Here is a 49,456-nt window from a genome sequence, read left to right as displayed (position 1 = left end):
AGTTCACTTTTCACAATTAAAGTCAATAGTCAATTTTGCTGCGCAAGTGAAAGGTTAATGGTAACCTTCACTAATAATTCACTGCAAAGCAGATTCACTATTGACAATTCACTTTTACAATTGAAGTCACTGGTCAATTTTGCTGCGCAAGTCAAATGTCAATGATAATCCTACCAAAAAACTCACTGTGAAGCGGGATTTCCTACTGACAATTCACGCTTAAGCAGCTAATAGTCAATGATAATCTCCGTTGACAAGCAAATTCACAATTCGTAATTGACAAATCACTAAAAATGCCTAAATTTGTACGCTTTTAGAAAAATAAGAAATGCAATTATCAGAACAAGAAATCATTAGAAGAGAAAAGCTGAATAAGCTTACTGAAATGGGAATTAATGCATTCCCTGCGGAGGAGTATACCATTACAGATACTACAGAATCTATAAAACAGGATTTTTCTGAAAATAAACAGGTGAAGATCGCTGGTAGATTGATGTCCCGCAGAATTCAGGGGAAGGCTTCTTTTGCTGAATTGCAGGACTCTAAAGGTAAGATCCAGGTTTATTTTAACAGAGACGAGATCTGTCCGGGTGAAGATAAAGAGCTTTATAATGAAGTGTATAAGCACCTTTTGGATATCGGTGATATTATCGGTATTGAAGGAACCTTATTCACTACTCAGGTAGGAGAAATGACAATTTTGGTAAAAAACTTTACGCTTCTTACCAAAGCTTTACGTCCGCTTCCTCAGGCTAAAACTGATGAAAATGGAGTAGTGCACGACGGATTTACAGATCCTGAATTGAGATACAGACAGCGTTATGTAGATTTAACGGTTAATCCACAGGTAAAAGAAATCTTTGTAAAGAGAACAAAAATGTTCAATGCAATGAGAACTTTCTTTAACGATGCCGGATATTTTGAGGTAGAAACACCTATCCTGCAGTCGATTCCTGGAGGAGCGGCAGCAAAACCGTTTATCACGCATCACAATGCTTTAGATATTCCGTTATATTTAAGAATTGCCAACGAATTATATCTGAAAAGACTTATCGTAGGAGGTTTCGACGGGGTTTATGAGTTCTCTAAAAACTTCAGAAATGAAGGAATGGACAGAACGCACAATCCTGAATTTACAGCTATGGAGATCTATGTAGCTTACAAAGACTACAACTGGATGATGGATTTCACAGAAAAACTTCTGGAATTCTGTGCAGTTCAGGTGAATGGAAGTGCGGAATCTACTTTCGGAGAGCATACCATTAACTGGAAGGCGCCTTATCCAAGAGTTTCTATGACGGAAGCGATCCAAAAATATACAGGTTTCGATATCACTGGAAAAACTGAACAGGAATTGTTTGATTTTGCCAAATCTATCGGAATTGATGTGAATGAAACGATGGGTAAAGGAAAATTAATTGATGAAATCTTCGGTGAAAAATGTGAAGGAAACTTCATCCAGCCGACGTTTATCACGGATTACCCGATTGAAATGTCTCCTTTGACAAAGAAACACAGAAGCAAAGAAGGCTTAACAGAGCGTTTTGAATTAATGGTTTGTGGAAAAGAAATTGCAAACGCTTATTCAGAGCTTAATGATCCAATCGATCAAAGAGAGCGTTTTGAATCCCAGATGGCCTTATCAGAAAGAGGAGATGATGAAGCGATGTTCATTGACCAAGATTTCTTAAGAGCACTGGAATACGGTATGCCTCCAACTTCCGGATTAGGAATCGGTATGGACAGATTAATCATGTTCTTAACGAACAACGCATCTATCCAGGAAGTATTATTCTTCCCTCAGATGAGACCGGAAAAAACAGTTCCTCAGATTGAATTAGGTGAAGATGAAAAAGTGATCCTTGAAATCCTTAATTCTCAGGAAGAACCGTTTACACTAGCTGAAGTGAAAGAAAGAAGCCAGTTATCCGGTAAAAAGTGGGATAAAGCTTCTAAAACTTTGACTAAGAATAATCTTGTGAAAGTAGATAAGATTGATGATCAGCTTTTGATGAAACTGATATAATCTAGAATATGAAATAAATATAAACCGGTACAGAATCACTCTGTACCGGTTTCTTTTTTCCATTTACGCAGCTGAGTCCTGAAATTCTTAAACGGTGCTACGGTATTGATATGTATCCATTTCCAGACAGGCCATTTTGCGGGTGTTGTAGCCCACTTTCTCTGTTCAGGAACAAATAATGTTTCATAATCAAGGGTTTCAATCCATTCTACAATCTCATTGACCTGATTCTTCAGAATCTCTCTTTGCTGATGAAGGCTTAAATCTCTGTATTCTTTATAAAAAGTTTCATATAAACCACCTAGATTATTCCACTTATACCCCGGTGCGGGAGTCTGTACCGTTATTCCTTTCTTTTCATCCGATTCCCATTGCAATAAAAGACTGGTCCACCCCAGTTGATAGGATATATTCTGTGAAGGGCTTTTATCAACTCCCGGTTTCAGAAGATCTTTTTCGTTCTCGGGAATGTCATTAAACTCTTTATCATAAAGCAGATAATTCTCTTTTATAGCTTCTATAAGTTCGGTTTTGTCTTTATACTGAATCATATCTTACTTTCTCTGCTTACTGAATGAAGCCATCAGGTAAAATAAAAACGGAAGAATAAACAAAGAGCCGAGCATCAATGCCCAACCCAGAGCATTAATAGTTTTTGGAGGAGCCATGTGTTCAAGTAATGAAAGATGTTGTCCGTTTCCGAGCAATATGATATCGGGATTATGCTGGTAAGTGGCTGCAACCAAGATCATTACCATCTGGAACCCTGCCAGTGCACGTACAGGAAGCAGTTTCCGGTGATGCAGGGCACGGAGGATCAATGCTAAAGCTACTGTAGCAAAGGAAATTGCCATAACGCCCAATGGTTTTGAAAATACCCACATCACCAAAGGAATATCGGAAATATAGGCTGTTAAAAACACCAGCATACCTGTGATTACGACAAAGACCATAGTTTGTTTAGATTTTTTGATCATCAATGTAAGATCAGCCTTATCACGGGTTTCTCTTAATGAAAAGATAGAAGCCAGATATGCACATAATGATACGGTAAACAAACCTACGGAAACACCGAACCAGTTCAGCCAGCTGAAAATATATAAGTCCAGAAATCCAACCGCATCCGGATTAATGGAATGTGAAACGGTAGCCGCTGCAATCAGTCCTAAGAAAAATGGAGTTAACAGACTTGCGTAGTAAAAGATTTGGGTATATAAAATCTGCCAGTTATCTTTTACAGCATCATAGTGTCTGAAAGTAAAAGCTGTTCCCCTTGCAATAATTCCCAAAAGCATCAGAACCAGAGGAATATGAAGATAGGTCGACATGGTGGTGTAAATCTCAGGAAATCCTACAAAAAGAATAACGATCGCAATGATCAGCCACATATGATTGGCTTCCCAAACGGGTGCGATGGATTGGTACATGATCTCCTCTGTTTTATGACGTGCTTTTTTATGGGTAAAAAGCTCAACAATCCCGGCGCCGAAATCAGCACCGCCCAAAATGATATAAAGGCAGATAGAAAGCCACAGAAATCCTATAACAACGTAGATCATGATTTTTTGTTTTTATCGTTAAACTGAGCGTCTGTAGGGTCATAAAGTTTCGGTACCATCTGGATCTGTCTTCTTAAAAGAAAGATAATAATCAGGGATAATGACACAAAAATAGCCGTAAAAAAGTAAAATGAATACTGTATTCCCGGCATAGGCGTTACAGCATCTGCTGTTTTCATAATTCCATAAATGATCCATGGTTGTCTTCCGACCTCTGTTACTGTCCATCCTGCCTCCAAAGCGATATATCCGAAAGGTGTTGCGAACAGGAATGTTTTTAAAAGCCAGTTTTTAGTCAGCCATTCCTTTTTAAAGAAGAAGGCATACAGATAAATACTTCCGATGATAATCATGACCACACCGAAGAAGATCATAATTTGGAAAGCGTAATGCACAACAGCTACCGGAGGCCATTCATCACGCGGAAAATCATTTAACCCTTTTACTTCATGGTTGAAATCATTGCTTACCAGGAAGCTTAAAACTTTTGGAATTTTTACTGCATATTTCACTTCTCCTTTTTCTTCATCAGGAATTCCGCCAATAACGAAAGGTGCTCCTTTTTCAGTTTCAAAGTGAGCCTCCATTGCGGCAAGTTTAATAGGTTGTCTTTCCGCAACGGATTTAGCCGCTACATCACCGCTTAAAGGCGCTCCAAATGCCCCAATTAATGCAAATCCTGCAGCAATTCTGAATGCTTTCGTATGGAATTCCACATTCTTTTTCTTCATAATTAAAAAAGCATGAACCCCTGCAACGGCAAATCCTGTCGCACAGAATGCAGCAACTGTCATATGAAGAGCCTGAGGAAACCATGCATCATTGAACATAGCCTTTATAGGATCTATATTGGTATATTGCCCATTGATATAATCAAAACCTGTCGGCGAATTCATCCAGGCATTAGCTGCCACAACCAGAATTCCGGAAGCGAGTCCGCTTAATCCTACCAGAAATCCACAGAACCAATGGAACCATTTGTTGAATTTTTCCCATCCATAAAGAAAGAATCCTATAGCAATAGCCTCAATAAAAAATGCAGTCCCTTCAAGAGAAAACGGCATTCCGAAAATCGGTCCGGCATGTTTCATGAATCCCGGCCACAGAAGGCCAAGCTCAAAAGAAAGCATGGTCCCCGAAACGGCACCGGTTGCAAAAAGAATGGCAACTCCCTTGCTCCAGGCTTTTGTAAGGCCTTTATATACTTCATTATTGGTTTTAAGATATTTCCAGTGAGCGAAGGCCATCAGAAAAGGCATTACCATTCCCACACAGGCGAAAATGATATGAAAGCCCAGTGAGAGAGCCATCTGCGCGCGGGCAGCAATAAAATCATCCATATAATCAACTTTTGAGTAAATAAATTTAAGCATAAAATACGGATGTATAATATGATTTTATACAGATGATATTTGAGAAATAGGTAATAACTTTAAGCTTTTTTAGATAAAACAGTACTCTTGGTTTTAATAAAAACTCTCATCTTTTTTGACATATTTTAACTTTCATAAGTCGAAAAAAATCACGATATTTGTAGGTCTTTGCATTAGGCAAAATTTATTAATTTTATATGAGTCAAAAACAATATACAGCTAGCAGTATCCAGGCCTTAGAGGGTATGGAACACGTTCGACTAAGACCATCAATGTACATTGGAGATGTAGGAGTAAGAGGTCTTCATCATTTGGTTTATGAAGTAGTAGATAACTCTATTGACGAGGCTTTGGCAGGGTATTGCGATACCATTTTGGTAACCATCCACAAAGGGGAGAGTATCTCTGTAAAAGATAACGGTAGAGGAATTCCTGTAGATTTTCACGAAAAAGAACAAAAATCTGCTTTAGAGGTTGTCATGACTAAAATTGGAGCAGGTGGAAAATTTGATAAAGATTCTTACAAAGTATCCGGAGGTCTTCACGGAGTGGGAGTATCTTGTGTGAATGCACTTTCTACTTTATTGGTGGCTACAGTAAGCCTTAACGGGAAATTATATCAACAGAAATATTCAGAGGGTAAAGCCCTTGCAGATGTTGCTGAAATAGGAACTACCACTGAAAGAGGAACAGAAGTTTTCTTCCAGCCAGATGCTACGATCTTTCAGGAAACAGTTTACAACTATGATACCCTTGCAACAAGGTTACGTGAACTGGCTTTTCTTAACAAAGGAATTACAATAACGCTTGTTGATGAAAGAGCAGAGAACGAAGACGGATCTTTCGCGATGGAAGTTTTCCATTCAGAAGGAGGTTTAAAGGAATTCGTTGAATTTATCGACGGAAACAGGGAATCTATCATGGAGAATGTAATTTTCATGGAAGCGGAAAGAGATGATATTCCTGTAGAAGTTGCTATGCGTTATAACACGTCATTCAGCGAAAATCTCCACTCTTATGTAAATAATATCAATACCCATGAAGGGGGAACTCACCTTGCTGGCTTCAGACGTGCTTTGACAAGAACGTTGAAGAAGTATGCTGATGATTTAGGAATCCCACAAAAAGAAAAAGTAGAAATTACAGGAGATGATTTCCGTGAAGGGCTGACCGCTGTAATTTCTGTAAAAGTAATGGAACCTCAGTTTGAAGGACAGACCAAAACAAAACTGGGAAACTCCGAAGTTTCAGGTGCTGTAGATAAAATAGTAGGGGAAATGCTTACTAATTTCTTAGAAGAAAACCCTAATGAAGCGAAAATTATCGTTCAGAAAGTGGTTTTAGCTGCAAAAGCAAGACAAGCTGCTAAGAAGGCCCGTGAAATGGTTCAGAGAAAATCTCCGATGGGAGGCTCAGGACTTCCGGGGAAATTATCTGACTGTTCATCCAAAGATCCGGCAGAATCTGAACTATTCTTAGTAGAGGGAGATTCCGCAGGTGGAACTGCGAAACAAGGTAGAGACAGACATTTCCAGGCTATTTTACCATTAAGAGGTAAAATCCTGAACGTTGAAAAATCTATGCTTCACAAAGTATATGATAACGAGGAAATTAAGAATATCTATACCGCTCTTGGAGTTTCTGTAGGTACAGAAGAAGACAGCAAAGCCTTAAATATGGCTAAACTGAGATATCATAAAGTAGTGATTATGACCGATGCCGATATTGACGGTTCTCACATCTCCACTCTGATTCTTACCTTCTTCTTCAGATTTATGAAGGAACTTATTGAGAACGGATATATTTATATTGCTCAGCCACCTTTATATTTATTAAAGAAAGGAAACAAAAAAGTATATGCCTACAACGAGAAAGAGCGTGAAGAATTTACTTTAGAAATGGCTCCGGACGGAAAAGGTGTAGAAGTTCAGCGTTATAAAGGTCTTGGGGAAATGAACCCTGAACAGCTTTGGGAAACAACTCTTAACCCTGAGCACAGAATTTTAAAGCAGGTAACGATTGATAATGCAGTAGAGGCTGACAACATATTCTCAATGTTGATGGGAGATGAGGTTCCGCCAAGAAGAGAATTTATCGAGAAAAATGCAAAATATGCTAAGATCGACGCATAATTGTTATTAAAAATATATTAAGAAAAGCTTCTATTTATTAGAAGCTTTTTTTATATTTGGTGCAAACCAATAAAAAATAATACTATGTTAACTCTTTTACAAACAGACCCTTATGATGGGTCCGATGCAATGTCGGGTGCAGTAGCTGCAGGACTGGGAATGGGCACTATGATCTTCGGATTGCTTATTTATATATTTTATGGATACTGTATGTATAAAATATTTCAGAAAGCTGGCAGGGAAGATGCGTGGGCAGCTTTTGTACCGGTCTATAATATAATTGTACTGCTGGATATTGTAAAGAAACCAATTTGGTGGATCATTTTGTTCTTTATTCCTTTTGCTAATCTCTATGCATCATGGGTGGTCAATGACAGATTGGCGAAAGCTTTTGGTAAGGAAACCCCGGTTTATACCATTCTTTTGTTTTTCTTTGGATTTATTTTCGTGCCAGTTCTGGCTTTCAGCAGCGATAAATATGACAGCAACAGAATTCCCAATGATCAATGATTGATAATTAAAAAGATATTGGAAGACTTCAGAAATGGAGTCTTTTTTTATGTCTTTATTTAAAAGTGGAAAAATTTTAAATATAATGTTGAAAAAAAGAATTTCACGAAAAAATGATAAAAACATCCTCAATTAGAGATATAAACTGTTAAAATTATAATATGAAAGGGCTTTGATAATGAAGCCTTTTCTATTAGTATTGTTCTTTATATTAAAATAAAAATTTAACATCTATTAAGATTTTATTATTTTTGCCCCAACTTTAATAACCATGATGAAAATTATAATTATTGGGGCCTTATCTACAGCCTCTTTATATTTTGCACAGACCTATCCTGTTTCTGCCATTCCTGAAAACCTGAAGAAAAATGCCAATGTTGTGATCAGGAAGGATTTTACAACGGCGCAGATTAATAAAATTGATGAAATAAAGTATCAGCATCATACAGTAATCACAGTTTTAAACAAAGATGGCGATTCTAAAGCGCAGGTTTATATTCCCTATCAAAAAGGAGACAATATTTCTGATGTTAAAGTTACCGTATATGATGAATCCGGAAAGAAAGTAAAGAGCTTTTCAAAATCAGATTTTGGTGACTTTGCCAACAATACACAAGGTGTATTTTATTCGGATAGCAGGATCCTAGCATTACCGTATACTTCTGCTTATTATCCCTATACAATTGATTTTTCGTATCAGATTACCGATGAGAATACGGTTTTTATTCCTGATTTTATACCGTTTTCTTCTCCCAATATATCTTTAGAAGAAGCTGGATTTAAAGTTATTAATAAGTCCGGGATTGACCTTAAAACGAAAACCTATCCTTCAAAATATAGCTATGCTTCCGTGTCCGTAGCTGATAATGGCAATGAAAAGACCTATTCCTATAAAAGTATTCCGGCAATAGATGATGCCTTGATGCTGCCTCAGCCTGAAAAGATCTTGCCTAAGGTAAGTTTTGCTCTTGCCAAATTCAACCTGGAAGGCAAGCAGGGAATATTGAGCAGCTGGACAGATTTTGGTACCTGGTATTATACTAACCTGGTAGAGCCTGTTTCTGCATCTACTCCGGCCATTAAAGCTGAAGTGGCTGCTTTGAAACTGGAAGGCACAACGGAGGAGAAAGTGAAAAAGATTTATCAGCATATGCAGTCGAAAACCAGGTATATCTTTGTTGGGTTGGGAATCGGGGGATGGTTGCCAATGCTTCCGGACGAAGTTCAGAAGAAAGGGTATGGAGACTGTAAAGGGCTTACCAATTACATGAAAACCTTATTGAATGAAGCAGGAATTCCTTCTCATTACTGCGTGATCAATTCCGGCTCATCACAGGTCTCTTTCGATCCGGATTTTCCATCCATGGGTGGAAACCATGCGATTCTGATGGTGCCTACGGAAAAAGGAAACATCTGGCTGGAAAACACCTCCCAGCAGATTGCTTTTAACCATTTAAGCTACAGCACTACCGACAGAAATGTTCTTGCTGTAACCAAAAAAGGGATCGAACTTATCAATACACCTACCTATACAGCCGAACAGAACAGAGAAAAGCAGATATTTAAAATTAATCTTACAGAAGACAACAGCATCAACGGAGAAATCCAGTTTGCTTATACCGGAAGTCAGTATGATAATAATTTGCCTTATGCTTATTTATCGCCAAAAGAAAGAATTGAGGCTATGAAAGCAAGATTTGATGTTCTGAATTTTGAGAAAGTTGAAATGAAAGACTTTGTGAATGATAAGGACAATGCAGTGATAAAATTCAATGTGGATTTTAAAGCCAACAATTACTCTAAAAATACAGGAACGAACTTAATTTTCAGAGCAGTGCCTATTTTTACGAATAATTACTATAAATCAGATGAAAACAGAGAGCTTCCATTTGAGATAGGGCAGTCTTTCCAGGATGAATATGAGATTGATTTTATCATTCCAAAAAATTATAAAATTGATGAAGTCCCGGAAAATATGACCATCAATTCAGAATTCGGGACCTATAAACTGAACATAGTAAAAAATGGCGAATCGTTGAAAGTCACACGCTTCATTAAAATTAACAAAGGGATATTTCCGAAAGAAAAATACAACGATTACGTGAGTTTCCGAAAAAAGACCCTGAATATTGATAATTCCAAAATCTTACTGACAAAAATCTAACCATGAAAAAAATAATACTAACAGCGTTCTGCTTCGGAACTTTGATCCATATAAACGGCCAGAAGCATGAGTTTCTTGATCCTCCGAAATTTGACAATGCTGATCTTTCCAAAGCGAAATCAACGCTGGATGAAAATGCGCCGGTGGAAATTTTATATAAATCAGTACATTTTGATGTTGATACCTCTACAGGGAACCTTAGAAAAAAGGTGTTTTACAGAGTCAAAATCTATGATAAAGATAAAGCAGAAGACTGGCTGAACCTTGAAATCCCGTTATACAAAAGTACTGGTGGCAATGAAGAGCTGCTAAATAAAATGAAAGCTTTTGTATATAACCTCGAAAACGGAGCCGCCACCGCTACAAAAGTAGATAAGAGTTCAAAATACAAGAGCAAGGAAAGTAAATATATAACCATTACCAAATTTGCTTTTCCCAATGTAAAGAACGGATCGGTTATAGAATACCAGTATGAAGTTTTGTCTCCGTTTTTATATTCAGTTCCGCAGATCGTAATCGAGTCTGATGCGCCTTCTCTGTACACGGAATATATTCTGGACAGCCCTTCGCATGTAGCTTATAATGTGAATTATACAGGCTCACTAACTCCAAAGTACAGGATGGTGGAAGAAAAGACAATGTACGGAATGCCATTTAAAACCTATAGATTCGGGTATGAAAATCTGAAAGGATTCAAAACTGAAAAGTTTGTTAAAAATGACAGAAATTACCGCACAAAAGTAAGTGCAGAGCTTCATTCCACTAATTTTAGAGAGCTTAAAATGCATTCCTCTTCCTGGGAAGAAATCAAAGAGAAGCTGTATAAAGACGAAGATTTTGGTGAAGAGCTGAAAAAAACGAAACTCGTTAAAGAAAATGTATCCTCAATTATTTCAGGCCTCAATTCCGATGCAGAAAAAGCTGATGCCATTTTCAATTATGTAAAAAATACATTCACCTGGAACAAAGACAGAGGAATTTATACAGAAGACGGAATAAAGAAACTGATAGAAACCAAAACCGGAAATGCTGCAGAAATAAACCTTTTGCTTGTCATGATGCTTAGAGAAGCAGGACTGAAAGCAGATCCTCTTGTTATTTCCACTGTAGACAACGGCTTGATCAACCTGACATCTCCCAGCATAGTCGGGATGAATTTTGTTATTGCAACGGTTAAGATAAAAGACAGCCTTAATCTCTATGATGCCACTTCAAAACAGTCATCAATGAATAATCTTCCCCCAAGAGACTGGAATGAGTATGGTGTACTCATGGCTAAAGATAAAGCACTGCTGATGCAGATGGGAAATACCACTACAAGTTTCAATTATCTTACTACAGAAGCAAAAATCAATGAAGATGGCAGTATTTCCGGAACATATTCCGACAAGGATACCGGTTCATATGCGATGTTTGCCAAGGAAAGCTATGACGAGAATGCTGAAAAATATAAAAAACAATATAAAGAAAACTTCTCAATAGATTTTACGGGAATTGAAACCAAGGCTCTGGAAAACGGTGATTTCGAAAGTACAATGAAATTTTCCTCAGACAACCTGATCGATAAGATAGGAAAGAAAATGATCATCAACCCAATGCTTTTTTTGAGCAAAAATTCCAATGAATTTGACCAGACTGATGAAAGAAAATATCCGATTGATTTTATCTCTTCAATTACTAAAGTAAAAAAAGTAATCCTTGAAATACCGGAAGGCTATGTTATAGAAGCAATGCCTAAAAGTAAAAAGATTGTTACCGAAGATAAAGAAATTGAATACAGCTATATTGCTGAACAGAAAGGTAATAAGCTTGAAATAATCTCTACCACAAAAATTGCCAGTCCGGATTATCCAAAAGAATACTATCCTGCATTCAAACAGATTTGGGGAACCGCCTCAAAAAGTGAGAACCAGGTGATAAGCCTGATCAAAAAATCATAGAAGAGAATTTCCTCAGACCGATTATTAGATCAAATAAAAATAATTTTGCAAAACCATTCATTTTTGAATGGTTTTTGCATTACTTCCAGAAATATATAATTATGAAAAACACTATTGCTGTCCTGGCAGTTTCTTCCCTTCTCGCTTTTTCAGCCTGTAAAAAAGGAGAAAATACAACATTATCTGATAAAACAGAAACCTCTCAAACTGAAAAATTCATAGTGGATTCCGTGAAAGTGAGTGACTCTTCAAAGATTGCAGATTCATTAACCATAGGTTTCACTTCCAAACTGCTTGTTTTTCCAACGCTGAAAGACAAACAATTGCTGGACAGTATTTATTTTCAAAATAAGGGAATCAAAGATTTCTCTAAAAAAGGACTGCAGGCTTTTCTGGATAATGAGAAAAACAAATATTTTAATTCTGTAAAAAGTGACAGTAAAGACTGGCTTTCAGATATTTCCTATGCACAGAAATGGTATACAAATACCCATATGAACCTGGTTTCAACTGATAACGATTATATGCATATTGGATATGTATGGAGTTCCTATGAAGGCGGTGCTCATGATAATTATGGGTTTTCAGAAAGAGTTTTCGACCTTAAAAACAATAAAAAACTGGAACTTAAAGCTATTACTTCAATGCCGAAAGGTCAACTTGAAGCTATATTAATGAAGAATATTAATAAAGTACATAGCGGTACAACAGATAATAAAGGAGAAGTAAAGAATTCAGACATGCTGCTGGTAGAAGTCATTCCTGCAACGGATAATTTCTACTTTGATCAGAAAAACCTCTATTTCCATTACAGCCCTTATGAAATTACCGCCTTTGCAGCCGGAGATATTGTTATTCCTGTATCCTGGGAAGAACTGAAAGGAACACTGAATGCAGAATTCAAAGAAAGAATGAAAATAAAGTAAATTAATGCTTCCGGATCTGGAAGCATTTTCTATTTTTGCGGTAATGGAAAAAGTAGCTTTTATCATTAATCCCTTTTCGGCCAAAAAAAATTATCAGCCGTTTCTTGATGAACTTCAAAAAAAGGTTGACAATCCCTTATATTATATCTCCGAATCTATTCCGGCGACAGATGATTTTATCAGGACAAATTTTGATCATATTGATATTTTTGTAGCTATAGGAGGGGACGGAACTATTTCCACCGTGGCAAGAAATCTTATTAATACGGACAAAATTCTGGCGATTTTTCCGGCCGGATCAGGCAATGGATTTTCCAATGAGACTAAATTCAGCAAAAACTTGGATGAACTTTTAGAAAAAATTAAAACCAGAGCATCCAGAAAGATCGATACCTTTACTGTTAATGAAAGACTTTCCATTAATGTTTCAGGAACCGGATTTGACGGAAAAGTGGTGAAAGAATTCGAAAAAACCAACCGTGGGTTCAAAAACTATATCAAAGTATCCCTGAAAACATTCTTTAACTATAAGCCTATCAAAGTTAAATTTTTTGATGAAGCCTATCAGCAGTACAATGGAAAATACCTGATGCTGAATATAGCCAATACACGCCAGTTCGGAAACAATGCTTATATCGCTCCCAACGCAAGTAAAAGTGACGGGTTGGTAGATATGGTGCTGGTAAAAAAATTCCCGCTGACCTACTCAGCTCTTTTTGCCTTCAGAATGTTTACCAAAAGACTGAAAGATGATGAATACGTAACGTATCTGCCCGTTTCGGAAATTTCATTTAAAGTAACGACCAAAAACTGGCATCTTGACGGTGAATTCAATAAAATAAAATCACCGGTTCATGTGAAAGTTTTACCAGCCAGCCTGAATATTTTGGTATAACTGTTTCTGAATTATTTCCAGTAATTTTTCATCAGATCGGCAATCCAGTCGGGCTGTTTGATCGCAGCTTTGGGCTGAAATTCCTTAAATACAGGTTTGATATCCAGTACCGGTGTTCCGTCAATAGCATCAAGAAACTTAACTTTAAGCGTTCTGCCGTTATGTTCCAGTAATTCAACGGTTGAAAGTCCTATTGTGTTAGGCCTGTCTTTTTTACGCTGGCCAAAAATACCTGTCATAGGATAATCTGGATTCCCTCTCGGATGTCCTGAAAAAACAATATCTTCCTTTTTTACCTTATCAAAATAATAAATGATTTCAAGATGTGAGAATTTTGAAATATTGCTGAAAGCTTCTGTTGGAATATGGTCAGCCAGTTCAATCTCGGCAATGATGGTTTCCCAGTGATCATCTATTGGTTCCGTCCGGGAATTCTTGACTGTTGCTATAGGTTGGAGTGTTATTTCCATTGAATTAATATTTTAATGATCAGGTATTTTGTCCGTTTCAAAAGTTCTAAATTTCTAATTTTTTCTCAATTTCATTCGGATGATCCAGGCAATATTGCAGTTGGGTTTTATCCAGTTGCTTCTCCCAGTTGGCTACAACTACTGTAGCCACCGAGTTTCCAATCACGTTCGTTAAAGCCCTGCATTCGCTCATGAATTTATCGATTCCCAGAATAAGAGTCATTCCTGCTATTGGAATTTCAGGAACAACAGCCAGTGTTGCGGCTAATGTTACAAAGCCTGCTCCCGTAACACCCGCAGCGCCTTTTGAGCTTAGCATGGCTACCAAAAGCAGCATCAGCTGTTTTTCCAGCGGAAGATGAATATTCAGGGCCTGGGCAATAAACAGTGAAGCCAGGGTCATATAAATGTTTGTTCCGTCCAGGTTAAAAGAATATCCTGTAGGAACCACAAGCCCCACGATCGCTCTTGAACAGCCTGCCTTTTCCAGCTTTTCCATAATTCCCGGAAGCGCTGATTCAGAAGAGCTGGTTCCTAAAACCAATAGAAGTTCCTCTTTCAGGTAAAACATCAGTTTTAAAATACTGAATCCATTATACCATGCAACCGCTCCCAAAACAATGATAACGAAAAGAATGGAAGTGATATAGAATGTTCCTACTAAAAATATTAGGTTCAATACAGAATGAAGACCATATTTCCCAATCGTAAATGCCATTGCGCCAAAAGCTCCGATTGGAGCCAGCTTCATCAGCATATGGACAATTTTAAAAATAGGGGTAGAAAGATCCTGTAAGAAATCCGTTACTTTCTGGCTTTTTTCTTTAGTCAGAACCAGGGCAACCCCCATGAGAATAGCCACCAAAAGAACCTGGAGTATATTTTCACCTACCAGCGGACTGAAAAGTGTTTCAGGAATAATATTCATGATAAAGCCCGTCAGGGTCGTGTCGTGAGCCTTTTGCTGATATTGCGAAACATCGCCTGACAGGGTAGCAGGATCAATATTTAAACCATGTCCCGGCTGTAAAATATTTCCTACAATTAATCCGATAATCAGGGCTAAGGTGGAAAATGTAAAGAAATAAATCATTGCTTTTACCGCAATACGTCCGACTTTTTTAAGGTCAGTCATATGGGCGATTCCTAAAGTAAGGGTAATGAAGATCACCGGAGCGATGATCATTTTTACCAGTTTGATAAATCCATCACCGAGTGGCTTCATTTTTTCGCCCAGCTCGGGATAGAACCTTCCGAGAAGTATACCTGCTGCTATGGCAATAATAACTTGAAAATAAAGCTGCTGATAGAATTTTTTAGCCTTCAAAGGATTCTTTTTTAGATTTTGAAAGCGGAAAATTAAGAATTTTTATTTTAAAACATGACGAAAGTCAGTTAAAACTGATGATGAAGAAAGGAGATGGGAGATGGAGGTGCTGGAAATTCTGGAAGTTTAGGATAATAAGAGTAGTGGATAAAATAATGCTTCGACTCCGCTCAGCATGACCACGTTGATGTAAACTGTGTCATGCTGAGCGGAGTCGAAGCATGTATAAATAGAACCCCGGATTTTGCTTATTCCACTGCTACAGAATCATCTCCGCGGCCGTCTGCCACAGCATGAATGTTTCCGTTGTCGTCCATCAGGATCAGTTCTGTTTTTCCGATATATTTTATTTTTTCAATCACATAGTTTTTACTTTTGAGAGCCGTGATCGTACTTTCAGGGAAATTATTTTCTACCGTAATTTTCTCAGGAAGCCATTGATGATGAAATTTCGGGGCGTTCACAGAGATGTTGGCATTCAGTTTAAAATCTACCACATTAACGATAGACTGATAAACCGAAGTAGGAATCGTTGTTCCGCCTGGTGTTCCGACCACCATATATGGCTTTCCATTTTTAAGCAGGATAGTAGGAGTCATAGAAGAAAGCATTCTCTTATTAGGCTGTATAGAATTGGCCTCTCCGCCTACGGCTCCGAACATATTCGGAACTCCGGGCTTAATTGAGAAGTCATCCATTTCATTATTTAAAAAGAACCCTGCTCCGGAAACCACAACTTTACTTCCGTAATATCCATTAAGTGTAGTTGTTACAGACGCTGCATTTCCTTCTTTATCTATAACAGAAATATGGGTGGTCTGGGTAGATTCTTTTGGCTGGCTGATGATTTTTCCAACTTCTGAACTTGGTGTTGCTTTACTGAAGCTGAAGCTTTTCCATCTATTCTTTAAATACGAATCCGAAGTAAGAAAGGTAGTTTTGTCCTCAATAAAATCCGGATCGCCCATATATTCTGCCCTGTCTGCAAAAGCTCTTCTTTCTGCCTCCGTCATGATCTGCACAGCCTCTGTTGAATTTTGCTGATATTTTTCCAGGTTTTCGTATCCGGCCATCGTCAGCATTTGGGCAAGCAGTACACCACCACTGGACGGAAGAGGCATAGTGACCACACGATTTCCCTTATAATCGAATTCCAAAGGTTTTCTTTCTGCCGTTTTATAGCTTTTAAGATCCTCCAAAGTAATGATGCCATTGCCTTTCTTCATTTCCGAAACCATAAGCTCAGCAGTTTTTCCTTCATAGAATCCTTTTGCTCCCAGTTTCTGGATCAATCTCAATGTTGCAGCCAGTTCTTTCTGAACTAAAAGATCACCGGCCTTCCAGGGAGTATCTTTTACAAAAGCAATAGAGGATTTGTTATGTTTTAAGAAATTTTCTTTGTGTGTATTCAGCATATTGGCTTCCATTTCGGTAATGGTAAACCCTTTTTCCGCAAGATCAATAGCAGGCTGAATGATTTTATCCATCGGAAGCTTACAGTACTTTAAGGTCGAAAAAAATCCGGAGATACTTCCCGGTACACCTACCGCCAGTCTTCCGTATTGGGAAAGATCTGTATCCGCCTTTCCGTTTTTATCAACGTACATATCCTTAGACGCTTTTTTCGGAGCTGTTTCTCTATAATCGAGAGTAAATTTTTCACCATTATTTTTAACGCCTACCAAAAAGCCGCCACCACCGATGTTTCCTGCCTGCGGATAAACTACGGCAAGAGCATATTGTGTTGCTACAACAGCATCGTAGGCATTTCCACCCATCTTCATCACTTCGGCTCCTGCTTCGCTGGCAAGGGGATGAGCAGAAACCACCACACCTTTATTCTTTACTTTTACCTCCTTTATAATATTGAAATCAGTAAACTGAGCAGATGAAAAATTAAATGCCATAAATAAGGCAGCAAGAAATATTCGCTTCATAAGATTATGTTTTTAAGACAAAAGTAGATAATTTTAAAGAAACTGACCTTTCTTTAATGGGTGTTTATCACGAGATCAGCCGAAAAGTAAGTAAACTATTTATTGAATTGTGTATTTGATATGTAAAAAATCAATAGTATTGATAATATTTATTTAAATATTGTTATTTTTGTAATTATTTTTTAAAGTAATCTTTATTTTGTTGTTTTTAATGTATTTTTATAAGATCAATTGCCACTTAAAAAAATACATATGAATAAAAATTACCAAAAAATTGCTTTGCTTGGAGTATTGTTTTTTATTTCAGCAAATGCCAATGCGCAAACTAAGGATTCAATAAAGACCAACCAGGTGGATGAAGTAAAGATCACCATTGGTTCACGTAATAAGGCAAGGGTTGCTACTGATACTCCGGTGCCGGTAGATGTTATTAATATTGGTTCTCAGTCAGTTTTAAGTCCTCAGATGGACCTTAATCAGATTCTGAATTACGCAGCACCTTCTTTTACATCTAACTCAACAACTGTAGCAGATGGAACGGACCATGTTGATCCTGCCCAGTTAAGAGGACTCGGGCCTGACCAGGTATTGGTCCTGCTTAACGGAAAAAGAAGACATACTTCTTCTTTGGTTAATATCAACGGTTCGCCGGGGAGAGGATCGGTAGGTACTGATCTCAATGCGATTCCTGCATTTGCTATTGAGAGGCTGGAAGTGCTGAGAGACGGAGCCTCTGCACAATATGGATCTGATGCTATTGCAGGAGTGATTAATGTCATCATGAAGAAAAACACCAATGCTTTTGCAGCCGCCATTACAGCGGGAGCTTTCAATTCAAAAGGATCTAATGACCATCATGGAGGATGGGATGGTGGAAAATACCAGGTAGATCTTAATTACGGGACTAAAATCGGGACCAATGGATTTATCAATTTCACAGCAAGTTTATTAAGCAGAGACGGTACCAGAAGAGCTATGGCGGCAAGTGGAGATATTTTTAATGCCTATAATGCAATTGAACAGAGAGCGTTGGAAAACGGGGTGAATATTTCTTCACTTTTTGGTAATATTAGCAATACTCCAAATACACAGCAAATCATAAACTATATCCATCAGTATGCCCCGCAGGTCGGTTATTTTACGGCACAGCAGCAGGCTGATATTCAATCTGCGAGCACTATTACGCAATTGCAGAACCTGTTGAAAGTTAATGTAACTGAAAATGAACTGGCTTACAGGAAATTAACAAGGGATGATTTTAATATGCGGGTAGGGCAGTCGAAACTGACATCCGGCCAGTTTTTTATGAATTCTGAATTTGATCTTTCATCATCTGTGAAAGGATATGCTTTTGGAGGCATTTCTTACAGAGATGGTAATGCAGCAGGCTTTTTCAGAAGACCCAACCAAAACAGAACTTCCACTTCAATATATCCTAATGGCTTTTTGCCTGAAATAGCCTCAGATGTTATTGATCTTTCTTTTGCGGGCGGATTTAAAGGAAAACTAGGAAATGTCAACTATGATATCAGTAATACCTTTGGACAGAATACTTTTGACTATACCATTAAAAATACGGCCAACGCATCTATGGCCTACCCTGGTAAAACAGAATTTGATGCAGGTGGATTGAGCTTTATGCAAAATACGATCAATGCTGATTTCGACACAAAGATTGACTGGCTGAAAGGCTTTAATGTAGCTTTCGGAGGAGAAGCGAGGTTTGAACGGTATAAGATAGAAAACGGAGAAGAGGCATCGTGGGCGCTTTATGATATCAATGGGAAAATCCAGACTCCATCAACTGTTGCTTCTTTGAAGCCAACTGATTTTTTAGGGGCTACCAGGCCGGGTGGATCACAGGTATTCCCGGGTTTTAGACCTGAAAACGCTCTGAATAAAGGAAGGCAGTCTGTAGCGGCTTATGTGGATACAGAACTGGATATTACAGACAAATGGCTGTTAAGTGCTGCTTTGCGGTATGAAAATTATTCTGATTTTGGATCTACGTTCAATTATAAAATAGCAACCCGGTATAAGCTGACAAATCAGATCAATTTAAGAGCAGCTCATTCTACAGGATTCAGAGCTCCATCTTTACAGCAGATTTATTTCAATGCTACCGCAACTCAGTTTGTAGGAGGGGTAGCATTTGAGGTAGGTACATTTTCAAATGATTCAGAAGCAGCTAGGCTCCTCGGTATTCCCCAGTTAAAACAGGAGGAGTCAGCGAGTTATTCTGTAGGTTTTACGGCAAAAATTCCACAAGCTAACCTTACTTTTACTGTTGACGGTTATTATATTAAGATCAAAAACAGGGTGGTTCTTACCGATCAGTTCTCAAGACCGGCCGGAACCTATGCTGACGGAAGCCCGGAAAAAAATCTGCAGGCCCTTTTTGATAAGGCCAATGCCAATGCGGCTACATTTTTTGCTAATGCTATTGATACCCAGACTAAAGGAGTAGAAGGAGTGATTTCTCACAGAGGGAGGTTTTCCGAGAAATTTTCGTTAAATTCTGATTTGGCAGTGACAGTATCCAAAACCAACAGGGTAGGAGATATTCATGGTTCTGATGCCTTGATTAAAGCAGGACAGGTCAATCGTTATTACTCGGAATCCAGCAGGATTTATCTTGAAGAAGCTGTGCCAAGATTTAAAGCTTCTTTGAATAATGCCTTGGAAATTAGTAAATTTAATGTGCTTTTGAGAAATGTGTATTTCGGAAAAGTTACCGACCCGAATACAATGGATGCTAATGGAGATGGTATTGTAAATGGCGAAATCATTAATGGACAGGCTGTTGCTACAGAGCATCCTGTTTGGGGTGGCAAGGTAATTACAGATTTATCCGTAGGATATAAATTCAGTGACAGTTTCAGGCTGACCATTGGGGCTAATAACTTATTTGATATTTATCCGGATAAAAATTACGGACCAACTGCGGTAAAAGTGCCTGCCCTGGATGCTTCCGGTAATTTGACTTACGTTAATGCTGCTCCTATAGACCTTACCAATCAGAATCAGTTCGTTTATTCCAGAAATACATCCCAGTTTGGAATGAATGGAAGATTTCTTTTTGCAAGAGTTAATCTGAGCTTTTAACAGCTTCTTTTTAGATATTATGAAAAAGGTATGTTTATGCATACCTTTTTTATTTTGGTTGGTATGATTTTTTTACTTTTGTAGAATTCTAAAAAAATATGTAAAATGGAATCCTATACGGAAAGAATACTAATTACGGGTGCTCTGGGACAGATCGGCACCGAACTGACAAACAGGCTTGTTGAAATTCACGGAGCTGATAATGTAGTAGCATCGGGACTGGACAGATGGCAAAAAGGAATTACTGCTGCCGGACATTATGAAAGAATGGATGTTACCAATACACAGCTGGTAAGGCAAGTCGTTAAAGACTACGAAATCACAACAGTGTATCATTTAGCATCGCTTTTGTCAGGAACTTCAGAAAAACAGCCAATTTTCGCATGGAAACTGAATCTTGAGCCTCTGCTTCATTTTTGTGAAATGGCAAAGGAAGGCCTTCTTAAAAAGATCTTCTGGCCAAGCTCAATTGCGGTATTCGGGAAAGGAATCCCAAAACATGATGTAGGGCAGGATGTGGTTCTGAATCCTACAACAGTTTATGGAATCTCCAAAATGGCAGGAGAGAAGTGGTGTGAATATTATTTCGACAAGCATGGAGTAGATATAAGAAGTATAAGATATCCGGGACTTATTTCGTGGAAGACTCCGGCTGGAGGTGGTACAACAGACTATGCCGTTGAGATTTTTTACGAAGCTATAGAAGAAGGAAAATATACCAGTTTCATTTCCGAAGATACAGGAATGCCGATGTTATATATGGATGATGCGATCAACGCAACATTGAAATTAATGGAAGCTCCGAAGGAAAGTCTTACCGTTCGTTCTTCCTATAATTTAGGTGGAATGTCATTTACACCAAAAGAATTAGCAGAAGAAATCAAGAAAGAAATCCCTGATTTTTCTATCGATTATCAGCCGGATTTCAGACAGGCAATTGCAGATTCGTGGCCGGCTTCCATTAATGATTCCGTAGCGAAAAAAGACTGGGGGCTGACTTATGATTTCGGAATTTCTGAAATGACGAAAGATATGATTAAGAATCTTAAAGTAAAATTGAATAAAAACTAATTACTTAAATCTATTGTTTAAATAAAAGTTATTTTAACATCTGATTTTTAATTAATTATAAATATTATCTAAAACTTAATTTAAATGATTTTATTGACTTTTAACATCCTGAATATTGAAGCTGAAGCGAAAAACGTTGCAGAAATTTCTGATGGGGAAAGACTAAAAATCACAGAAGATAATACAAAAGCTATTCTTCGGATTTTAGATATTCATGATATAAAAGCAAGTTTTTTTGTAGAGATTTCTATCGCAGAAAAACTGCAGAATTTAATAAAAGCAATTTCATCCAAAGGGCATGAAATTGCTTTTTATAATTTGAATTCCAATCTTCAGGAAATTGAAAATGGTAAGAAGAATATTCAAGACCTTTTGGAAAAACAGGTTAGAGGAATCAGGCAGAAAGATTTCAAGCTTCCTCTACAGGATCTAAAATCCCTGGAGTTTAATTATGTTTCCAATATTGATAATGCAGATATCCTTTTTCCGTTCAAAAGGCTGAAAAGAGATACAGAAATCAATGAAGAAGACGGACTGAGTATTGTCCCTGAAAGTATCTCACCATACAGCCAGCTACCCTATAATGATTTTGTTTTTCAGGTCCTGCCGATGAATTATTATCAGAATATGGTTTTTGAAACCCTCAAAAATGATGATTTTGTACTGATTTATCTCAATTCCTGGCAGTTCACCGATTTTAAAAAATACAGATTTGATATTCCGTTTTACAGAAGCCTGTTTTCGGGCAAAAAAATGGAGGACAAACTGGATGCCCTCCTTACCTGGATTAACGAGAAGGAACTTGCCACTTCCCGTATGAAGGATTATATTTTTTAAATTTCTTTCTCGAGGATTTTTATGCTCCCGCAGATTTAGCAGATGTTTGCGTTGTAATTGGATCGTACATTGTTAAGATATAAGGGCATTATTAAACCTGCTTATCTTTGGCTATAGATCATAATATCCATAAACATTTGCTAAATCTGCGGGAGACTATTTAAGACAGCTCAAAAAGCGTTATTTCCGGCAAGACCCCAACTCTCCCTGGGTAGCCCAGAACTCCAAACCCTCTGTTAACATACAGCATTTTCCCTTCACTTTCATACAGATCGGCCCATTTTGGGTAACGGTACTGTACCGGAGACCATTTTATATTTTTAAGATCCAAACCAAACTGCATCCCGTGGGTGTGTCCTGAAAGTGTCAGATGAATATTTCCGGGGTGTTTTTTTACGACATAATCGAAATGGGTAGGGTCATGGCTCATTAATATTTTCGGAGCGGATTCCGGGACGTTTTTCAAAGCGTCATCAATCTTTCCAAATTGAGGGAATGGCTTCAGTCCCCAGTTTTCGACACCGAGGATGTATAGCTTTTCTCCATTTCTGTCAATGACCCTGTTTTCATTTCTCAGCATATCAAAGCCGGCCTGTTTTTCATATTCAATAAGCGTGTCAAGATTCTTTTTCTTGGCATCATTAGACGTCCATGATACATAATCGCCGTAATCATGGTTTCCCAGCACTGCAAATTTTCCGTCTTTTGCTTTGATCTTGGAAAATAGCGGAATAAAAGGTTTGAATTCATCCGCAACATTATTGACCATGTCTCCTGTAAATAGAACAAGATCAGGATTTTGCTCATTAATTAAGTCAATGGCATGTTGTAGTTTGTCCGGATCAGAAAAGCTGCCACTGTGAACATCAGAGATCTGGATCACTTTATAGCCTTCGAAACTTTTGGAAAGCCCGGGTATTTTTACTTTTATTTTTCTTACCATATGTCTGTATTTTCCGAATGTAATTCCGTCAATAAAAAGAGCAGAAAGAACACCTCCGAGACCTAACCCTACCATACTCAAGAACTTTCTTCTTTCAGGGAAAAAGTTCTCTTTAGGCTGTGTTAATCCTATTAAATATCCTCCAGTTCTGAAGATGTCATCGATTAATAGAAATAATACCACGAAAATTTTCGGCAGAATAAAGATCAGGAATAATGAGATCATAATCTGCGCCCTGACCGTACTTCTGTCAGATCTTTGGAAATGGGTGACTTCATAAGCGAATATCCCGTATACAGCTAAAGAAACTACCCAATAACCCAGTCTTATCCAGAAATTATCGGTTAATGTTTTGATAGCCTGGTATATATATACCTCAAGGAGCAGGAAGATGGCAGCAATGATCAAAAAATTTCTTTGCATAATAAATCTAAAAAAGCACAAAGAATACGTTTCCCTGTGCTTTATATTTTTTTGTTAATTAAATATTTTAAGGAAATCTGTAAACGATAGCATTGATGTTCATTCCGGCACCTACCGAAGTCATCACAATGTTACCTTTATCTTTAAACGTTTGACCCTCCATTTTTCCTTTAATTATTAAATCATACATCGTAGGAATGGTTGCTACAGACGTATTTCCAAGGTTCTGGATTGTCATAGGAGAGATCGAATGGTCGTAATCCTTCACGTCATACAGTTTGTGGAGTCTTTCGATCATAGCATAATCCATTTTTGCATTCGCCTGATGGATCAGGATTTTATCGATATCCTCAATGGAAAGTTCTGCATCTTCAATAGTTTCTTTGATGGCTGAAGGCACATTTTTAAGGGCATATTCATAGATCTTTCTTCCCTGCATTCTTACATAAAGACGTCTTTGGTCTACATTGGCGTTAATGGAAGGTGCATTCTCAAGATAGCACAGTTCCGGACCGTTGTCGCAGATTGTGTTGTGAGAAATGATTCCTACGTTTTCCTGATCGGTAGCCTGTACTACCACTGCTCCGGCTCCGTCAGCAAAGATCATTCTGTTTCTGTCATGCGGATCAGTAACACGGCTTAGCGTTTCTGCACCAATTACAAGAATGGTTTTAGCTGCTTTTGCTTTGATAAGATTGTCTGCAAGGATCATGGCTTCCACCCATCCCGGACATCCGAAGATCATATCATAAGTAATGCATTTTCTGTTTTTAATGCCTAGCTTATTTTTTACTCTTGCTGCCATATTGGGCATAAAATTCACATATCCGTCTACAGTAACTTCTCCGAAGTTGCTCGCGTAAATAATGTAGTCCAGTTGTTCGCCATCTACTTTAGCATCCTCAAGGGCAGCTTTGGCAGCCTCAGAGCCGATCTGCGAGTTGGAAAGATCGTCTTCAATAAATCTTCTGTTTTCTATTTCTGTGATTTCTACAAACTTTGCGATGGTTTCTTCTGCAGGTTTTTCAATCTTAACTCCGTCTTCAGTGTAGAACTCAGAATCCATGAAATAATCTCTACCAATAACTCTGTTAGGAATATAGGATCCGGAACCAATAATGATCGTATTCGGCATTCGTTTATATGATTTTTTAAAGATGCAAAGTTAATAATTAATATTAATAACGGAGAATTAAAAATATTATTAAATTTGCAAAAATTGTACTTTACAATCGTATGAAAAACAACTCGTCCTTAAAAGGCTTACTTATTGCAGCTGTGGTGTTTATCGTTGCCTTTGGGGTCTACTTCTTTTTTTTAGCCAAGAAAAATTATTTTGTAGTAGACAACCCTACACCCAATACCTACTATTTTAAGATCAATAACGGTTCCGAAGGGGTTATTTCTGCGGGTCAGTATGTACATGTGGACATAAAAAAAGGAAAAAATTCTATCAAAGTTTTCGACCAGAACAGGAAAATGCTGTATGATTCTGCATTTGAAGTAAATAAAATCCGTGGACTGATCAATATTGCTCATCAGGATTATTATATTAATGATCAATATTATGGGTACAATCTTAAAAAAGATTCATTACTTTTGGCCCTGGACAAAATCACAATTGACGGAAAAGCTTATTTCGGAGGAGCAAGGCACTTCAATAAGCTTTATACTGAAGATTTTTATTACAATGTAGACGAAGATTACGATAAGGTAATCAAAAACATCCAAAAGGTGGAATCGAGATCAAAGATCTTCAGAAAGCAGGATTTCCTAAATTATTACAAAGAATATTACAAGTTTTAAAGTTTTGACAAAAGATATTACCAAAGTTACTCCCTACAATTCTGAGGCTACCAAGAAAAGCCAGGTAGAGGATATGTTCGACAATATTGCACCGAAGTATGACCTTCTGAATCGTGTTTTATCAATGAAAATTGATATCATATGGAGAAATACATTGGTGAAAATGATGAAAAAAGACAATCCGAAAGAAGTGCTGGATGTGGCTACAGGAACGGGAGATTTAGCAATTACGATTGAAAAAGGAACCGATGCAAAAGTAATTGGTTTGGATTTATCACAACAAATGCTGAATGTTGGCGTTATTAAAATAAAAAAACTTAAATTAGACGGCAAAATTTCCATGCAAAAAGGAGATGCAGAAAATTTACCTTTCGAGGACAATAGATTCGATGCTGTTTCCGTTGCATTTGGAGTGAGGAATTTTGAAAACCTTACCAAAGGTTTGGCAGAATTAAGAAGAGTAGTTAAAGATAACAAAAGTGTTTATATACTGGAGTTTTCAAAGGTTGAGGGGTTCTTAGGGCCATTTTATATGTTTTATTTCAAAAATATATTACCTGCCATTGGCAGACTGGTTTCCAAAGATAATAGGGCATATACATACCTTCCGGATTCTGTAAATGCTTTTCCTTTCGGGGAAAAGATGAAACAAATTCTTTTAGATACAGGATTTAAGAAAGTAGAATATAAAAAATTAAGTTTAGGTATAGCCACAATTTATAAAGCAACAAAGTAACCTATGAATAAATTTCTATTAAGAGCACTGGTTTTAGCCTCAGTTAATATTGCAGTTTTTGCAGATGCGCAATTCAGAACCCGAAACAGAATGGATAAGTTGGAAGACTTTGACGAGCAGAAATTCAGTTGGGGTTTTTATTTGAACGGCAACAGGCTAGACTACCGTATCGTCCTACATCCAAGATATGGTGCGGAAGGTAATCAGAATCTTGTTAAATCTAAAGAAAGCTACAGTTTCGGGGCCGGTTTGATCGCCAAATGGAGACTGAATGATTATCTGGATTTAAGATTGGAACCAGGCTTGCAATTTGCTCAAAGGCAGTTGACTTTCAATACCCAGTCCAATGACCAGTATGCTGCTGGAACATTAACGAATCCACCTTTTACTCCAATTCCTTTAACAGAAAAAGACAAAGTAAGAGAGATTAAATCTACATTGGTAGACGTTCCTGTACTATTGGAACTTCACGGCAACAGATGGTACAATTCCAGACCCTATATTGCAGCAGGGGTGAACTATGTGGTGAATCTTCAGTCCAATTCGGATTCTGAAGATGACAACATGCAGCAGGTTTTCAGATCTACAACGCATAACTTTGCGTGGTCTGCAGAAATGGGAATCCAGTTTTATTTCAACAAATTTAAACTGACTCCGGCTATCAGAGGAACATTCTTCATGAATAACGAGAAAGTGGCAGATAATGCAACAACGCCTCCATACTGGGCAACTGCAATGTCTACACTTCAGACAAGAGCTGTAATGTTTGTTCTGAAATTCGAATAAGAAAATATACATTATAAATACAAAGGAGGTGCTGGTGCATCTCCTTTTTTTCGTGTCCAATCAAAATATAGAGACTTTTATTTTTGTTACTGTTATTATTTTTTTACTTTTGCTATTAGTTAGAATATAGAAAACCTGAAATGCTTCAAGATTTAGAAAATAATTTTTCAGAATTAGAGAAAAAGATTTTGCTTTTACAAAAGAACTATAAAAATCTTACTGAAAGACTATCTGAATTAACTGTTGAGCATGAAGAGCTGAAAACGAAATATGATGAGGAAAGAAGAAGAAATCAGGTATTAGCAGAAGAACAAAAAAATATAAAACTTTATTCAGCAATATCAGGAAATCCTGAACACAACAGATTAATGAAAAACCATATCAACAGATTGGTAAAAGAAATTGATTTCTGTATTGCGCAGCTTCAAAACAGTGGATTATAATGGATGTAAGAAGAATAACCATCAACATTGCAGGAAGGGTGTATCCGCTGAACGTACCGGCCGCAGAGGAAGAAACTCTGCGTAAAGTAGGAAAGCAGATTGAAAGTATGATTAAAGATTTTGAACAGAACTTCGATGTAAGAGATAAACAGGATGCTTTGGCTATGTGTGCCCTGAAACTGGGAACCAACGCTGAAGTAGTTTCTCTTAACTACGAAAAAAATATAAATTCTACCAACGAAAGATTAGTGCAGATTAATCAGTCGTTGAATGAAATTGGGAAATAGATTTTTTTCCCATCAGACTGCCTACAATAATTCTAACACATTTAAGGTAAACTCAACGCTAAACAATTACCGAGCAAATGTCCGCTGAATGGCGTGCCGGGTCTCCCGGATTACAGACAGAGGAAATCAGTTCAAATCGTGTTGATTAGGAGTTTACTCTCAATCCCTGAATTGTTGTAGGTTTTTTTTATTTAATAAGTGTAAGACAATTAAAACTCAATATATATTATGACAACAGCCACCATTATAGTAGGCGTTATTTGCTTAGTTGTAGGAGCAGTGATAGGGATTCTTTTCTCTAAGAGCTCGCTGAATACCAAAGCAAAATTTATTGTAGATGATGCAAAGAAAAATGCCGAAAACCTTATAGAAAAAGCAAATGTTCAAGCTGAATCCATAAAGAAAGAAAAGAATCTACAGGCCAAAGAAAAATTTTTGGAACTGAAATCCCAGCATGATGCGGATATCCAATCCCGCGAGAAAAAAATGCAGGAGATTGAAAAGAGAATTAAAGACAAGGAGCACAAGCTTAATGATGAGCTTAGCAAGACCGGAAAACTTGAAAAGGACCTGGACAAGCAAATTGCAGATTACGCTAAGAAAAATGAGATCTTAGACAGAAAACAGCAGGAACTGGATGTGGCTACTACTAAGAAAGTAGAGATTCTTGAAAAAATCGCCAATTATACGGCAGAAGAAGCTAAAGCAGAATTGGTGGAAACCATGAAGGCAGAAGCTAAAACAAGAGCTCAGGCACACGTTCAGGGCATCATGGAAGAAGCACAATTAAATGCTAAGAACGAAGCCAGAAAAATTGTTATCCAGACGATCCAGAGAATCGGAACCGAGCAGGCAATCGAAAATTCAGTATCAGTTTTCAATATTGAATCAGATGAAGTAAAAGGAAGAATCATTGGTAGAGAAGGTAGAAACATCCGTGCCTTAGAAGCTGTGACGGGGGTTGAAATTATCGTTGATGATACTCCGGAAGCTATTCTTCTTTCATGCTTTGACCCGGTAAGAAGAGAAATTGCAAGACTGTCCCTTCACAGATTGGTAACGGATGGAAGAATTCACCCGGCAAGAATCGAAGAAGTAGTAGAAAAGACAAGAAAGCAGATCGAAGAAGAAATTATTGAAGTAGGAAAAAGAACAATCATTGATCTTGGAATCCATGGATTGCACCCGGAACTGATCAAGATTGTAGGTAGAATGAAATACCGTTCTTCTTACGGACAAAACCTTTTACAGCACTCAAGAGAAGTAGCAAATATTGCTGCAACAATGGCTGCAGAATTAGGATTAAACGTAAAATTAGCCAAAAGAGCAGGTCTTTTACACGATATTGGTAAAGTGCCTGAGCAGGAGTCTGAACTTCCTCACGCTTTATTAGGAATGCAGTGGGCTGAAAAATATGGTGAAAATGCAGAAGTGGTTAACGCAATCGGAGCTCACCACGACGAAATTGAAATGAAGTCACTGTTATCACCGATCATCCAGGTGGCCGATGCCATCTCAGGAGCAAGACCGGGAGCAAGAAGACAGGTACTTGAATCTTATATTCAGAGACTGAAAGATCTTGAATCTGCAGCACTTAGCTTCGATGGCGTATCAAGCGCTTACGCGATCCAGGCTGGTAGAGAACTGAGAGTAATGGTAGAAAGCGGAAAAGTAAGTGATGAAGTAGCCAATCAGCTATCTTATGACATCTCTGAAAAGATCCAGAATGAACTGACGTATCCGGGACAGGTAAAAGTAACGGTAATCAGAGAAACAAGAGCTGTGAATATTGCAAGATAATAGCAGGATCAAGATATTTAATAAAAACCTTTCAAGAGATTGAAAGGTTTTTTATTTTTATCAAAACTTAAAAATGCAAGAACTGTCTCTGTCTTCAAAATTGAAGTACATCTTTTCAATCCCCGTTATTATTTCAGCCTTAGGCTATTTTGTAGATATCTATGATTTGCTGTTATTCGGTATCGTAAGAATTCCGAGTTTAAAAGCTTTAGGCCTGAATCCCGATGCCGACGGAACCTTTATACTGAACTGCCAGATGGTAGGACTTCTTATCGGTGGGGTTTTCTGGGGAATTTTTGGAGATAAAAAAGGAAGACTGTCTGTACTTTTCGGGTCTATCTTAGTATACTCTCTTGCCAATATCGCATGTGGATTTTTGCCTTATTTTCCCAAAGAGCATCTGGTATACCAATATGCGGGTTTAAGATTTATTGCGGGAATAGGGCTGGCAGGAGAGCTTGGAGCCGGAATTACCCTGGTTTCTGAAAGCCTGCCAAAGAGTCTGCGGGCGATAGGGACTTCAGTAGTAGCCGGTTTCGGATTAATGGGAGCTGTAGTGGCTCAGCTTACTGTAGAACTGGCCGGAGGATGGAATATTTCATACATTATTGGCGGAATTATGGGCATCATGTTGTTGATTTTAAGAGTAAGTGTTTCAGAGTCAGGAATTTATAAAAATATAGAGCATAAAAGCGTCTCCAAAGGAAATTTTCTTTCCTTCTTTACCAATAAAGAGCGTTTGACCAGATATCTCAAATGCATAGCAGTAGGTCTGCCTACATGGTATTGTATAGGCATTCTGGCAGTTTTAGCCAATCAGTTTGCCCCTGAATTAGGAATAAAGGATCTGAACCCGGGAAAAGCCATTATGTGGGCCTATGTAGGTATTTCTGTTGGTGATCTGATGAGCGGTTTTATTTCCCATGCATTGAAATCCCGGAAAATGGCTATTTTTTATATGCTGTTGTTTACCATAATAGGAGTGGCGATCATGTTGTTTGGAAATACCAATACAGAAACAAAATACTATATGTTCTGTGTCTGGCTGGGGCTGGGTACGGGATATTGGGCTATGTTTGTGACCCTTGCCGCAGAACAGTTCGGGACCAATATCAGGAATACGGCAACCACTACTGTTCCCAATATGGTAAGAGGTCTGGTGCCCGTAATGATCTTGGCATTTGATCTGCTGAAAAATAATTTTACTGTCATTATAAGTGCTGCAATTGTAGGAATTTTTGTATTCGGACTGGCTTTTTATTCCTCGCTGACCATATCAGAAACGCATGATAAAGACCTGGAATTTATTGAATAATATAACAGTTTTAACAAAAATTGTCTTTTTTTAAGTGCAATGAAATAAATAAATTAACATTTTATTGTGTTTTAAATAATCATTAATTGTTTACTTTTGAAAGTAAAGGAATTTAATTCTATTGTTTAATTAAAATCAAACATCATGTCACACGAAATTTTTAAAAAAGCAAAAAAGTTAAGAAAAGATGACCTTAAAAACATTATGGGCGGAGTTGGTGGAGTAATCACTCCGGATCTTTCACAATGTGGCTGTAGCTGTACAGGTGCAGTGACAGGTCCGTCTTATTGTGTAAAGTATAAAAAATGTCTGCAGGTAATCACCTGTTAATAAAACATTTCAGTAAAACCTTTCGAGCAATTGAAAGGTTTTATTTATAACGTTTAAGAATTCCCAAAACAAAAGTTCTGTTGTCATTCTCTTGAACAGTTTTATGGCAGGTTGAAAGAACCGGATAATAAATTGTTTAATAAATGGTAACCGGTATTATTCCGCTTATAACGTAATAAAACTAATGAAATCAACGCATTATTAAAATTTTAATTAAATTATGTTGCGAATAATTAATATTTGTTTAACTTTGGAAAGTAACTAAACTATATCGTTTAATCCCAAATCAAATCATTCGACACTATGAAAAATGCTAAGAAATTAAAAAAAGCAGATCTAAAGAACATTATTGGAGGAATCAGTGGAAACCCTGATTTATCACTTTGCGGATGCAGCTGCTCAGGTTCTGTAACCGGGCCTTGGTACTGTGTACAGTATATAGGATGCCCGCAGGTTTATAACTGTCTTGATTAAGCCAGTTTAAGACTTATTTCAGTAAGAAATAAACATTTCCACATTTAATACGCAAAAGCCTTTTGGACCTTCCAAAAGGTTTTTGTTATTTAAAAATTAGGTGAATATGACTCAGAAACAATTAATTTTAGTGAAAGTTCCACTCTGAACTTTTATGCATTTGTTTCAAAACGGAAAAACTACAACAATTTCTATCAGTTAAGATATTAAAGTTTTTCACGCTTAATAATACTCATAAACATCTGTGAAATCCGTGGTTAAAAATAATAAACCCAAAAAAGAACTAAAAAAATCAGCTGATAATGTAAAGCAAGCTTCCCACACTTATAACAATCCATAAGATAACAGCTGTAGCCAACGGCTTAATCCCTATTGTTTTTAAAGTCCGGATCGACAGAGTAGAACCGATAAAGAATAAAGTAAGATTCAGTCCAGATTTTGCCACAGCAGTTACAGAACCACTGAAAAGATCAAAAACCGGAAAATAAGTATTCAATAGTATAGCAAGAATGAACCAGCCTATAAACCACGGTATTTTTACCTTTGATTCTTTGTTTTTAAAAATAAACATCGTAATTACTGAAACCGGGATGATCCATAAAGCACGTGCCAGCTTTACCGTTGTCGCGATTTTTAAAGCTTCATTTCCATACTTTCCGGCGGCTCCTACCACAGAGCTGGTATCATGGATCCCTATGGCGCACCAGAGTCCGAACTGTTCCTGCGAAAGTTGCAGCAGATGCCCAATTGCAGGATAAATAAATAAAGCCACTGAATTCAATGTAAAAATAATGGCAAGTCCCAAAGAAATTTCTTTTGTGCTGGGCTTTATGATAGGAGAAACAGCTGCAATGGCACTTCCGCCACAAATGGCTGTTCCTGCAGAGATCAGGTAGGAAAGTTTTTTCTCAAGCTTGAATGCTTTTCCCAGAACATATCCAAGAATCATCACCGTGAGAATGCTCACAACCGTCAAAAAGAATCCTGTTTTTCCTGCCTGAAGCGCTTCATCCAGCTTAAGTCCGAAACCCAGTCCAACAATGGAAATCTGAAGAAGCAGATGAATGTATTTGTGCAGATGCTGCTCAAACGGATTCCCTATAAAAATAGCAATACCAAAGCCTAAGGCCAGAGCTATGGGAGAAGAAATTAGTGGAGTAAGGCATATAACGGCAAGCAGAATAAAAACAGCTTTTCGTATTCTTTCATTTTGGAAAAAGTCTTTCATAAAATAAGTTTTGAAATCAGACTCCAAAATTCCGGAATATAGTATTACAAAATAAATCGTATTTTATTATAGTGGATAACTTTTAGTTATGTTTTAAATGAGAGAGTTTGAGAGTAATAGGGTTGTGAGTCCTAGAGTTTTTAGAGTAAATGAGTTGAGAAGTGTTGTCAGTTGCTGGTTGCTGGTTCTTGGTAGTTAAGTTAACAAGTTATCATCTGATACATCTGATACATCTGATATCTAGCATCTTGATTCTTGGTTCTTGGCTCTTAATTCTTTTCTACAAACATAAATTTCACCACTCACTTGCGAAGCAAAATTAATCTTTGATATCTATCCCGTCTAAATCCAAATAAAAGACCATAGTTTAAACTGCAATCTCTAATCCCTAAAACCTGCCATCTGCTCCCTAACTCCTTACAAATCTCAGAAAAAGCTTAATCATTTCAGACTGATCCCCTTTCGGAAGAATGAAATGAAAATTCCTCTCAATGCTGAAGTTTTTAATATCAACAATAGTCAGGCTATTGTTCTTTAATTCATTCAAAATAGTGCTGATGGAGAGGAATGCCATACAATCTGAGTGTAAAAGGTAATTCTTGATGCTCTCACTGCTTCCCAGCTGCATGACGATATTCAGCTTTTCGATGTTGATTCCTTTTTCCTTTAAGCGGTTTTGGATGAATTCCTGGGTGCCGGAGCCCTGTTCCCGGAAGATCAGATTCAGATCATAAAGCTCTTTCAAACTTAAGGTTTTATGGGCCCATGGATGTTCTGTTTTTACTGTGAGAACAATTTCATCAGCCTTAAAAATTTTATAATCAAAAAAGGATGACTGGGATTCCCCTTCGATAATTCCCAGGTCGATCTTTCCTTCCTTCAGAAGTTCAGAAATAATCTCCGTATTATGAGCAATCAGTTCAATCTTAATATCCTTATAATAAGAGTTGAATTTGGCCAGTATTTCAGGTAAAACATACTGTGCAACGCTGGTGCTGGCTCCAATAATCAGTTTTCCCTTATGTTGTTCATTGATTTGACTGATTTCAAATTCCAGATCACGATACATATTCCGGATCTTTTCTGCATATTCATATAAAATTTTTCCACTTTGGGTAAGCTGTACCGAAGTTCCTTTCCTGTCAAACAGTTTGGTGCCCATCTGACTTTCAATTTCCTTGATATGCTTGGTAACGGCCGGCTGTGAAATATGAAGTTCCTCAGAAGCTTTAGTAAAACTTAGTCTGGATGCGGCTGTATGAAAAACTTTTAATCTGTAGTCAAACATTTTTATTATGAACTTGTAATAACAAACTTAGTAAAATTATGCGGGGTTTTAAGGTTGAGAGTTTGAGTGTTTTGCTGAGAACTTTTAATAGAAGCAAACCCTCTAACACGTTTACGCTAAAACTCCCAAACTTTTCATAAATCTGAAATATACCTGTCCCGGTCGCTTTCATACCGTCTGTTCTTTGCTTCTCCGATTTTCTGCTTTGTATAAATACTGTGGTGCCCGGAAAACAGATAAGAAACAACACAGGCAATAGCTATATAAACACCGCTTTCTGCTCCGAATAGCTCGATTCCCATCAGCATAGAGGCCAGTGGAGTATTGGTTGCTCCAGCGAACACAGCGACAAAACCCATTCCGGCCAGAAGACCAAAAGGTAATGGAATAAACAGAGAGAGAGCACTTCCGAGAGTTGCACCGATAAAAAATAAAGGAGTTACTTCACCACCTTTAAACCCTGCTGAAAGGGTAACAATAGTAAAGATCATTTTTAAAGCAAAATCATAGAACGGAAGCGGTTTTTCGAAAGATTCAACAATGACAGGGATTCCTAATCCGATATATTTTGTGGTTCCCATGGTAAAGACAGCCAGAGCAACAATAATTCCCCCAACTACAGGACGGAATGGCGGATATTTGATCTTAGATTTAAAAAAGGAACCCGCCCAATGGAGGATTCTGCTAAAGCCTGCAGAACAGATCCCGAAGGCAATTCCGGCTAAAATACTGTACAAAACAGGTAAGAATTCCAGTTTCGGAATGAGATCTATATGATAATGAGTATGCTTTACATTCCAAAGATTGGTAACCAGGTCTGCAAGAATTGCTGATGCAAAAGCCGGGAAAATAGCGTTATACCGTATTCTTCCGATCAGGAAAACTTCAAGCCCGAAAACTGCACCAGCCAAAGGGGTTCCGAAAATAGACCCGAAACCTGCTGCAATTGCGGCAATGAGAAGAATTTTTCGTTCACTTTTGTCAAGCTTAAAAGGTTTACTGAGCTGGTCTGCCATAGCTCCCGCCATCTGAAGGGCAGTTCCTTCCCGGCCGGCAGAACCCCCGAAGAAATGCGTAACCATGGTTCCCAGATATACAAAAGGAGCCATTTTAAACGGAATAATCTCTTTCGGATCATGAATATTGCCAATCAGCAAATTGTTTCCTGCTTCTACATCCTTGCCGTAGTAATAATAAAGGAGGCCAATAAGAAGACCGGCAACTGGAAGCAGGGCAATGAGCCAGATGTGATTTTCCCTGAAGTTGGTTGCCCATTCCAGAGACTGCAAAAATCCAGCAGAAGCCGTTCCCACTAAAGCACCAATAATAATACTGATGCAAAGCCATTTTGAAATATAGGGCAAGGCAGGATACCGTCTGAAAAAGTATTGAATATTAAAAATTACTTTTCTATGTAGTTTTGTTTGTGATTTTGACATAATTATCCTGATCAGTTATTGGTTAATAATCTCTTAATCAGGCGTCATCAGCTTCTGTAAAGCGGTTGGGTAAGGAAGAGCACCATTTCCTTTTGTTATGCAAATATAAGTATTATTTCAAAAAAAGTTATTTTCAAGAATATACTTTTTGCTTATCCGGATGCTTTCGAAAATATCTTTGTCGCTGGAATCCTGTTCAAGGAACCAATGTTTCAAGCCTGCTTTTTCTTTCGCACTGAAAATCTTTTTGAAATCAATAAGCCCGTTTCCTATTTCTGTAAAATCTTTTGTACCGGCTTTCATGTCTTTCACATGCCATAGGGGAAAACGACCGGGATATTTTTCAAAATAAACCAGCGGATCAAGTCCGGCCTTTGAAATCCAGTATAAATCCATTTCCATTTTAACCAGGTCTGAAGAAGTGTTTTCCAGAATAAAATCATACACACTTTTATCACCTTCCAGTTTTTCAAATTCAAAATCATGGTTATGATAAGCAAACTGAATTCCTGCTTTTTGGGTTGCTTCGCCACATTTTTCAAATAACTCAGGAAGCTTTTTATAGTTTTCAACAGTTCTTTCTTCGGGGAAAAGATAAGAGCATACCATATATTCGGCATCAATAAAATGCAGATCCTCCACAGCTTTCTCCCAGCTGTACAATAAGGTTCCCCCGTCTTTATGGATAATTCCAGTAGTATGGTGCGAACTGATGACTTTTAAGCCGGTTTGTTTAAGAATAGTCTGAAACTCAGTTCTGCTTTTTCCAAAGAATGTCCCATTGTATCCATAAATTTCCAGTTCTGTAAAACCTAAAGCAACAAGTTTTTCCAATGCTTTTTCAAGATTATCCGAAACAGCGTCCCGGATGGTATAAAGCTGAATAGCTAACGGTTTTTTACTGTTAATTTTGGAAATTCCACAGGAATATAAGCCCAGAAACCCTAATGACGAAAGTGTAATGAAATCTTTTCTTTGCATAGTTATAAAAAAGGTTTCATTTCATCCTCAATCTGAGTTCTAAGGTTCATCAGGCGTTTTGCATACTCTTCCTGCTGTTTTTCCTCTTCCGTTTCAGGAACCCATGCCGGGACAGGAAGCTTTTTACCGTTTTCATCTACTGCCACAAAAACAATAATACAGTGCGTCTTCTTATCAAACGTAGGCTGTTTTAAGTTCCTTGAGAAAACATTGATGGAAATATGCATGCTCGATTTTCCGGTATAAATAACCTGTGCGTCAACTTTGACCACTTCCCCGATCTTGATAGGCTCATAGAAACGGATCCCGCCCACATAAACCGTTACGGAGTAATTTCCGCTCCATGTTGTGGCGCAGGCATAACCTGCCTGATCAATCCATTTCATAACGCTTCCTCCATGTACATTTCCTCCATAATTCACATCCGAAGGTTCTGAAATAAACTGAAAAGTAATAGGCTTGTTCTGCATCTTTATAAAATTTGAATAAAGTTATTTAATAATTTCCAGAATTTTAGATTAAATCCTACTTTTGGAAGGTAAAACTTCAATGAAGAAGGAAATTTAACCCCATAACAGATTTAAAAGTAACAATGAAGAAAGTATTTTATCTCAATACATGTGATACATGCAGAAAAATTTTAGCACAGTTCGATCTTAAAGACTGGGAACTCCGTGAAATCAAAAAAGAACCGGCTACCAAAGAAGAACTGGCTGCTATGTATAAAAAAACAAAATCTTACGAAGCCTTGTTCAGTAAGAAATCCACACAGATCAAACTAAGAGGCCTGGATGCAAAATCTCTTGAAGAAAAAGACTTCAAAGACTTATTGCTTGACCATTATACATTTTTGAAGCGTCCCGTTTTTCTTACCGACAATGAAATTTTTGTAGGAAATGACAAGAAAAATGTTGAGGCTTTAAGAGAATTCTTTGGTGTTGTGGAATAATTTTCTTGATTAAAATACGGTTTTTAAGATCAAAAATGCTTCGACTCCGCTCAGCGTGACATTTCGAATACTATCTGTCTTTTTCACATTGTCATGCTGAGCGGAGTCGAAGCATTTTATTTTAAATTCTTTTATCTATATTTTGTGATTTATTTACAATGGTTTAATTATTAAATACTTATATTTATATTAACCAAAAAATAGTATCATGAAAAACTTTTTACAAACAAAGAATCTTAACAGATCAGCATTAAAAAAAATTAACGGAGGAATCAGGCCTGTTGTCAACTGTTATACGTTGTGTGGACCGGCTGGTGGTGTTATCTCCAATACACCGGGAGTAGGTGATGCCTGTACTCCGGACAGAATACTCTGCTGTATCTGTTACTAAGTACAAAAAAATAGGCTGTAATTCACTTACAGCCTATTTTTTTATGTTTTTTTGAACAATTATACAAAAGGAGCTTTCACTACTTTTGCAGGAATGTTCTTATTTCTTACCTGGATAAAGATCTCAGAACCCAGTTTGAAGTGAGGCTTGTCTACATAAGCCAGACCCAGACCGATTTTTTTCATTGGTGACTGTGTTCCTGATGTTACCTTTCCAATCACGTTTCCTTCAGCATCTACTACAGGGTAATCATGTCTTGGAACCCCTTTATCCTGAAGCTCAAAACCTACTAATTTCCTTGTAACACCTTCTTCCTTTTGTTTTGCAAATGTATCTTTAGAAACAAAATCCTTATCGAATTTTGTGATCCATCCTAATCCTGCTTCAATAGGAGAAGTAGTATCATCAATATCATTCCCGTAAAGGCAGAACCCTTTTTCCAGTCTTAAAGTATCTCTTGCAGCAAGTCCGGCAGGAATAATACCTTCCGCTTCACCTGCATTGATGATCGCATCCCAAAGCTGTTCAGCATTTTCATTGTTGAAGTAGATCTCAAAACCTCCGCTTCCTGTATATCCCGTGTTTGAAATGATCACATTGCTTACTCCGTCAACGCTTCCTACTGTAAAGCTGTAGTAAGGGATCTCAGAAAGATTGGTTTCTGTAAGCTTCTGTAAGATTTCCGTAGCTCTAGGACCCTGAACAGCTAATAATGACATCTCATCAGATGCATTAGTCATTTTAGCCCCAAAAGTGTTGTATTTTGATATATGATTCCAGTCCTTCTCAATATTCGACGCGTTTACCACCACAAAATATTTGTCGTCTTCCATTTTGTAAACAATAAGATCGTCCACGATTCCTCCATTTTCATTAGGAAGGCAAGAATATTGAGCTTTTCCGTTTTCCAGGGCATCTACATTGTTTGTCGTAACAAACTGTAAAAGGTCTTTAGATCGAGGTCCCTCAATAAAAAACTGTCCCATGTGTGAAACGTCAAACAATCCTGCTTTTTCTCTTACGGCAAAATGTTCTTCCGTTACACCAGAATATTGTACAGGCATTTCAAAACCTGCAAAAGGTACGATTTTAGCGCCCAAAGAAACGTGTTTATCGTATAAGGCTGTTTTCTTCATGTTTAATTTTTATTTCTTTATTTTAAAGCTGTTGAAAGTTTCGTTAAAAAGGTTCATATAATTTCCGTTCCAGAATTTCTGGCCACAGTTGATGGAAACCAGGTACAGATTCTTTTCCTTCTGGAAAGCCCTGGTGATCCAGAAAAGTTTGTCTTTTTCGTCAAAATACTCGTAAGAATATTCTGTGTATCCTTTTCTGCCTTTGCTTTCCTTTATTTTGCTTTCCGGATCTTCAGATTTATAAAGAGCCAGGATGAATTTTTTCATTTCTGCTTTCGGAAGATTCAGGTCGTGGTATTCTGAGATGGTAATGGCTCCGATCTCATTGTCAGGGAAAATATTGACAATATCGTTGTCATTGATAGATTTCCAGCCTTCAGGAACATTAATCGTATAGCCGGGACTGTCATACACTTTTGCTTTTTGGGCAAAAAACAGACTTGCCGATAAAAAAGCGGATACGAGTGCTATTTTTTTCATCAGTTAAAAATGGTGTTTATATTCTTCAAGGATGATTTTGAACCATTCTGTGAAATTTTCAGGAGCTTTCATTATTTCTTTATCAAGATTTTCCATGGAAATAAATCTTACTTCTTCCACTTCGTCCTGGTTTAAATTGAAATCAGCTTCATAATTTCCTACAAATACATGGTCTAGTTCATGTTCCCAAAGTCCGCCTCCTACATCTGCTTTATAGATAAAATTGAATTTTTCCGAAAGCTCCGTTTCGATTCCGAGTTCTTCTTTTAATCTGCGTTTGGCAGCTTCAAGATAGGTTTCATTTTCTCTTGGATGAGAGCATACTGCATTAGTCCACTGTTTGGGAGAATGGTATTTTCCCGGTGCCCTTTTTTGAAGGAGCATTTCGCCTTTGCTGTTGAACAAAAACACAGAAAATGCACGGTGCAGAAGACCGTTGATGTGAGCCTGCTGCTTTTCCATAAGGCCCAGAACTTCATCTTCGGGATTTACTAAAACTACAAATTCTTCCATTTCTACAAATGTAAGCCTAATAAATGTATTTTGAAAATTTTTGGATAAACATCATATGATATACGGCGAGGAGCAAAGGTGAGAATATCCACAACCTGATTTCAGGCTAAAAATAATGAAGAATTGCTCTGAAAGAGAGAGCGGGAGGAAGTTGTTTTCTCAGATTTCAATAATTGTCGCTGGCTTTCTTATCTTATCAAAATTTTTTCTTTTCTTAAAACAGATGAAGTAACCCCAAAATGTTTTTTCAGAGATTTGTTTAAATGACTGCTGTCCGTAAACCCAAGGCTCCATGCAATTTCCTGGAAAGGTGCCTCCGTATATTGTATTCTGTTGACCGCTATCTGAAGCTTTGTTTTCTGAATATATTCCTTTAATGGTTTATGGGCATTTCTTTTAAAATATTCGCTGAAATACTTTTTAGAAATGTTAAACTTCTCTGAAAGATAGACAACCGATAATTTTTTTTCATCAATAATATTCTGATTGATATGCTGAATGATGTCTGCAAATTTATCATCACTTTTTTTGTATACATGATGGGATGCCGTTAATTTTGAACTTATTATGGTTAATATGGATACTAATGTATTGGCAATTAAGGTTTCCGAATACTCCGATCTCTGTTCTTTTTCGAGCTGTATGATTTCAAATAACCTCTTTACCTGGCGTTTGTCTTTTTCGTCATTGAAATAGAGACCCGTATTGAAATCATAAAATCCAATAATATAATTAAGCTTACTGTACCATTGTAAATAATCTATAGAGGTGTTTTTAAGGTTTTTGAAATAATGTTCCGTAAACCGGATAAAGAAAAAAGTAGTAGGCTCCGAAATTTTGTAAGCATGGCATTTAGAGTGGGGCAAAAGGAAAAAATCATTTTTTTCATAGGCTTTAGTTTGGTATTCTATACTTTGAGTTCCTTTCCCCTCCAGGATAAATACCAGTTCGAAAAAACTGTTTTTGCGGAATCTGTCTTTCCACTCAGTAAGTTCGGCTGTTTCGATTTCAATAAGTTCTTGAATATGGTCCATGCTTTCTGCCAGGCTTGATACGGCAAAATTAGATCTTTTATTTTTACTTATTTATCCAATTTTTATACTCTTTCAGAAGCAGCTGTACTTCTAACTTTGTCAAAAAAAAAAATGGATTATAAAGAGATTTCAAAAAAAACGGTAGGCTATCTGTATCAGGCTCACTCAAGCATTAGAACTTCAGAAATGGACAATACACTCATTGCCTTGGCTGAATTAAGAATATCCCAGTTGAACGGATGTTCCTATTGCTGCAGTTTTCATGCTAATGAATTAAGAGAAATGGGAATGGAATTATCTTTAATAGATAAAATACCGGGGTACAAACATTCTGTTTCATTTAGTCCGAAGCAGGTTTTGGTACTAAGATGGGCGGATGCTGTGACAGGCCTGACCGAAGACATGGAGGTCTTACTTGAAGAATTAAAAAAAGAGTTCTCTGAAAAAGAGATTGTGGAACTCACTTCCAGCATTTCCTTAATGAACGCTTTGAACCGTTTGCGGATTAGTCTGGGAGATAAGTTTTAAGCATGTCATTTTTCATTTCAGGTTATCTTAACATTAAAAACAGAATAAAATTAACTACAGCTAGATTAATGACAAAGTATTGTTAATTTTATTCATTAAATAGCATTTTTTACAGTGTATTTTCAATATATACCAAATTTGATATTGAGCTTCGAGGTAAAAGCCGTAACTTTGCATTTCAAATTTTAATGATGGAGTTAGAATATAAAGAGCATATAAGTCCTATTTTGAAGGACGGGGTAAAAAATTACTTAATAGATATCGACGGTACCATTACAGATGATGTCCCGAATGAAGAACCTGAAAGAATGGTTACCTGCGAACCTTATCCTGATGCACTTGAAACCATCAACAAATGGTATGACGAGGGACATCAGATTTGTTTTTTCACTTCAAGAACGGAAAACCTGAAACAGATCACCATCGACTGGCTGGATAAGAATGGCTTCAAGTACCACAGTGTACTCTGCGGAAAACCAAGAGGAGGAAATTACCACTGGATAGATAACCACCTGGTAAGAGCTACAAGATATAAAGGCAGATTCACAGACCTTGTAGAAAAGCAGGTTACCATTGAAGTTTTCAAAGAAGATTAAGAAAACATATACAGAGATTTAAAAATTGAATGATAAAAAGTGTACACACTGAAATTCTTTAATTTTTAAATCTCTTCACTTTTAATATCAATTGTATTTATGAAAGTTTTAGCAAACGACGGTCTGGATCAATCTGGAATTGATGCTCTGGCTGAGAAAGGTTTTGAAGTGATCACTGCAAAAGTCCCGCAGGAGTTTTTGGTGGATTACATTAATGAGCATAAGATCCGTGCCCTGTTGGTAAGGAGTGCCACACAGGTAAGAAAAGATATTATTGACGGATGCCCATCTATTGAGATTATCGGTAGAGGAGGTGTAGGAATGGATAATATCGATGTGGATTATGCAAGAGAAAAAGGAATTCATGTAATCAATACCCCTTCTGCTTCTTCAGAATCGGTTGCTGAGCTTGTTTTTGCCCATTTATTTTCCGGAGCGAGGTTCCTTCAGGATTCCAACAGAAAAATGCCTTTAGTAGGAGATACAGAATTTGCAAGTCTTAAAAAAGCATATACTGCAGGTATCGAATTAAGAGGAAAGACCATCGGGATCATTGGAATGGGAAGAATAGGACAGGAGGTTGCCAGAATTGCCCTGGGACTTGGCATGAGAGTGATTGCAGCAGATAACAATGTAGGAAAAGCAAGCATAAAAGTGAAATTCTACAACAACCAGTTCATTAATGTAGATATAGAAACTGAACCGCTTCAGGATGTTCTGAAACATTCAGACTTCATTACCTTGCACGTACCGGCTCAGAAAGAGGGATATATGATCGGAAAAAATGAGTTTGATATTATGAAAAACGGTGTTGCCATTGTAAATTGCTCAAGAGGCGGTGTTATTGACGAATCGGCTTTAATTGCTGCATTGGATTCGGGGAAAGTAAAATTTGCAGGGTTGGATGTTTTCATCAATGAACCTACACCATCTAAAGAAATACTGAACCATTCGAAAATCTCTCTGACTCCACACACCGGCGCTTCTACTTTGGAAGCTCAGGACAGGATCGGGCTTTCTCTGGCGGAACAGATTTCAAGCATTTTACAGATTCAGTAATATGTGAACCCAATAAAATGAAAAGCACCTCGGTTTGAGGTGCTTTTGTTCTTTATATATTGTTTTTGCTTTTTAAAAGGTCTCTGATTTCAGTCAGTAATTGTTGATCTGCAGTAGGTGCGGCAGGAGCTTCAGCTTCAGTCTTTTTCATTTTGTTAATCATTCTTACCATAATGAAAACAACCAGGGCAAGAAGTAAGAAATTAATACCTACTGTCAGGAAATTTCCATAGGCAAAAATACTCGCTCCGTCTACTTTTTTTGCATTTTCTAATACCATACCTGGCTTTACACCATTATTAGGATCAGAAAGCACAAGGTATAAACTGCTGAAATCCGGCTTACCTATTACTGCTCCTACCAAAGGCATAATAAGGTCATCCACAACACTCGTTACAATTTTTCCGAATGCTCCTCCAATGATTACCCCAACGGCCAGATCAAAAGCATTGCCCTTGATGGCAAACTCTTTAAATTCTTTAACAAATCCCATAATTTATATTTTTTTAATTAGTATACACACAAAAATAGAATTAAAAAACGTAAAAAACAGTACTTTTTAGAGTTTTTTGCGCCATAATTATTGAATTACGGACTAGGATTAATTGACTTTTTTAGTGAATTCGTTATTTTGATTAATATTTTTATTTTGTAATAATTACTGTAAACTGTAAAAGAAATCTTTTGTAATTTGGTTAAAATTTTGCACCATCTTATGAAAGTTTTTACTGCAGAACAAATACGTCAATGGGACCGGTTTACGATCTTGAATGAACCTGTTTCGTCCATACAGCTTATGGAAAGAGCTGCTGAAGCATTAGCCGGCTGGATCTCTGAAAACTGTAAAAATCACAAAAAAATGGCCATATTCTGTGGCAATGGCAATAACGGTGGCGATGGACTGGCACTGGCAAGAATACTCTATATGAAAGGCTTTGATGCAGATGTTTTCGTACAAAACCCTAAAGGAAAATTTTCTGATGATGCTTCGGTGAATCTAAAAAGGCTGAGGGACTTTTCCGGAATCTCTGTCAGAGAATTCAAAGAAATTGTTCAATATAACTTCGATGACAGAACTGTTATTATTGATGCCTTGTTTGGTACAGGATTATCGCGGCCTTTGGAGGGTATGAGCAAAGAGACAGTTGAGATGCTAAACCAGAAAGACTGTATCAAGATTTCCGTTGATATTCCTTCAGGACTGCCCACTGATCGTATTTGTGAAAAAGATGTAGTTATATTTAAAGCTGACTATACGTTAAGTTTCCAATGCTGGAAAAAAAGCTTTCTTCATCCTGAAACAGGTAAGTATGCAGGAAAAGTAATCATTTTGGATATAGGATTGCATCCGGAATATTCAGAATCAGAAGTTGCTGAAGATCTTGTTATTGATGAAAAGCTTATCAATAGAATGTTTAAACCCAGAGAAGATTTTTCCCATAAAGGAACTTATGGAAAAGTAACAATTGTAGGGGGGAGTTACGGAAAAATAGGCGCTGCAGTGCTGGCCACAAGATCTGCCCTAAAGACCGGGGCCGGACTTACCTTTACCCTTGCGCCAAAATGCGGATACGAAATTCTGCAGGTCTCATGTCCTGAAGCCATGTTTATAGAAGGCGGGAATGAGCAGATAGAAGATTTCAAACATGAAAATGATACCGTTTATGCAATCGGGCCTGGCCTGGGAACACATGAAAAGACGGAAAAAGGCCTGCTGAAATTTTTAAAAGGATATAATGAATCTTTGGTTTTAGATGCAGACGCACTGAACGTTATTTCAAAAGATTATAAAAGCCTGAAGCTGATCCCTCAAAAATCTCTCATAACGCCACATCCAAAAGAATTTGAAAGGTTATTCGGGAGCACACAAAACTCTTTTGAAAGACTGAAACTTGCCCGTGAAAAAGCTAAAGAACTCAATATTTATATTGTATTGAAAGATCATCATACCCAAGTTGTTACTCCCCAAGGAAATGTTTTCTATAATATCAACGGTAATGCAGGACTTGCCAAAGGTGGTAGCGGGGATATTCTTACCGGTATTCTGGCTTCACTGCTTGCTCAGGGATATTCCGGGGAAGATGCATGCATTTTAGGAGTCTGGCTTCATGGAAGAGCCGCCGACTTGGCTGCTGAAAAATATTCCAAAGAATCTATGTTACCTACAGACGTGATCAATACATTCGGAGATGTTTTCGAGGAATTGAACAGGATAAACAGGATCAGACTATAATAAATAGGGACGGTTTTACTTTAGAGTCTTCTAAATTGCGTAAAGCAGTTACTTAAAAGTTTAAAAAAAAGGGCAAATTCGCTTATCTGCAAATTTGCCCTTCATATTTTATCATTACTCCGGTTTCTCGTTTTCTGCCTGAGTGATTTTGAATTTTTTAGAAATAATCATGATAACAACCCCGGCAATCATAAACGGAATGGAAAGTACCTGTCCCGTATTCAGCCCTCCAATCTGGATGAATTCGTCTCCCTGAGGTTCCTTCAGGAATTCCACAAAGAATCTTACAGCCCAAAGGATAATAAAGAACAGTCCGAATAGCCATCCCTGCTGATATTTTTTGTTTGTCTTTCTGTATAATATCCATAACAATATAAACAGCAGAAAATATCCTACAGCTTCAAGAAGCTGGCCCGGATAGCGGGGAACTGTTGGGCCATATTCACTGCTTTGCTGTGGGAAAAGAATAGCAAGAGGAGAATTGGGATCAACAGCTTTTCCTACGATCTCCGAATTGAAAAAATTTCCTATTCTTACAAATGCACCTCCCAAAGCAACCACAATTCCAATTCTGTCATATACCCAGAATGGATTTTTCTTGATAATCTTAAATGAATAATATAATGTAGTGAAGATCAAAGCTATTGTTGCCCCATGACTTGCGAGCCCGGAGAATCCTGTAAACTTCAACCCGTTTTTAGTGCTTATCGGTAAAAATACGCTCCAGAAATCTTCTTTGAACAGTTCCGGCTGATAGAAAATGACATGTCCTAATCTGGCTCCTAAAATAGTTCCGATCAGCGTCCATGTGAAAAGCGGTTCCAGATATTTCTGGTTAACATTGTCGATTTTGAAGATTCTTAACATTAGAATATATCCAAAGCCAAAGGCAAAAACGAACATTAAGCTGTAGAAATGAAGGGTAACCGGCCCCAACTGGATGCCTTTTGAGGGGTCCCATATTTTGAAAGGAGTCTCCAAAGCTACACTGTCGGTTCCGTTAATTGGCTTAGCTGTTTTTACAGCATATTTGAATTTGGTGATGTTGTCCTGTGTGGCAGGACCGTCAATTAGCTTAAAATCTTTATCGAAAAGCTGATAATGCAAGCTCTTGTACTTTTCTAAAGTGGTAGCACTGTAATTAAAGTAAGCAGGTTCAAAATTGGATTCATTCAGAATAACCAGGATATTGCTGTCTGTAGCTTTTTCCGGGAAAGCATTAAGATCACCTATTTCGGTAGTGGAATAAATCTTTACCGGAACGCTGCCTTCGTTTACTTTCAGAGTTCCGTCAGATAATCCTCCGGGATATTGCTGGGCAAACGCAGATTGTGTAATGAATGCAAATACGATGAGGTAAATTCTGAAAAATAGATTACTCATTTCTATTAATTTAATAGTTTGTTATTGATTTAATTTTTTCGGAGGAACAGGATCATAGCCACTGCCTCCCCACGGATGGCATTTTGAAATTCTTTTGATACCCAGCCAAAGCCCTTTGAAAATACCATGTACCTGAAGGGACTCTACCATATAATGAGAGCAGGTAGGTTCATAGCGACAGTTTTTGGGAAGTAGGGGCGAAATAAACCACTGGTAAAATTTTATCAAAATTACCAAAGGAAAACTGATGATTTTATTGAATGTAAGTTTCAAAACAATGCAAAAATAGGGTAAAAAAATTAAAATTAGTTTAATTTTGTTATAAGTTTCAGAGACCAAAAAACCTGAATCTGTTTATCCTAAAAATAAATTATCTTGAGCCAAAATATTCCATTAGCCGAAAAGTTAAGACCCAAAACCCTGGACGAAGTTCTGGGGCAGGAGCATCTTACCGGTGAAAAAGGTACGATCAGGAAGATGATCGAAAATAATGCACTGAATTCCCTGATTCTCTGGGGGCCTCCGGGTACCGGAAAAACAACCCTGGCTGAAATAATTTCCGAAAAATCAGGCAGGAAATTCTATAAGCTCTCTGCAGTTTCTTCGGGAGTAAAAGATGTACGAGATGTGATTGAGGATGCTAAAAAACAAAACCTGTTTTCAGGAAAATCTCCCATTTTATTTATAGATGAGATTCATAGGTTCAATAAATCCCAGCAGGATTCATTATTGCACGCTGTTGAGAAAGGATGGATTGTACTGATTGGTGCCACCACAGAAAACCCAAGCTTTGAAGTGGTATCTGCTCTTTTATCTAGAAGCCAGGTTTATATTCTAAAAGCCTTAAGCTATGAAAAGCTTGAAGAATTAGTTGATACTGCTACCCAGCGGTTTAATAAGGATGAAGGAACCTCTTTTAAGATTGCTGAAAAAGGAGCATTTATTCAGTATTCAGGAGGGGATGCCCGCAAACTGATCAATTCTGTTGAACTTGTTCTTAATCAATATGTGAATTCAGATAAAGAAGAAATCAATAACTCAGATGTCCTGGATATTCTTCAGGAAACCATGGCACTCTATGACAAAAACGGGGAACAGCATTATGATATTATCTCTGCTTTTATAAAATCTATGCGGGGAGGTGACCCGAACGGTGCTGTTTACTGGCTGGCAAGAATGATTGCAGGAGGTGAGGATATCAAATTTATTGCCCGTAGAATGCTTATTCTTGCGGCTGAAGATATCGGGCTGGCAAATCCCAACGCTTTGGTGATCGCCAACAATTGCTTTCAGGCCATTAATGTTATAGGGAATCCGGAATCAAGGATCATTTTAAGTGAAACAGCAGTTTATTTGGCTGTTTCCCCTAAAAGCAATTCAACTTATATGGCTATTAATGAAGCATTAGCTCTTGTAAAACAGACTGGAAATCTGCCGGTGCCTTTACATCTTAGAAATGCACCCACCAAGCTGATGAAAGACCTTGATTATGGTAAAGAATATAAATATGCCCATTCATACGAAGGTAATTTTGTAGAACAGGATTTCCTGCCTGAAGAAATTAAAAATGTGAAGCTTTACCAGCCGGGAAATAACGCTACAGAAAAAAAGATCTATGAAGAGCTTAAGAAAAAATGGAATAACAGATATTAAAGCAAAAAGGATACTTTGAAAAGTATCCTTTATTATATAATTTATCTTACGTGTCGTTATTTTAAAGCACTTGTGCTTAGGAAAACGGTTTTCTTTCCGTTATAGTCCTTAACTTCTACATTGCCCATGATGTCACCATAAATGCTCATATTGCTGTCAGAAAACTCATAACCTTCAATAAAAACCGGTGTATTTTCAGGCACTCCGTATTGTGAATTCAGTTGAGCTAAAGATATTCTGTCTAAATCTTCATAGCCGTTTTTGATTTTATATTCCGTTAAACCTTTTTCCGCAATGAAGCTGTATTTTTTTAAACCCTGTGGCAGCGCAGAAGAAGCTTTGTAGACATTAGAGCTCTGAACAATGGCTTTTCTTGCGTTGAACATGCCTACTGTTCCGACCACGTCATTGGCAACAGCAAACTTTACAGAAGGATTTTTCTGGGCAGATAATGCTACAGATGATAATATTAAAAAAGAATAGAGTATTTTTTTCATAACCAGAATATGTATAACTGTTAAAAACTGGATAAATATAATTAAATTTTACAAAATGTGAATGAATTTTTGTGATATTTTAAATATTGTTTAGAAATTAAAACTTTTGTTAAGGATTTTTGATTTTTAAAACAAGTATTTAACGGTTATCTATTCCTCCTCCTTTTCTTCCTTCTTTGTATCCACCATGTTTCTGATAATGTTTTTCAGTCTTTGGAAAGTGAAGGAGCTTAATAATAAAATAACTCCTAATAGTATAAAAGCAGTAATTCTTGAGATATTATCCATCTGCCAGACATCATAGCTGTAAAGTTTCAGTACCATAATTCCTATAAGTACAAATCCAATCCTGCTGTATTCAGGAATATCCTTTTTTAGACTGATATAAATAAAAATACTAGCAAGAACAGTCCAGATGATCGGAAGATAGAGAATATTAAAATGTTCTTTCGT

48 protein-coding genes and 1 riboswitch (1 of these 49 cut by a window edge) are annotated in these 49,456 nt (G+C 37.4%); of the genes, 26 read left to right on the top strand and 22 right to left on the bottom strand.

The annotated features are described in order from the left end of the window. The first annotated feature begins 328 nt into the window (after positions 1-328). The gene (gene lysS, locus ACTJIV_RS08910) at positions 329-2,026 is read left to right on the top strand and encodes a lysine--tRNA ligase (protein ID WP_111957802.1); all 1,698 of its coding nucleotides are present in this window, start codon (positions 329-331) and stop codon (positions 2,024-2,026) included. A 35-nt stretch (positions 2,027-2,061) separates the two neighbouring features. Here the strand turns inward: lysS and ACTJIV_RS08905 are convergent, their stop codons facing one another. From ACTJIV_RS08905 to ACTJIV_RS08895, 3 genes are read right to left on the bottom strand one after another with little or no spacing between them, the layout of a single operon-like run. Further along, positions 2,062-2,577 (bottom strand): ClbS/DfsB family four-helix bundle protein, encoded by a 516-nt coding sequence (locus tag ACTJIV_RS08905; protein WP_440626922.1) that lies wholly within the window; start codon positions 2,575-2,577, stop codon positions 2,062-2,064. 3 nt (positions 2,578-2,580) lie between these two features. Then, positions 2,581-3,585 (bottom strand): cytochrome d ubiquinol oxidase subunit II, encoded by a 1,005-nt coding sequence (locus ACTJIV_RS08900; protein WP_440626920.1) that lies wholly within the window; start codon positions 3,583-3,585, stop codon positions 2,581-2,583. Beyond that, positions 3,582-4,925, bottom strand: a complete 1,344-nt coding sequence (locus ACTJIV_RS08895; RefSeq protein WP_111957920.1) for a cytochrome ubiquinol oxidase subunit I — start codon at positions 4,923-4,925, stop codon at positions 3,582-3,584. The genes ACTJIV_RS08900 and ACTJIV_RS08895 overlap by 4 nt, the downstream gene beginning before the upstream one ends. A 230-nt stretch (positions 4,926-5,155) precedes the next feature. On the opposite strand from ACTJIV_RS08895, the gene gyrB reads away from it, so the two are divergent. The 6 genes from gyrB to ACTJIV_RS08865 all read left to right on the top strand — a co-directional run bounded on the left by gyrB (position 5,156) and on the right by ACTJIV_RS08865 (position 13,525). Then, complete coding sequence (gyrB, locus tag ACTJIV_RS08890) at positions 5,156-7,090, top strand: DNA topoisomerase (ATP-hydrolyzing) subunit B (RefSeq protein WP_111957796.1); 1,935 nt, start codon at positions 5,156-5,158, stop codon at positions 7,088-7,090. Between the two features lie 84 nt (positions 7,091-7,174). Beyond that, on the top strand, positions 7,175-7,600 hold the full coding sequence (locus tag ACTJIV_RS08885) for a DUF5684 domain-containing protein (RefSeq protein ID WP_336379887.1): 426 nt from the start codon (positions 7,175-7,177) through the stop codon (positions 7,598-7,600). Positions 7,601-7,871: 271 nt separating this feature from the next. Then, the gene (locus ACTJIV_RS08880; protein ID WP_440626917.1) at positions 7,872-9,764 is read left to right on the top strand and encodes a DUF3857 domain-containing protein; all 1,893 of its coding nucleotides are present in this window, start codon (positions 7,872-7,874) and stop codon (positions 9,762-9,764) included. Positions 9,765-9,766: 2 nt separating this feature from the next. Then, complete coding sequence (locus ACTJIV_RS08875; RefSeq protein ID WP_440626915.1) at positions 9,767-11,704, top strand: transglutaminase-like domain-containing protein; 1,938 nt, start codon at positions 9,767-9,769, stop codon at positions 11,702-11,704. A 101-nt stretch (positions 11,705-11,805) separates the two neighbouring features. Further along, positions 11,806-12,630 carry an RsiV family protein gene (locus tag ACTJIV_RS08870; protein WP_336379890.1) on the top strand — a complete coding sequence of 275 codons (825 nt, stop codon included), beginning with the start codon at positions 11,806-11,808 and terminating at the stop codon, positions 12,628-12,630. 4 nt (positions 12,631-12,634) lie between these two features. Further along, complete coding sequence (locus ACTJIV_RS08865; protein WP_373865950.1) at positions 12,635-13,525, top strand: diacylglycerol/lipid kinase family protein; 891 nt, start codon at positions 12,635-12,637, stop codon at positions 13,523-13,525. Between the two features lie 11 nt (positions 13,526-13,536). Here the strand turns inward: ACTJIV_RS08865 and tsaA are convergent, their stop codons facing one another. The 3 genes from tsaA to ggt form a co-directional block, all read right to left on the bottom strand. Then, positions 13,537-13,995, bottom strand: coding sequence for a tRNA (N6-threonylcarbamoyladenosine(37)-N6)-methyltransferase TrmO (gene tsaA / locus ACTJIV_RS08860; protein WP_440626913.1), 459 nt, complete (start codon positions 13,993-13,995; stop codon positions 13,537-13,539). A 46-nt stretch (positions 13,996-14,041) separates the two neighbouring features. Next, complete coding sequence (locus ACTJIV_RS08855; RefSeq protein ID WP_440626911.1) at positions 14,042-15,322, bottom strand: dicarboxylate/amino acid:cation symporter; 1,281 nt, start codon at positions 15,320-15,322, stop codon at positions 14,042-14,044. A 248-nt stretch (positions 15,323-15,570) separates the two neighbouring features. After that, positions 15,571-17,259, bottom strand: coding sequence for a gamma-glutamyltransferase (ggt, locus tag ACTJIV_RS08850; RefSeq protein ID WP_440626909.1), 1,689 nt, complete (start codon positions 17,257-17,259; stop codon positions 15,571-15,573). Between the two features lie 252 nt (positions 17,260-17,511). Between ggt and ACTJIV_RS08845 the strand changes: the two genes are divergently transcribed. From ACTJIV_RS08845 to ACTJIV_RS08835, 3 genes are all read left to right on the top strand, one after another. After that, positions 17,512-20,364, top strand: a complete 2,853-nt coding sequence (locus ACTJIV_RS08845) for a TonB-dependent receptor plug domain-containing protein (protein ID WP_440626907.1) — start codon at positions 17,512-17,514, stop codon at positions 20,362-20,364. Positions 20,365-20,469: 105 nt separating this feature from the next. Continuing rightward, complete coding sequence (locus ACTJIV_RS08840) at positions 20,470-21,435, top strand: NAD-dependent epimerase/dehydratase family protein (protein WP_111957780.1); 966 nt, start codon at positions 20,470-20,472, stop codon at positions 21,433-21,435. Between the two features lie 84 nt (positions 21,436-21,519). Beyond that, entirely contained in the window at positions 21,520-22,272 is a 753-nt protein-coding gene (locus ACTJIV_RS08835) for a polysaccharide deacetylase family protein (RefSeq protein WP_440626905.1), read from the top strand. Positions 22,273-22,432: 160 nt separating this feature from the next. Here the strand turns inward: ACTJIV_RS08835 and ACTJIV_RS08830 are convergent, their stop codons facing one another. Both ACTJIV_RS08830 and ACTJIV_RS08825 read right to left on the bottom strand, forming a co-directional pair. Beyond that, positions 22,433-23,638 (bottom strand): metallophosphoesterase, encoded by a 1,206-nt coding sequence (locus ACTJIV_RS08830; protein WP_440626903.1) that lies wholly within the window; start codon positions 23,636-23,638, stop codon positions 22,433-22,435. A 67-nt stretch (positions 23,639-23,705) separates the two neighbouring features. Then, on the bottom strand, positions 23,706-24,773 hold the full coding sequence (locus ACTJIV_RS08825; protein ID WP_111957777.1) for a 3-oxoacyl-ACP synthase III family protein: 1,068 nt from the start codon (positions 24,771-24,773) through the stop codon (positions 23,706-23,708). A 101-nt stretch (positions 24,774-24,874) separates the two neighbouring features. On the opposite strand from ACTJIV_RS08825, the gene ACTJIV_RS08820 reads away from it, so the two are divergent. The 9 genes from ACTJIV_RS08820 (at position 24,875) to ACTJIV_RS08780 (ending at position 31,615) form a co-directional block, all read left to right on the top strand. Next, complete coding sequence (locus tag ACTJIV_RS08820) at positions 24,875-25,444, top strand: hypothetical protein (RefSeq protein ID WP_111957776.1); 570 nt, start codon at positions 24,875-24,877, stop codon at positions 25,442-25,444. Between the two features lie 4 nt (positions 25,445-25,448). Then, entirely contained in the window at positions 25,449-26,180 is a 732-nt protein-coding gene (ubiE, locus tag ACTJIV_RS08815) for a bifunctional demethylmenaquinone methyltransferase/2-methoxy-6-polyprenyl-1,4-benzoquinol methylase UbiE (RefSeq protein WP_111957775.1), read from the top strand. A 3-nt stretch (positions 26,181-26,183) separates the two neighbouring features. After that, positions 26,184-26,966 (top strand): porin family protein, encoded by a 783-nt coding sequence (locus ACTJIV_RS08810; protein WP_111957773.1) that lies wholly within the window; start codon positions 26,184-26,186, stop codon positions 26,964-26,966. A gap of 140 nt (positions 26,967-27,106) precedes the next feature. After that, positions 27,107-27,409, top strand: a complete 303-nt coding sequence (locus ACTJIV_RS08805) for a hypothetical protein (RefSeq protein WP_111957771.1) — start codon at positions 27,107-27,109, stop codon at positions 27,407-27,409. After that, a complete protein-coding gene (locus tag ACTJIV_RS08800) occupies positions 27,409-27,696 on the top strand; it encodes a cell division protein ZapA (RefSeq protein WP_111957769.1) in 288 nt (95 codons plus the stop codon). The genes ACTJIV_RS08805 and ACTJIV_RS08800 overlap by 1 nt, the downstream gene beginning before the upstream one ends. Positions 27,697-27,924: 228 nt before the next feature. Further along, positions 27,925-29,496 (top strand): ribonuclease Y, encoded by a 1,572-nt coding sequence (rny, locus tag ACTJIV_RS08795; RefSeq protein WP_440626899.1) that lies wholly within the window; start codon positions 27,925-27,927, stop codon positions 29,494-29,496. 73 nt (positions 29,497-29,569) lie between these two features. Then, positions 29,570-30,811: an MFS transporter gene (locus ACTJIV_RS08790; RefSeq protein ID WP_440626897.1), complete on the top strand. Its 1,242-nt coding sequence runs from the start codon at positions 29,570-29,572 to the stop codon at positions 30,809-30,811. 144 nt (positions 30,812-30,955) lie between these two features. Further along, the gene (locus ACTJIV_RS08785; protein WP_440626895.1) at positions 30,956-31,141 is read left to right on the top strand and encodes a hypothetical protein; all 186 of its coding nucleotides are present in this window, start codon (positions 30,956-30,958) and stop codon (positions 31,139-31,141) included. A 303-nt stretch (positions 31,142-31,444) separates the two neighbouring features. Further along, entirely contained in the window at positions 31,445-31,615 is a 171-nt protein-coding gene (locus ACTJIV_RS08780; protein ID WP_167409428.1) for a hypothetical protein, read from the top strand. A 292-nt stretch (positions 31,616-31,907) separates the two neighbouring features. Here ACTJIV_RS08780 and ACTJIV_RS08775 read toward each other — a convergent pair whose 3' ends face one another. The 5 genes from ACTJIV_RS08775 to ACTJIV_RS08755 form a co-directional block, all read right to left on the bottom strand. Continuing rightward, positions 31,908-32,843, bottom strand: a complete 936-nt coding sequence (locus ACTJIV_RS08775; RefSeq protein ID WP_440626893.1) for a YeiH family protein — start codon at positions 32,841-32,843, stop codon at positions 31,908-31,910. Positions 32,844-33,252: 409 nt separating this feature from the next. Further along, on the bottom strand, positions 33,253-34,131 hold the full coding sequence (locus tag ACTJIV_RS08770; protein ID WP_440626891.1) for a LysR family transcriptional regulator: 879 nt from the start codon (positions 34,129-34,131) through the stop codon (positions 33,253-33,255). Positions 34,132-34,265: 134 nt separating this feature from the next. Continuing rightward, positions 34,266-35,570 (bottom strand): voltage-gated chloride channel family protein, encoded by a 1,305-nt coding sequence (locus tag ACTJIV_RS08765; protein WP_440626889.1) that lies wholly within the window; start codon positions 35,568-35,570, stop codon positions 34,266-34,268. Positions 35,571-35,601: 31 nt separating this feature from the next. Further along, positions 35,602-35,669: riboswitch (Fluoride riboswitch) on the bottom strand. 18 nt (positions 35,670-35,687) lie between these two features. After that, entirely contained in the window at positions 35,688-36,551 is an 864-nt protein-coding gene (locus tag ACTJIV_RS08760) for a sugar phosphate isomerase/epimerase family protein (RefSeq protein ID WP_440626887.1), read from the bottom strand. Positions 36,552-36,553: 2 nt separating this feature from the next. Then, positions 36,554-37,021: an acyl-CoA thioesterase gene (locus ACTJIV_RS08755; protein WP_111957755.1), complete on the bottom strand. Its 468-nt coding sequence runs from the start codon at positions 37,019-37,021 to the stop codon at positions 36,554-36,556. Between the two features lie 122 nt (positions 37,022-37,143). Here ACTJIV_RS08755 and ACTJIV_RS08750 point away from each other — a divergent pair, with 122 nt between their 5' ends. Both ACTJIV_RS08750 and ACTJIV_RS08745 read left to right on the top strand, forming a co-directional pair. Next, positions 37,144-37,500, top strand: coding sequence for an arsenate reductase family protein (locus ACTJIV_RS08750; protein ID WP_440626884.1), 357 nt, complete (start codon positions 37,144-37,146; stop codon positions 37,498-37,500). A gap of 208 nt (positions 37,501-37,708) precedes the next feature. Continuing rightward, complete coding sequence (locus ACTJIV_RS08745) at positions 37,709-37,891, top strand: hypothetical protein (protein ID WP_223558763.1); 183 nt, start codon at positions 37,709-37,711, stop codon at positions 37,889-37,891. Positions 37,892-37,950: 59 nt separating this feature from the next. Here ACTJIV_RS08745 and gcvT read toward each other — a convergent pair whose 3' ends face one another. From gcvT to ACTJIV_RS08725, 4 genes are all read right to left on the bottom strand, one after another. Further along, positions 37,951-39,027, bottom strand: a complete 1,077-nt coding sequence (gene gcvT, locus ACTJIV_RS08740; protein ID WP_440626882.1) for a glycine cleavage system aminomethyltransferase GcvT — start codon at positions 39,025-39,027, stop codon at positions 37,951-37,953. Positions 39,028-39,036: 9 nt separating this feature from the next. Continuing rightward, entirely contained in the window at positions 39,037-39,507 is a 471-nt protein-coding gene (locus tag ACTJIV_RS08735; protein ID WP_336379906.1) for a hypothetical protein, read from the bottom strand. Between the two features lie 3 nt (positions 39,508-39,510). Further along, a complete protein-coding gene (gene idi / locus ACTJIV_RS08730) occupies positions 39,511-40,020 on the bottom strand; it encodes an isopentenyl-diphosphate Delta-isomerase (protein WP_223558766.1) in 510 nt (169 codons plus the stop codon). Between the two features lie 188 nt (positions 40,021-40,208). Then, positions 40,209-41,054, bottom strand: a complete 846-nt coding sequence (locus ACTJIV_RS08725) for an AraC family transcriptional regulator (RefSeq protein WP_440626879.1) — start codon at positions 41,052-41,054, stop codon at positions 40,209-40,211. Positions 41,055-41,165: 111 nt separating this feature from the next. Between ACTJIV_RS08725 and ACTJIV_RS08720 the strand changes: the two genes are divergently transcribed. The 3 genes from ACTJIV_RS08720 (at position 41,166) to ACTJIV_RS08710 (ending at position 43,237) form a co-directional block, all read left to right on the top strand. After that, the gene (locus ACTJIV_RS08720; protein WP_111957914.1) at positions 41,166-41,582 is read left to right on the top strand and encodes a carboxymuconolactone decarboxylase family protein; all 417 of its coding nucleotides are present in this window, start codon (positions 41,166-41,168) and stop codon (positions 41,580-41,582) included. Between the two features lie 191 nt (positions 41,583-41,773). Further along, positions 41,774-42,178, top strand: coding sequence for an LNS2 domain-containing protein (locus ACTJIV_RS08715; protein WP_111957741.1), 405 nt, complete (start codon positions 41,774-41,776; stop codon positions 42,176-42,178). A 99-nt stretch (positions 42,179-42,277) separates the two neighbouring features. Further along, on the top strand, positions 42,278-43,237 hold the full coding sequence (locus ACTJIV_RS08710; protein WP_111957739.1) for an NAD(P)-dependent oxidoreductase: 960 nt from the start codon (positions 42,278-42,280) through the stop codon (positions 43,235-43,237). 52 nt (positions 43,238-43,289) lie between these two features. On the opposite strand, the gene mscL is transcribed toward ACTJIV_RS08710, so the two are convergent. Next, positions 43,290-43,730 (bottom strand): large conductance mechanosensitive channel protein MscL, encoded by a 441-nt coding sequence (mscL, locus tag ACTJIV_RS08705; RefSeq protein WP_111957737.1) that lies wholly within the window; start codon positions 43,728-43,730, stop codon positions 43,290-43,292. Positions 43,731-43,952: 222 nt separating this feature from the next. On the opposite strand from mscL, the gene ACTJIV_RS08700 reads away from it, so the two are divergent. Beyond that, positions 43,953-45,470, top strand: a complete 1,518-nt coding sequence (locus ACTJIV_RS08700) for an NAD(P)H-hydrate dehydratase (RefSeq protein ID WP_440626877.1) — start codon at positions 43,953-43,955, stop codon at positions 45,468-45,470. A gap of 114 nt (positions 45,471-45,584) precedes the next feature. On the opposite strand, the gene lgt is transcribed toward ACTJIV_RS08700, so the two are convergent. Next, the gene (gene lgt / locus ACTJIV_RS08695; protein ID WP_111957912.1) at positions 45,585-46,451 is read right to left on the bottom strand and encodes a prolipoprotein diacylglyceryl transferase; all 867 of its coding nucleotides are present in this window, start codon (positions 46,449-46,451) and stop codon (positions 45,585-45,587) included. A gap of 423 nt (positions 46,452-46,874) precedes the next feature. Further along, complete coding sequence (gene yidD / locus ACTJIV_RS08690; RefSeq protein WP_174772291.1) at positions 46,875-47,126, bottom strand: membrane protein insertion efficiency factor YidD; 252 nt, start codon at positions 47,124-47,126, stop codon at positions 46,875-46,877. A gap of 102 nt (positions 47,127-47,228) precedes the next feature. Between yidD and ACTJIV_RS08685 the strand changes: the two genes are divergently transcribed. Next, on the top strand, positions 47,229-48,506 hold the full coding sequence (locus tag ACTJIV_RS08685; protein WP_223558771.1) for a replication-associated recombination protein A: 1,278 nt from the start codon (positions 47,229-47,231) through the stop codon (positions 48,504-48,506). A 56-nt stretch (positions 48,507-48,562) separates the two neighbouring features. Here the strand turns inward: ACTJIV_RS08685 and ACTJIV_RS08680 are convergent, their stop codons facing one another. Next, the gene (locus tag ACTJIV_RS08680; protein WP_440626874.1) at positions 48,563-49,003 is read right to left on the bottom strand and encodes a hypothetical protein; all 441 of its coding nucleotides are present in this window, start codon (positions 49,001-49,003) and stop codon (positions 48,563-48,565) included. 150 nt (positions 49,004-49,153) lie between these two features. Beyond that, on the bottom strand, positions 49,154-49,456 hold the end of the coding sequence (locus ACTJIV_RS08675; RefSeq protein ID WP_440626872.1) for a DUF2339 domain-containing protein. 1,911 nt of this gene lie beyond the right edge of the window; only the last 303 of its 2,214 coding nucleotides appear in the window; its start codon lies beyond the right edge, outside the window — the gene reads right to left on this strand; it ends in the stop codon at positions 49,154-49,156.

Origin of the sequence: Chryseobacterium sp. 22532 (genome assembly GCF_052044665.1) — a bacterium.
Classification (GTDB): Bacteria; Bacteroidota; Bacteroidia; order Flavobacteriales; family Weeksellaceae; genus Chryseobacterium; species Chryseobacterium lathyri.
This window is presented reverse-complemented; position numbering and strand designations above follow the sequence as displayed.

What these genes read in the sequence shown, in the direction of transcription:
- tsaA (WP_440626913.1), bottom strand. Translation starts at nt 13,995, where the DNA reads ATGGAAATAACACTCCAACCTATAGCAACAGTCAAGAATTCCCGGACG.
- ACTJIV_RS08790 (WP_440626897.1), top strand. Translation starts at nt 29,570, where the DNA reads ATGCAAGAACTGTCTCTGTCTTCAAAATTGAAGTACATCTTTTCAATC.
- ACTJIV_RS08895 (WP_111957920.1), bottom strand. Translation starts at nt 4,925, where the DNA reads ATGGATGATTTTATTGCTGCCCGCGCGCAGATGGCTCTCTCACTGGGC.
- ACTJIV_RS08770 (WP_440626891.1), bottom strand. Translation starts at nt 34,131, where the DNA reads ATGTTTGACTACAGATTAAAAGTTTTTCATACAGCCGCATCCAGACTA.
- ACTJIV_RS08755 (WP_111957755.1), bottom strand. Translation starts at nt 37,021, where the DNA reads ATGCAGAACAAGCCTATTACTTTTCAGTTTATTTCAGAACCTTCGGAT.
- ACTJIV_RS08830 (WP_440626903.1), bottom strand. Translation starts at nt 23,638, where the DNA reads ATGCAAAGAAATTTTTTGATCATTGCTGCCATCTTCCTGCTCCTTGAG.
- ACTJIV_RS08715 (WP_111957741.1), top strand. Translation starts at nt 41,774, where the DNA reads ATGGAGTTAGAATATAAAGAGCATATAAGTCCTATTTTGAAGGACGGG.
- ACTJIV_RS08870 (WP_336379890.1), top strand. Translation starts at nt 11,806, where the DNA reads ATGAAAAACACTATTGCTGTCCTGGCAGTTTCTTCCCTTCTCGCTTTT.
- ACTJIV_RS08805 (WP_111957771.1), top strand. Translation starts at nt 27,107, where the DNA reads ATGCTTCAAGATTTAGAAAATAATTTTTCAGAATTAGAGAAAAAGATT.
- gyrB (WP_111957796.1), top strand. Translation starts at nt 5,156, where the DNA reads ATGAGTCAAAAACAATATACAGCTAGCAGTATCCAGGCCTTAGAGGGT.
- ACTJIV_RS08825 (WP_111957777.1), bottom strand. Translation starts at nt 24,773, where the DNA reads ATGCCGAATACGATCATTATTGGTTCCGGATCCTATATTCCTAACAGA.
- ACTJIV_RS08750 (WP_440626884.1), top strand. Translation starts at nt 37,144, where the DNA reads ATGAAGAAAGTATTTTATCTCAATACATGTGATACATGCAGAAAAATT.
- ACTJIV_RS08835 (WP_440626905.1), top strand. Translation starts at nt 21,520, where the DNA reads ATGATTTTATTGACTTTTAACATCCTGAATATTGAAGCTGAAGCGAAA.
- ACTJIV_RS08735 (WP_336379906.1), bottom strand. Translation starts at nt 39,507, where the DNA reads ATGAAAAAAATAGCACTCGTATCCGCTTTTTTATCGGCAAGTCTGTTT.
- ACTJIV_RS08885 (WP_336379887.1), top strand. Translation starts at nt 7,175, where the DNA reads ATGTTAACTCTTTTACAAACAGACCCTTATGATGGGTCCGATGCAATG.
- lysS (WP_111957802.1), top strand. Translation starts at nt 329, where the DNA reads ATGCAATTATCAGAACAAGAAATCATTAGAAGAGAAAAGCTGAATAAG.
- ACTJIV_RS08775 (WP_440626893.1), bottom strand. Translation starts at nt 32,843, where the DNA reads ATGAAAGACTTTTTCCAAAATGAAAGAATACGAAAAGCTGTTTTTATT.
- idi (WP_223558766.1), bottom strand. Translation starts at nt 40,020, where the DNA reads ATGGAAGAATTTGTAGTTTTAGTAAATCCCGAAGATGAAGTTCTGGGC.
- ACTJIV_RS08680 (WP_440626874.1), bottom strand. Translation starts at nt 49,003, where the DNA reads ATGAAAAAAATACTCTATTCTTTTTTAATATTATCATCTGTAGCATTA.
- ACTJIV_RS08875 (WP_440626915.1), top strand. Translation starts at nt 9,767, where the DNA reads ATGAAAAAAATAATACTAACAGCGTTCTGCTTCGGAACTTTGATCCAT.
- ACTJIV_RS08905 (WP_440626922.1), bottom strand. Translation starts at nt 2,577, where the DNA reads ATGATTCAGTATAAAGACAAAACCGAACTTATAGAAGCTATAAAAGAG.
- gcvT (WP_440626882.1), bottom strand. Translation starts at nt 39,027, where the DNA reads ATGAAGAAAACAGCCTTATACGATAAACACGTTTCTTTGGGCGCTAAA.
- ggt (WP_440626909.1), bottom strand. Translation starts at nt 17,259, where the DNA reads ATGAAGCGAATATTTCTTGCTGCCTTATTTATGGCATTTAATTTTTCA.
- ACTJIV_RS08880 (WP_440626917.1), top strand. Translation starts at nt 7,872, where the DNA reads ATGATGAAAATTATAATTATTGGGGCCTTATCTACAGCCTCTTTATAT.
- ACTJIV_RS08745 (WP_223558763.1), top strand. Translation starts at nt 37,709, where the DNA reads ATGAAAAACTTTTTACAAACAAAGAATCTTAACAGATCAGCATTAAAA.
- ACTJIV_RS08840 (WP_111957780.1), top strand. Translation starts at nt 20,470, where the DNA reads ATGGAATCCTATACGGAAAGAATACTAATTACGGGTGCTCTGGGACAG.
- ACTJIV_RS08820 (WP_111957776.1), top strand. Translation starts at nt 24,875, where the DNA reads ATGAAAAACAACTCGTCCTTAAAAGGCTTACTTATTGCAGCTGTGGTG.
- mscL (WP_111957737.1), bottom strand. Translation starts at nt 43,730, where the DNA reads ATGGGATTTGTTAAAGAATTTAAAGAGTTTGCCATCAAGGGCAATGCT.
- ACTJIV_RS08720 (WP_111957914.1), top strand. Translation starts at nt 41,166, where the DNA reads ATGGATTATAAAGAGATTTCAAAAAAAACGGTAGGCTATCTGTATCAG.
- rny (WP_440626899.1), top strand. Translation starts at nt 27,925, where the DNA reads ATGACAACAGCCACCATTATAGTAGGCGTTATTTGCTTAGTTGTAGGA.
- ACTJIV_RS08765 (WP_440626889.1), bottom strand. Translation starts at nt 35,570, where the DNA reads ATGTCAAAATCACAAACAAAACTACATAGAAAAGTAATTTTTAATATT.
- ACTJIV_RS08900 (WP_440626920.1), bottom strand. Translation starts at nt 3,585, where the DNA reads ATGATCTACGTTGTTATAGGATTTCTGTGGCTTTCTATCTGCCTTTAT.
- ACTJIV_RS08800 (WP_111957769.1), top strand. Translation starts at nt 27,409, where the DNA reads ATGGATGTAAGAAGAATAACCATCAACATTGCAGGAAGGGTGTATCCG.
- ACTJIV_RS08780 (WP_167409428.1), top strand. Translation starts at nt 31,445, where the DNA reads ATGAAAAATGCTAAGAAATTAAAAAAAGCAGATCTAAAGAACATTATT.
- ACTJIV_RS08810 (WP_111957773.1), top strand. Translation starts at nt 26,184, where the DNA reads ATGAATAAATTTCTATTAAGAGCACTGGTTTTAGCCTCAGTTAATATT.
- ACTJIV_RS08700 (WP_440626877.1), top strand. Translation starts at nt 43,953, where the DNA reads ATGAAAGTTTTTACTGCAGAACAAATACGTCAATGGGACCGGTTTACG.
- ACTJIV_RS08725 (WP_440626879.1), bottom strand. Translation starts at nt 41,054, where the DNA reads ATGGACCATATTCAAGAACTTATTGAAATCGAAACAGCCGAACTTACT.
- ACTJIV_RS08710 (WP_111957739.1), top strand. Translation starts at nt 42,278, where the DNA reads ATGAAAGTTTTAGCAAACGACGGTCTGGATCAATCTGGAATTGATGCT.
- ACTJIV_RS08865 (WP_373865950.1), top strand. Translation starts at nt 12,635, where the DNA reads ATGCTTCCGGATCTGGAAGCATTTTCTATTTTTGCGGTAATGGAAAAA.
- ACTJIV_RS08785 (WP_440626895.1), top strand. Translation starts at nt 30,956, where the DNA reads ATGTCACACGAAATTTTTAAAAAAGCAAAAAAGTTAAGAAAAGATGAC.
- ACTJIV_RS08845 (WP_440626907.1), top strand. Translation starts at nt 17,512, where the DNA reads ATGAATAAAAATTACCAAAAAATTGCTTTGCTTGGAGTATTGTTTTTT.
- ACTJIV_RS08760 (WP_440626887.1), bottom strand. Translation starts at nt 36,551, where the DNA reads ATGCAAAGAAAAGATTTCATTACACTTTCGTCATTAGGGTTTCTGGGC.